Below are 57,671 nucleotides of genomic sequence, written 5' to 3' on the forward strand. Positions count from 1 at the left end.
GGACTCCGGTTTTTTTTGCGCGTTAGCTGATGAATCCCGGCATGAGGGCTCGGATGAATGCGTTTTTGAACAGCTGGCCCACTATCTGCCATACACTGGTCTTCGGATCGTTCAGGTGACCCGAAATATCAGCTTTGGTGGCTACCTCGTTCCTGGACCTGTTCTCCAGGAGAGTAGCAACCCCCGCCACCATCATTTCGTACAGCTGGCTCCCGACATTCTTTCCCTTGTCCATACGGCGATCATATACCTGCATATCCCTGAAAAACGGCTTTATGTACCCCGAGATTCGCTGATTCCTTATGTGGAGCTCCGAGTAGAAAGAAAAAAGGCCGGCGGAGACGTCGAAGTCCCCATAGGTCCGCAGCATGTTGTTCATGCCGGTCAGCTGAGCCCCCTCTATCTTTACTTGCAGATCGAGCTCGATCCCTCGTTTTCCGGGACGAAAGCTGGCTGTGGCAGTAGTGGTGCCGGTCCCCATGAATCTCCCCCGCAGGCTGCTCCTGGCCGGTTCGCGGGATAACTGGTTGGAGAGATTCGAGAGCAGGAGGTTTGCATCACTCACATAGAGATGGTAAGGGTGACTGGCAGCGCGGTTCTTTACCCCGATGGTGCATCCGGCGAGCCGGATTTTATCCACCTGAAGGCGAATTTCGGCATTATTGCTCAACCTGCCGGCTGTCTCTCGGACCGCTGCGGCGCGTTTTTTCTCGGCAGCGGCCGTGCGGGAGGTATGGATGTAATCGATTCTCATGCCCCTTATCGTCATATCCTCCAGGTGGGCGCTCTTGAATGTAGGGGCATACTCTATTTCCCCGGATGTCTGGAGAACTCCTCCGGTGATCGCAAGATTTGACCGGGCGATGATCGGCTTGATCAGATCGATCGGCACCTTGTCCAGCTTGAAGCGGGCCTTGAGGCCCGGATGCGGCTCCGCGAAGAAGTTGGCGACGCCGTCGAGGGTGCCGCGGCCTGTTCCGAAGACGAAGGTGTCCAGATGGAACGAGGATGGGTAGACTTTTTCAGGTGCGCTTATATTGAGGATGTTGGTAGCCTTGAGGTTCAGGCTGCTCAGGTGAAGGGGGCGCATCGTGTCTTCATCCAGGTAGATGACTTCGCCGTTACTGATGCTGAGGAGATCGACCTTGAGAGGGTAGATAGCCAGCACCGCCTGCTGCCATCCCCGTTCTTTGATCGGGACCGCATCGGCTGATTCGGTGCGCAGCTGCTTCAGGTTAATGCTCACCTTCGGTCGGTCCAGACGAAACTCACCCACGAGCCTGCGGGAGAGAAGTGCGCGCCAGTGGACGCTTGCGCGAAGAAAAGGGAATTGTGCGATCGGATGATCCGGATCTGCTTCCTGGCATACCGTGAGACCTTTCAGCGTTACCGATAGGCTCATCAGGTTTACCCGTAATTCCGGCAGCCTTACGGAATATCCTTTGAGGCTGCGGTTCATCTCCTTCTCCATGTAGCTGCGGATGGGCTCGTTGAGCAAATGCGATGCGAAGATGAGGGCGAGGATCGATATGGCCATGGCACCCGCTCCCCAGCGGATGCCTCGGGGAAGTTGTCGTACGGCGATCATCGTGATTGATGCGCTCCCTGGTTCTGGACCAATGGTGGCCGCTTGCTGAGGTGTATTTCCTGCGCAGATAAAGAAAAGCCGGGTGCCCCATATCGTTTGTGATAGTTCGGCAACCCGGCTGTCTTCGTGAGACCCTGTAGGCTTTCCGCCCCACCCTCGCGGGTGGTTTAGTATTGTCGCGTATGCACCCTGATGTTTCGGATCAGGAAATATTTACCGTAAATCCGGACGGGAAGTCAAACTGTTTGCCGCAGGAGAAACACTGCCGGACCTTCCCTTCTGCAGTGACTGCCGACAGCCTCTTCGCAGCAGCTGATGACCGATGATGACGGCAACGTTGCTTGCAAAAGTTTGGCGTCGGATTAAGCTTTTTGAAGAATAGCTTATCAAGCCCGGCTTCTGCGGCACTTCCACCCCCGCGGGACAAGGAGGCTGTGATGGCTTTACACGAGGGGAAGGAACCTGTCGATGTGGATCTCCTGGACAGCCTTGCAAGTGGGCACCGCTCGGTCAGGAGGATTATCGACGAGCTGAAGAGCAGCGCTGCCAACGACAAGGAGTACCTTTTCGGCAAGCTGCAGGCCGCCTACCTGCGCTGTGCAGAGCTGGAGGAGAAGAATTTCTACCGGAAGATGGAGGAATACCGGGAGGTGGCGGGGCTAATATATGATGCTATGGCTGATCATGAAGTAATCAGGGAACTTTTGCAGCAGCTGGAGCGCCTTGATCCCGACTCGGGACGATGGCGGACAAAGTTGGAATTGCTCGATGAGACTTTCGAAGCTCATGCGGAGCGGGAAGAACATCAGGTTTTTCCTGTTGCTGCGCGGCTTTTGCCCGAGCGTGCCTTGCACCTTATGGTGGAACAGCTTCGGGAGGAGCAGGAAGAAGGAGCGCAAACCCGTCGTCACCGCCACCCGGTCGGGCCGGGAAGGCGCACGTGATGCCGTAACTGCGCAGATCAGGTCGCGCCGTTCCTGTCGAGGAGAGATTTGTTCAGCAGCACCTGAAAAGTGGGAAGGGGGCAGGCTTCTGTAGCGGCCTGCCCCCTCGATCTTATAACTTTTCCAGCCGGACGAATTGACTCTATTTCACCTGCTGTGCGAAATCCCTACCGAATGCGATGCATTCCGCATTTCCCTGCTCATCCGGGTTCCAGAGGCGCTTCAGCCCTTCGTTGATTACCTCGAAGCCACTCTCTTTGAGCCGTTCCGTGATCATCTTGACAGATTCTCCGCTCCACCCATACGCCCCGAAGGCCGCTGCTTTTTTGTTTCTGAAGCCGAGCCCCCTGATCTCTTCAAGAATCCCCGCCGCGGAGGAGAGCATGCCACGATTGACGGTCGGGGAGCCGACGAGAAGGGCTTTCGACCTGAACACCTCAGTGATTACGTCGTTTTTGTCGGACCGGGCAACGTTGTAGATTTTCACCGCCACCTCTTGGTCCCCTTCCGTTATGCCCTCGGCTATAAGCTCCGCCATACGTCTGGTTCCGTTCCACATGGTGTCATAGATGACGGTGATCTGGTTCTCCTGATAATTCGCCGCCCACTGGGCATACTTCTCCACGATCTGAAGCGGATTTTCGCGCCAGATCACTCCGTGGCTCGTGCATATCATGGAGAGGGGAAGTCCGAGATTGGCAAATTCCGTGATCTTCTTTACAACAAGCGAGCTGAAGGGGGTCAGGATGTTGGCGTAATACTTCATCGATTCCTGATGCAGTTCCGCCTGGTCAACCAGGTCGTTGAATATACGGTCCGTGGCCAGGTGCTGCCCGAAAGCGTCATTGCTGAAAAGTATACTATCTCCGGTGAGATAGCAGAACATGCTGTCGGGCCAGTGAAGCATGGGAGCCTCGATGAAGATGAGCTCCTTCGACCCGATGTTCAGGCGGTCCCCGGTCTTCACGGTCCTGAAGTTCCAATCCTGGTGATATTGGCCCTTGAGGGACTTTACTGCATTTGCGGTGCAGTAGATGGGGGTGTCGGGAATGAGGCGCATCAGCTCCGGAAGCGCTCCGCTGTGGTCCACCTCACCATGGTTGGCGATGATGTAGTCAATCTTGGAGAGGTCGATCTCCCTTCTGAGATTCTCAACGAACTCCGAGGAAAAGGGGGCCCAAACGGTATCGATGAGGACGGTTTTCTCGTCTCGGACAAGAAACGAGTTGTACGACGTCCCCCTGTGAGTGGAATATTCTTCGCCGTGAAATCTTCTGAGTTCCCAGTCGACCTTTCCTACCCATGTTACGTTTTCTGTGATTGTAAATCCCATGTAGATCCTCCTTCAGGTGCAATGTCACAGATTCTACACCATATTCTCCGCATTAAAAGAAAATAGTGGGTATCCTCCCGTTGGATTTTTCTCCTTGGCAACATCCCCGGCGGATGATATTCAATGCCGGTAAGGGCGAGGTTGCTTGTCCCGACCCGCTCCTATGCAACCTACATCTAGGGGGAACACATGCTCAAAAACGTGATGCTGGGATTAACGGTGTCGCTGGTTGTAGCTGCCACGACATCTGCGGAAGAAATCAATCCGGTTCTGGGGAAGGTGGGTGACTTCGTTCTGCGTGAAGCCGATCTGGAGCGGATTGTCGGATACCAGTCGTCGGAAGCGCTTGAAAAGCTCCAGTCGGATCCGGCGCAGCGCGCTCAGGTCGTGAGGCAACTGCTTGTCACAAGGGCTGCGGCGGCCCGATCGCGGAAAGAGGGGTTCGACCGCAAGCCGGAGGTAAAGGAGCAACTTGGGTATGTAATTGACGGGTTTCTGGCCGAGCAGTACCTGCGGAAGGTTGTGGTTGCCGACATAACCGTGCCTGATGAGGAGGTGAAGAAATATTACGCCGAGCACCAGGAGGAATTTCTTCTTCCGACCATGGTCAAGGTGCGCCAGATCTTCATCGAAGTTCCGAAGGACGCTACCCCGGCCGCGAAGGAAAAGGCCAGGGAAAGGGCGGGGGATATACTTAAGCAACTGAAGGAAGGAGCTGATTTTGCCGCTTTGGCCAAGTCTTCGTCCGATGACGCCGACTCAGCACCCAGAGGAGGTGAGCTGGGCCTTCTCACCCCCGGTAAAACCAATTCCGAGGAGTTCGAAAAAGCTGCCTTCGCCCTTAAGGCAGGGGAGGTCAGTCCGGTTGTCGAAACGCCTTTCGGCTATCACATACTGAAGGTGGATGAGCGGACAGAGGAGCGTACGGCACCTTACGAGGAAGCACAGGAGTATATCCGCACCCTCCTCAAGCCCCGGTTCGAGCAGCAAAAAGCGCAGGCTTTCCTCGACAAACTGGCGAAGGAGGCAGGTGTGCAGGCTATGGAGCCGGTGCCGACGGAAAAAGAGGAGAGTCCGGCTCCCAGGTAGGATAGCCGGCGTACGAGTACAGGTGAATGTTCTTTAAAGGCCCCTTTTCCGGAAGGGGCCTTTTGCTTCAGCTCGTTGAGGCATTTTAACCCGAGCAGGTAACGAAAAGCAGGCAACCATCGACCAGGTCATTGCAGATCATCCGGCACCCTCTATAATAGCTTGAAAAGGAGACATTTTCCTTGTCTCCATGATGAGGATGCCATGAGAAAGAATGAACTTACCTGTTCCATTCCGATGGCCCAGCTTCTGTCGAATGTTCCGGAAGATTCCGAAATCAGCTCGGTCACCATCTTTGTTGGCGTGAAGGGGAGCGGCGTTTTCATGGGCTCCCGAATGGCGCCCAACCCCGAAGAAATGGCCTCCATGATCAGTGCATTCGGCGAGGCGAAGCGCTCGGTCATCGAAGGGATCATCCGTGATCATGGAATGGAGATGATGGTAAGCGTAATGTTCTTTCTTGCCAGCAGGGACCCCGGAACAAAGGATTTGGGAATAGATCCGGAGGAACTGATGAGAAGCTACTTCATGCCGAAGCGGGGTGAGAGCGACTAGGCATCCGCGAAGCAGGTAGCCGGACGGGAGGTGCCATGATTTCAGGGGGGCTGGAGGCTATTCACATAGGCAGTCGGAAGAGAATCTCTCCCCTTTACTCCCTCCATTCGGAAAAGGAATTTCCATTCTCGAAGATCGAGCAGTCGGCAATTCATGAGGCCGCTCATGCCGTCGTCGCGACGATGATCCGCCGCGGCATCGTGGCGGAAGTCTTCATCAGCCACACCGGTGTCGATGTAACGGAGGAGTACGACGAGCTGAATATCACCGTTCACGGGCTCACCGGTGGGATCCGGTTCCACAAGATACAGACGACCGTCTTCGAGAACGGCCTCATCGCGTACAGCGGGTTTTTCGGAGAGTGCGAGCATCTTTACCGCAAGGGGATCGAGCTTGGACCGCTCCTGCCCCAATTGCGTGAGCAGGCTTCCCACGACATCGACCGGTATCACGCCCTTCTCCTTTCCGAGGGTCTTTCCGAGTCGGATATCCAGAATGTGGTCGTCGATATCGGTAGCGCACTCAAGCACTACTTCGATAGCGGCATCTGGGACGCAGTAGTCATCATAGCGGATGCTCTCATGGCGCGGAGGCGCCTGACAGGTGAAGAGATCCTTCAACTTCTTCCCGATTTCCCCTGAACAAGTTTGAAAAAAGATGACCTTTCTATTCCTCACTCCCGGAAATCATTGTTTCCGGCGTGCTCCCCGTCACAGAAAATCATGATCACATGTCGTACCCTGTGCTGGCGTGAAATTGTTCCGCTACAGGTACTGTATATTTCAAAGAGGTGATCATGAGTGTTTCCTGGTATGTCCGGCTGTTCAAGTTTCTTATAGTCTTTGCAGTGGTCGGAGGCATCGCTGGTGGTGTCTATCTGTGGCGAAACCACGCCGATGCAGCACCGAGCAGGATCAGCTATACGGCTTTCGTGGATAAGGTGAGTGCCGGTGAGATCGTAAGGGTAAGGTTGGAGGGTGATTCCATCACAGCGGAGGCAAAGGGGGGAGGATCGTTCCAGCTCTACCGGCCGAGCGATGCTGATCTCTCAAAACTCCTTCTCGACAGGCACGTAGAATTTACCTCGACCCCTGCCGAAGCAAAAATCCGTTGGTTCGAGCTCGGTTTCATCCTGGTGCTCCTTGTTCCCCTTGTCTTCATCATGAAGAGGATGGCCGTGTTCGGCCGCAGCAAGGCCAAGCGTATAGATGGTGCACGTACCAATACGCTGTTCACCGATGTGGCGGGGGCCGAAGAGGCAAAGGGGGAGCTGATGGAGACGGTTGACTTCCTCAAGGATCCCTTCAGGTTTTCCAGGCTTGGCGGAAAGATGCCGACTGGAGTGCTACTGGTCGGCCCTCCGGGAACTGGTAAGACCCTTCTTGCACGAGCCGTGGCGGGTGAGGCCGGCGTTCCCTTCTTCTCCATGTCCGGGTCTGAGTTCGTCGAAATGTATGTCGGTGTCGGTGCGTCCCGGGTACGTGATCTCTTTGCTCAGGCAAAGAAGGCTGCTCCATGCATCATATTCATCGACGAGCTCGATGCGGTAGGGCGAAGGCGTGATTCCGGAGGAAACGGGGCAAGCGACGAAAGGGACCAGACCCTGAACCAGCTCCTGGTGGAGATGGATGGTTTTACCGTGACCTCGGGAATAGTAGTCATCGCCGCCACCAACCGCCCCGAGGTACTCGACCCGGCATTGCTGCGTCCCGGGCGGTTCGATCGTCAGGTCGTAGTGGGTTCTCCGGACATAAAGGGCCGGGAGGAGATACTGAAGGTCCATGCCCGGAACGTGCCCCTTGCTCCCGATGTGGATCTGCACCTTGTCGCCCGAGGTACCCCAGGATTTTCAGGTGCCGATCTCGCCAACGTAGTGAATGAAGCAGCCATACTGGCAGCCCGAGCCAACAAGCCTCTCGTGGAGATGACGGATCTCGACATGGCGAGGGACAAGGTTATGATGGGGGTGGAGAAGAAGTCGATGGTGCTCTCGGAGAAGTCGAAACTCAGCACCGCCTACCATGAAGCGGGTCATGTCATGGTGGCTCGCCTCGTGCCGGGGTGCGATCCGGTGCACAAGGTGTCGATAGTTCCACGGGGGAGGGCGCTTGGGGTCACGGTCCAGATTCCGGAAGAGGATATACACTGCTACACGAAGGAGATGCTGGTCGCCCACATCAAGGTGCTGATGGGGGGGAGGGCCGCCGAGGAGCTTGTCTTCAGTACGACGACCACCGGCGCGGGAAACGACCTCGCCCGCGCGACCGATGTGGCGCGGAAAATGGTGTCTGAATGGGGAATGTCCGAAGCATTCGGTCCAGTGGCGTTCGGCCATCAGGACCCGGCTTCCGGAGAGGGGGGAAGGAAATCCTTCAGCGATGCAACGGCTGTGGAGATAGATACGGAGATCAGGTCGATCGTAACGGGTGCATACTCCGAGGTCCGAGATCTTCTGCTGGCGCACATGGATTCACTCAAGCTCCTGGTTTCCGAGCTCCTTACCCACGAGACTCTGGGCAGCTCCGAGATCGACGAACTCCTGCAGCCTGCTTTTGCGCTGGAGGCACAGTCGCCGCACTACGCCAAACCGTGAGACGCCATTTCCGATAAACGAACGCCCCCGAGTCGGGTAAAGGTCCCGGCCCGGGGGCGTTGTTCATTGGATCATGACATTGTCGCAGATCAGCGTGCCGCTCTTCACCGTTACTGTCCCTTTGAGCACCGTCGGCCCGAGAGGTTCGGCGTAGGAGGCATCGAAGGCCGAACCGATGGTGACCGTCGTCCCGGGTTTGTCGACTGTGATACTTTCCACATAGGGTTTTTGCCAGGTTGTTAGAAGGGCAAGACTATCCTGCGGCACCGCCGCAAGGGCCGCCGAGAAAGAGGGGAAGAAGAGATCCGGCTGCCCCTGACGCGAGAGCCTCACTGAAATATCGACCTGCACCGGGAAACTGCGCTTGCCGATGGCGGTCCCGTCTCCCAGCTGACCGGTGCCGTTGTCCCCCCATCCCCAGAGGGTGCCGTCAGTAACGATGGCCATTGTATGGTAGCCACCCGCAGCTATGGCGCGAACTGCGGCAATACCGGGTACCTGGAGCGGCTCCCTGCTGTTCGTGGCGGTTCCGTCCCCCAGTTGCCCGTAATAGTTCCATCCCCAGGTGGAGACGGTGCCGTCGAACTTTTTCGCTACGGTGTGGCTGTAGCCTGCGCCCAGTTCGGTCACTCCCGTCAAAGCCGTAAGCTGAACCGGTCTTTTCCGGTCAGTGTTGGTTCCGTCCCCCAGCTGTCCGTAGTAGTTCCATCCCCACATCCATACAGACCCATCGTTCTTGAGAGCCCCGGAATGAGCTCCTCCTGCGACGATGGCCGTAATTCCGGACAACCCGCTGACCTGGACCGGAGTCAGGCTGCCAGTAGTACTTCCCTCCCCCAGCTGACCGTAATCGTTGGCGCCCCAACTCCAGGCAGTGCCATCGTTTTTTAGGGCACTTGAGTGATACCCTCCGGCAGCGACGGAAGTTACTCCCGATATTCCGTTTACCAGGACCGGTGTATGGCGGATCGTGTTGGTTCCGTCTCCGAGCTGGCCGTCACCGTTCCATCCCCATGCCCATATCGTTCCATCGTTTTTCAGTGCAAGGGTGTGGTCGTAGCCGGCGGCAATGGCGGCGATCCCGCTAAGTCCCGGTACCTGGACGGGCAGCGTCCTGTTCGCTGTTGTTCCGTCCCCGAGCTGGCCGTTCCCGTTCCATCCCCAAGTCCACACGGTTCCGTCGCTTTTGAGGGCGACTGTGTGGTCATAGCCGAGCGATATGGCGGTAACGGCGGAAAGGCCGGGTACCTGCACCGGATGCGATCTGTTGCTCATGGTTCCGTCACCGAGCTGACCGCTGCCGTTTTTACCCCACATCCATACGGTGCCGTCGCTCTTTACACCACCGCTGTGAGAAGAGCCTCCTGCAACTGCAACAAATCCGAAGGAGGGGATGGGGTCGAAGCGGGTCGATACTGATGTCGCCCGCGAAATGGTCACGGTGCATGAGTTTCCCTGGGCGATATCACAACCGCTCCATCCGCCGAAGGTGTAACCGGTTGCAGGTGTAGCGGAGAGGGTTACGGTAGTTCCCTCGACATAGGCCTGGGAGCAGGAACCCGAGCAGTTGATGTCTGGAGCGGGGGAGGAGTGAACGGCACCGCTACCTGTGACCGATACGCTCAACAGGTGCATCAGCTGCAGGGTTACGGGGGATGATGGTGCCGAAGCAGCTCCTGCGCCTGCTGCATTGGTTGCGGTGACTGTGAAGGTATAGGTGGTGCCGTTGACAAGGCCTGGGACGGTGATTGGGGAGGCCGTGCCGGTGGCGCTTACGTTGCCGGGGTTTGAAGTGACCGTATAGAAGATGATGGGGGAGCCGCCGTTGTCGGCGGGTGGTGTGAAGCTTACCGTTGCCTGCCCGTTTCCGGAGATAGCCGAGACTGCCGCAGGTGCGCCGGGCACGGAGATGGCGAGGTTGAACTTCTGGACCCTGTTGTTGCCGGTGTCGGCTACGAAGACGTTGCCTGCGGCGTCAACGGCCACCCCCTGGGGAGCGCTGAACTCGCCGTTGCCCGAGCCGAGGCTTCCCCACTGCGTCAGATAGCGGCCGCTTGCGTCGAACTTCTCCACACGGTTGTTGCCGGTATCCACGACAAAGACATTCCCCGCACCGTCCGCTGCGATTGCCTGTGGAGCCGAGAGTTGCCCGTTGCCCGAGCCGAGGCTTCCCCACTGGGTAAGGTAGCTGCCGCTTGCATTGAACTTCTGGATGCGGTTGTTGCCGGTGTCGGCAACAAAGACGTTGCCTGCCCCGTCCGCCGCGACTGCCTGAGGGCCGCTGAACTGCCCGATTCCCGTTCCCGATGCTCCCCACTGGGCAAGGTAGCCGCCGCTTGCATTGAACTTCTGGATGCGGTTGTTGCCGGTATCGGCAACGATCACGTTCCCGGTACCATCGACGGCTATCCCCTGTGGGCCTGAAAGCTGTCCGTTGCCGGAGCCTAGACTGCCCCATTGAGCCGTATATACGCCCGCAGCGCTGAACTTCTGAATCCGGTTGTTGCCGGTGTCGGCCACAAAGACGTTCCCCGATCCGTCCACCGCGACTGCCTGAGGAGCGTCGAATTGGCCGTTTCCTGCCCCGAAGCTCCCCCACTGGGTGAGAAGGGTTCCGGTTGAGTCGAACTTGCGTACCCGGTGGTTAGTGGTGTCGGCAACGTAGAGGTTGCCGGATGCATCCAGCGCCACCCCTTGCGGCTGGGTCTGCGCCCAGAGGTACTGAAAGGCGTAAACCAGAGCGGGATCGATGGTGTAGGGGAGAGTCTGCACGGCCTGCGCATTTGCGGCAAGATCGGTCGAGTAGAAGCGAAGGACCGATGTGGCGGCAATGGGGATTGGGCCGCTGTAGGGGGTGGTGGGGGTGCAGCCGCTGCCTGTGCAGTAGTAGGTCGCCCCACAGCCGCTTTCGCCGTCGGTGCAGGTAAGAACTACGCTCTGGGCGCTTCGATAGGTGCCGGCCCCCGGTGACGCTGTTGTCTGGGGAGGGGTAAGGTCTGCAACGAAGGTCGCCGAAGCGCTCTTCGGCTGGTCCATCGTTATGCTGCATGCCCCGGTACCGCTGCATGCCCCGCTCCATCCGCCGAAGGTGTAACCGGTTGCAGGTGTAGCGGAGAGGGTTACGGTAGTTCCCTCGACATAGGCCTGGGAGCAGGAACCCGAGCAGTTGATGTCTGGAGCGGGGGAGGAGTGAACGGCACCGCTACCTGTGACCGATACGCTCAACAGGTGCATCAGCTGCAGGGTTACGGGGGATGATGGTGCCGAAGCAGCTCCTGCGCCTGCTGCATTGGTTGCGGTGACTGTGAAGGTATAGGTGGTGCCGTTGACAAGGCCTGGGACGGTGATTGGGGAGGCCGTGCCGGTGGCGCTTACGTTGCCGGGGTTTGAAGTGACCGTATAGAAGATGATGGGGGAGCCGCCGTTGTCGGCGGGTGGTGTGAAGCTTACCGTTGCCTGCCCGTTTCCGGAGATAGCCGAGACTGCCGCAGGTGCGCCGGGCACGGAGATGGCGAGGTTGAACTTCTGGACCCTGTTGTTGCCGGTGTCGGCTACGAAGACGTTGCCTGCGGCGTCAACGGCCACCCCCTGGGGAGCGCTGAACTCGCCGTTGCCCGAGCCGAGGCTTCCCCACTGCGTCAGATAGCGGCCGCTTGCATCGAACTTCTCCACCCGGTTGTTGCCGGTATCCACAAGGAAGACGTATCCCGTGCCGTCAACCGCTATTCCCTTGGGGTTACTGAACTGGCCGTCACCGCGCCCTGACGATCCCCACTGGGCGAGGTAATTTCCGCTGCCGTCGAATTTCTGGATGCGGCTGTTGTTGTAGTCTACTACATATACGTTGCCGCCGCCGTCTACTGCAAGCCCTCTCGGCTGGTTCAACTGGCCGTTACCGCTACCGTACGTTCCCCATTGGGAAAGATAGGCACCAGTACTGTCGAACTTCTCAATCCGGTTGTTGTAGGTGTCGGAGACGAAGATGTTTCCGGCGGCATCAACGGCCACTCCCTCCGGATAGCTGAATTCCCCAGGCCCGCTGCCGTAATAGCCCCATTCTGCTATAGGATTGCCGTTGCCGTCGAATTTCTGGATGCGGTGGTTTCCCGTATCCGCGACATACACGTTGCCATTCTGGTCGACAGCCACACCTTCAGGAGTCGTGAACTGTCCACTGTCAAATCCGGCCGAACCCCACTGTGTAATGAAGTTTCCGTTAGTGTCGAACTTTTCCACCCTGCTGTTGCTGTAATCGACCACGTATACGTTGCCGCTCGCATCAACCGCAGTTTGGCGCGGGTTTCGAAATTCACCGTCACCGCTTCCCCCGGAGCCGAATTCGGTCACGTACGTGCCGTTGCCATCGAACTTCTGGATGCGGTTGTTGTTCGCATCAGCAACATAAACGCTGCCGGTCGAATCCAGGGAGATTGCTGAGGGAAAGTCCATCTGGCTGCTTTCCGTGCCATAGGAACCCCACTCGGATATATAGACGCCGCTGCCGTCGAACTGTTGGACTCGGTTGTTGCCCGCGTCGAGTACATATACGCCGCCTGCTCCTGCTGCTATGCTCTGCGGGTAGTTGAATTGTCCTGCGCCGCTACCAGATGTTCCCCACTGCCCGAGATAGACACCATTTCCGTCGAATTTCTGGATCCGGCTATTGGCGGTGTCGGCTACGAGAATATTTCCTGAAGGATCGACGGCCACGCCACGGGGCTGGATGAACTGGCTGTTGCCGCTGCCGTACGAGCCGAAGCGGGAAAGATATGTCCCGTTCCCGTCGAACTTCTGGATACGGTGGTTTCCTGTGTCGGCAACGAATATGTTGCCGGTGAAGTCTATGGCCAAGCTTCGCGGCTGTACGAACTGGCCGTTGCCGCTGCCGTACGACCCCCATTGCCCCAGGTATGTGCCGTTTCCATCGAATTTCTGGACTCGGCTGTTGTTGGTGTCCGCAACATATACGTTCCCTGCTGCGTCTACGGCTATGCCCCGCGGCTGGTTGAGCTGACCGTTGCCGCTGCCGTACGACCCCCACTGGGTTATGTAATGATTTCCTGCATCGAATTTCTGGATACGGTTGTTGCCCGTGTCGAGGATGAAAATATTTCCCGATATATCCACCGCCACGGCCTGGGGCGCATTGAAGTAGAAGGACTGTGGCAATTGCGGCCAAAGTCGTTCGAAACGATAGGCAAGTGCCGGGTTTATGGAATAGGTGTGAGTGCGGACGGGTTCGGGGTTTCCAGCGATGTCTGTGGAATAAAACCTGAGATGCGAGGATGATGAAATCTCAACCGGGCCGGTGTAGATCGAATCCGGGTTACAGCCGGTGCCGAGGCAGTAGAAGGTGGTCGCACAGCCACTGCCGAATGCATCGGAGCAGGCAAGCGTCACAACCTGGGTCGTAGCGTAGACTCCCATTGCGGGTATTGGGGAGGTTACGGGAGGAGTAGTATCGGCTGCAAATGCCTTGAAACCGATAAGCGGTATGAGTACTGCCAGACAAAAACAGCTTCTGGATAGAAGCCTGAGCAGGTATTCCAAGATTTCCTCCGTATGATGAACCATGCGAGTAATAATAATTAGATTAAGTAAATGTATGTGTACGTAAACTGCCAGACACTGTACGTTATATGACGGTTAATTGTAACTAATTAACTGTCTTGGTGCTGTTTTCGTACGTGTAAGGGGGCGGTGGTGGCGAAAACCCTTTTTCCGAAGATTTGAACATTTATTCAGCACGTAACGTGCATAAAAGGCTGAGCAATATGCACGCCACCCCCATTGCGAATAGAGGCAGGCACGGCATCAGGATTAGAATTCTACATGTGGGGATTTTTGATAGATGTTAAAACGGAGGGAGCAGGCGGGATTTCAGAGTTAAAGTACTCCGGACAGAGGTACCGTACTCCAATGATGAACCCGCTAGTTACGGCAGACCCTGGATCTACTTGTTGTGGCATGCAAAGCACAGCTGGGAATGGTCATTTTCGATTCTGAGAAAGTTTCCGCTGCTCCCAGGGTCATGAACTCTGTGGCAACTGGCGCACTCGAACATGTTCGAATCGAGACCATAGAGGAAATTCTGAGATTTTGTCGCGCCGGTTCTGGCGAGTGCGTTGAATGCTGTCATTACATGTGAAGGCGGATTGAGTCCGTCGTCTTCCTCGTATGCCAGGTTGTAGTCAAAGGCGATGGGATGTGAATTCTTGAGGTCGAAGCCCAGGCCCGGATTCTCATATGCCCGTTGGGGAATGCGAAGCTCGAATATTCCCTGTGCGACAGCACCTCTTTGGCTGGGAATCGTAGGATTTACTTTCACGTCTCCCATGGCCGTTATTCCGTCATGGCAACTCATGCAGAACAGGGATATGCTCTGAGATTCCATGACCCGCGTGCTGCGCACGACGGAACTGAGGGTGGGGCTGTTGTAGAGCCGGAACAAGTATGCCGAAGGATTGTTCCTGTTCCATAGAGGGACCGCTTCTACCGTATTGTGCGGAGTATGGCAGTAGACGCAGATCTCGGCACGTTGGTTGGACTGATCCAGAGTGGAAAGGTCATGCTTGCTTCCCCTGATTCTGCCGGGGACCGTGGTAGGTGTGGGGGCTCCTTCTGCAAATGCGGCGGCAAACAAAACCAGGAGCCCCATCATACGCAAGCTGTTCTTCATGTGGGTGTCCTTTTGTTGTGTTATTAGCTTTTGCTAATTATACACCCTGAAGCCATTATGAAAAGATGAGGATGTAACGCGTGGATGTTTTTATTGATTCACTTCATGTGCTGTCTAAATCCAGGAGCAGGATAGTGCCCTTCCAGCGCTGCTGGAGGAGCTTTGCGGTGCGGTTGGTGCCTTTGCTTGCAACGGTTCTTTTCCTGGCAGCTAACACAGCTCATGCTGCTACACCTCAGATTGCCGCCGGCGCTCGATTCACCATTGCCTTGAAAAGTGATGGTACGCTTCTCTCCTGGGGGGAGAACAGTAGCGGTCAACTGGGAGAAGGATCTTTAGAGGAGAGAAGGTCCCCAGTGCCTATCCCCGGCTTTTCAGGTGTGGTCGCCATTGCTGCCGGTAATGACCACGTGGTGGCTCTGAAAGAGGATGGCTCCGTTTGGACCTGGGGAGGAAACGATTACGGCCAGCTGGGGAACGGCACGACCACCGACAGCAGTACACCGATCCAAGTTCCGGGGCTTTCAGGCGTTTCGGCGGTTGCTGCGGGCATGTTTCACACACTGATCCTGAAGACCGACGGGACAGTTTGGTCGTGGGGGCACAACGGCTACGGCCAGCTCGGTGACGGTACAAGTACTGGGCAAAAATCTCCCGTTAAGATTCCGGGAGTGTCGGGTGTTTCCGCTATTGCCGCAGGTGGCTTTCACACCTTGTTGCTTAATAGTGACGGAACCGTCAGCGCGTGCGGCGACAATGCCGGAGGGCAGCTGGGCGACGGTACGTTTAGGGAGTCGGCTATGCCTGTGACCGTAGCGGGTCTAGGCAGAGTCGTCGCGCTCTCTGCCGGTGCCGGACACAGTCTCGCCCTTCGGGACGACGGGACCGTATGGGCGTGGGGTGATAACTCCCGTGGGCAACTTGGAGACGGCACGACATCAAACAGAGCGCTCCCGGGAAAGGTGCAACTGCTGGAAGACGTAACCGTCATCGAAGGCGGCGATGGCCACAGCATCGCCGTAAAGGCCGACGGGACGGTATGGGCGTGGGGTGAAAACGACCACGGCCAACTGGGCGACGGGACTACTGGTGCCCGTACGGCTCCGGAGCAGGTGGAAAGTCTAATCGGAATTCTTACGGCCGGTTGCGGCGGAAGTCATACCGTTGCCATAACCGGAGGCGGAAGCGTATGGACATGGGGGAACAATTCCAATGGCCAGCTGGGTAACGGTGACAGCACTTTCAAGCCTGGTTTCGTGCGGGTTCCCAATGTGACGGCACTCCGGGTTGCCGGGGGGGGCGCTCATACAGTAGCTCTGATAAATGACCGAACAGTCGCGGCATGGGGGAAAAACGCATCGGGTCAACTGGGGGACGGAACCACCGCAGGCCGCTCGACGCCGAGGGCTGTTATCGGGCTTTCCAACATCGTTGCGGTTGCGGCTGGAGCCGACCATTCTCTGGCACTCAAGGATGACGGCTCGGTATGGACCTGGGGCGCCAACTATTTCGGGCAGCTTGGGGATGGAACATTATCCGACAGCAGCAGCCCCATTCAGGTTCAGGGACTTGCCGGAATCATCGCCATTGCGGCCGGAGACGGGTTTTCCCTCGCTTTGAAAAGCGACGGTTCCGTGTGGGGGTGGGGAGGAAACTATGCGGGGCAACTCGGCGACGGGTCCAAGACCGACAGGCCGCTTCCCGTCAGGGTGACCGGTCTGTCGAGAATTTATTCAATCGCTGCCGGGTACCTCCACGCCGTGGCTCTTCGCGACGACGGAACGGTCTGGACGTGGGGCAGCAACCGCTATGGCCAGCTGGGCGATGGCACTTTTACATCTAGCACAGTACCCATACAGGCTGCCGTAGCCAGCGTTACCGCTATAGCTGCGGGGGACAATCACGTTGTTGCACGTATCCAGGACAAAACTATCAGAGCGTGGGGTGCCAATGAGTCTGGGCAAATTGGAGACGGCACTGTCAAGCCACCGGGAATGGATATCACTCCTTCACTTCCTGTAGAAGTAGTCGGGATGAATGGAGTGACTGCTGTCGCTGCCGGAACCAGCCACAGCCTGGCCTTTAGGGAGGACGGAACACTCTGGGGGTGGGGCGGAAGCATGACGGGGGAGCTCGGAGGAGCCGGACCTTCCCTAATAGCAGTTCAGCTGCCTGGGATATCTAATGTTGCGGCGATTTCCGCCGGTGATGCTCATTCAATTGTCGTCGACGGCGCCGGGAGCATCTGGAGCACAGGGAATAACGACTACGGCGAGTTGGGGGACGGTACTCCCTATCTGCCGATGATGCTCTCCGGGGTCTTTTTGCTGCAGGACTCAACTCCTCCCGTGACGACTGCGGCACCGGGAGAAGGAACATACCTCGATTCGGTGACGGTGGTGCTCAGAACGAACGAACCTGCAACAATACGCTGTACCCTCGACGGAACTGATCCGACTGCCGCATCGGCCACGTATACCGAACCCATAACACTGACTGCTTCCACCATGCTGAAGTGCTTCGCCGTAGACGTGACGGGTAATGCGGAGCCTGTGCGTACCTTCAGCTACAATGTACAGCCGTCGGTGCTTCTGAGCATCTTTCAGCAGGGGACGGGGGGCGGCACCGTCAACCTTGCGGGTGCCGGTAGCTGTTCCACCAGTTGCACCCAGGCTTTTGCCTCAGGAAGCAGCGTCTCCCTCTCTCCCGTTGCGGATTCCCAATCCCTCTTCAAGGCCTGGAGCGGTTGCGACTCTCTTGCAGGTTTTACCTGCATGGTGACTATGAATACGTCACGAACAATCACTGCGACCTTCAATCGCGCATTCCCACTTAATCTTTCAATAGCGGGATCAGGCAGTGCCACGGTCAGCCTCTCCACGGGGAGCGCTTGCTCTGCGAACTGTTCACATCTGGCGGAAGAAGGGGCGGTAGTCGCGTTGACCCCTCTCCTCGGTTCCGGCTCCTTAATAACCAGCTGGGTTGGTTGTGACTCCATTTCCGGGGACGTTTGCTCCGTCACGATGTCCTCGGCAAAGAACGTCACACTGAATGTCGTTCAGCGCTATCCGCTGGACCTTTCCATGTCAGGTTCCGGAACCGTCAACTTCTCAGTCGGTGGGAGCTGCAGCGGCGCCTGCACCAATACCTATGCAAGTGGCACGACCGTCGTCCTCAATGCGGTGGCCGTGTCAGGTTCCATTCTGGACAACTGGCAGGGATGTGATTTCGCCGCCGGTACTTCCTGTACTGTTACGGTTACCTCCCCGAGGCAGGTCGCGGCTACTTTCGCACCCGCCAACCAGCTCAACCTTGCTTTTTCCGGAACCGGAAGCGGAACTGTCAGCTTCTCTACGGGGGATAGCTGCTCGGCCGGTTGCAGCAGGCAGGTGAGCAGCCTCGCCACCGTGACCCTTACCCCCGTTCCTTCAGCAAGCTCCTATTTTTCCGGTTGGTCCGGGTGTGATAGCGTTGCGGGGAACGTTTGCACCGTTGCCATGTCCTCGGTCAGAAACGTCACCGCTTCCTTCGGGCCGACCTTCCAGCTCTCCGTAGCCCTTGTCGAAAGCGGGACGGTTTCCTACTCCACGGGAGGAAGCTGCTCCTCGAATTGCAGCACAGCAATGCCCTGGGGATCCTCTGTGGTGCTGACCGCGGTGCCCTCGGCTCGGACCGTCTTCGACGGCTGGAGCGGTTGCGATACTACCAACGGAACTCAATGTACTGTGAGCATGACCGGAAACCGTTCTGCGACCGCCCTTTTCGGTTACCTCGTCAGGACCTCACTCGGCGGGTACCCTGAACCCCAGGAAGCGTACAGTGCAGTTCCTCCTGCCGGCATTCTCCGGCTGAGAGATGCTCTTTTCGGAACAGGACTCAATTTGGACCGCGACATTGCTGTTACGCTTCGTGGTGGATATGACAGTTCCTATTCCACAATCGTCGGCATGAGCACTCTGAGTGGCGTGCTTACGGTTGAAAGAGGGACGGCGCAGTTAGAATACCTGGTCATACGATAGTTCAGGGAGCCGCTTTCATTGCGGAAGCGGCTCCTGAATGTTTTCTGTCCCCCCCTTTACAATGTCCTGACGTTTACGCTATGGTAGCCACGATCATCCAGTCGAGGTTTCTGTGGCCACACGCATCAAAATCATTCCCGAACAGCTTGCCAACAAGATCGCAGCCGGAGAGGTCGTGGAGCGTCCGGCCTCCGTCATCAAGGAACTGGTGGAGAATTCCCTCGATTCCGGCTGTTCCGAGATAATCGTCGAAATAGAGGGAGGCGGAAAGAAGCTCATTCGCGTCACCGATGACGGGAGCGGGATGTCCAGGGAAGACGCGCTGCTGGCCCTTGAGAGACATGCCACCAGCAAGATTTCCAGCGATGCCGACCTTTTCAGCCTCACCACACTCGGGTTCCGGGGGGAAGCGTTACCCTCAATCGCGTCGGTCTCCCGTTTGACACTAGCGACATGCGAGCGAGCAAAGATCGAAGGTACCGAGATCTACGCCGAAGGGGGGAAGATCAGGGAAGTGAAGGCCTGCGGCATGGCTGCCGGAACTGTCATCTCCGTTCGTAACCTCTTCTTCAACACTCCGGCGCGACTCAAGTTCATGAAGAGCGTGGATACGGAGGCGGGTCATGTAGCCGAGCTCCTGACGAGGCTCGCTCTCTCCCGCCCAGAGATCCGTTTCACTTACCTGAATGACGGAAGAACAGTTTTTGCCGTCGGAAAATCGGAACTACGCCACCGGGCGACGACCCTTCTGGGCAGGCAACTTGCCTCAGCGCTTTATCCAGTGGAACATCAGGGCAGTGCAGGTTCGGTAAGAGGTCTCATTGCCAGTCCCGGGTCCAGCCGCTCTTCTTCATCGGGCATCTATACCTACATCAATGGGCGCTACATCCGTGATCGGGTCGTGCAGCACGCGATACTTCAGGGTTACAGGAATTGCCTGGAAAAGGGGCGATATCCCGTGGTGGTACTCTTCATCGATGTCCCTGCCGAGGAGGTGGATGTAAACGTCCATCCGACGAAACATGAGGTCCGCTTCCGCGAACAGGCCCGGGTTCACGATCTGATTCTCAACGCGGTGGAAACTGTCCTGCGGGATACACCATGGGTGCCACGGGATGCGACAAGAAGTCCGTTCCCCCTACCACTCATGAAATCGACCCAGGCGGCCGAGGCCCGGGTAGCCGAAGTAAGGGAATCTCTCGCGGTTTATCAGCCCTCTCTTCAAGCGCCCCTACCGCCTGCGGTACCGGTTCAGCGGCAACAGTCCGTGATGCCGTCATGCTCCGGCACCGAAGCGCTCCCCAGCCAGCTGGATAGCAAGGCTTTTTTCCGGGGGCTCACTATCATCGGGCAGTTCAATGCAGCCTACATACTCTGTCAGCGCGATACCGACCTTATCATCATCGATCAGCATGCGGCTCACGAGCGGGTGGCCTTCGAAAGCCTGAAGCGGCAGTTTGCTTCAAATGCAGTAGAGGGGCAGGGGCTTCTCTTTCCCCACACTGTCGAATTATCCCCCGGTGAGGCGTCAGCCATTGGAGAGCATGCGGCAGATCTGGCGCAGATTGGTTATGACGTGGAGCACTTCGGTGGTGCGACCTGGATAGTCAAAAGCGTTCCCCGACTTTTAGCTGATCGCGATTACCTGCGCTCCCTCCGGGATATTCTGGAGGAGCTGCAAAGTTTCGGAAAGAGCCGCGCTTTTTCTGAGGTAGTAGAGGATATCCTTGCCCGTATCGCGTGCCACAGCGTCGTCAGAGGCTCCCACCCACTTTCGGAAGCTCAGATCCGGGCGCTCCTCGGTCAGATGGACGATACTGATTTCTCCGCTACCTGCCCGCACGGTCGTCCGGTTTTCCGCACCCTGGCGCTTTCCGAGCTGGAACGGATGTTCAATCGTACATGAGCATGAGCCAAAACTCGTCAACTGCTCCTGAGGTAAAGCTCGTCATCCTCCTCGGGCCGACTGCATCGGGGAAGACCGAGCTGGCACTGCGCCTTGCTCAACGCTGTGGCGGTGAGATAGTCAACGCTGATTCGATGCAGGTGTACCGTGGGATGGACATAGGCACTGCAAAGCCCTCTAGCGAACAGATGGAGCTGGTGCCTCACCATCTGATCGATATAGCCACTCCTGACATGAATTTCTCGGCGGCAGATTTTCGTGAAGCGGCTGCCAAAGCCATCGAGGAGATAACCGGGCGCGGCTCTCCCGTATTTCTCGTGGGCGGTACCGGTCTTTATCTGAGGGCACTTCTCCAGGGGCTTGTGGATTCCCCACCTGGAAATGAAGATATTAGATCCGAGCTGAACGCACTCGCTGAACGGGAAGGGAAGGAGGCTATGCTTCGCCGCTTGTCGCAGGTCGATCCGTTTACGGCCGCCCGCCTTCATGTCAATGATCAGGTTCGGATCATAAGGGCTCTGGAGGTCTACTGCCAGACGGGACGCCCCATCTCCGAGTACCGGGACATACACCGCTTTTCAGGGAATTATTATCGATGCCTTAAACTGGGGATCGACGTAGAGAGGCAGGAGCTCTATCGGAGGATCGAGTCACGGGTCGATGAGATGTTCGACCGGGGCCTCATCGGCGAGGTCGAGCGGCTGCTTCATGCCGGTTATTCGTCCGACCAGAAATCCATGAGGTCCATCGGCTATCGGCAAGTCTGTGCCTTCCTGAATGGAGAGTACGGATTGGAGGAGGCGGTGAGGCTCGTAAAGCGCGATACCAGGCGTTACGCCAAGCGGCAGATGACCTGGTTCCGCACGGACCCTGAAATTAAATGGGTTGAATATCCCCGTAACTTTGATACTATTTGTTGCAATGTGATTGATTTTTTATCAAAAGGAGAGGGTTATGCCAAAAGCACCATTCAACATCCAGGACCAGTACCTTAACCAGTCGCGCAAGGAGAGGATCAAGATAATCGTGAACCTCATGTCCGGCGCCAAGATGGAAGGGTACATCAAGTCCTTCGATAACTTCTCCGTGCTTATGGAGGTACAGGGCGACATCCTCATTTACAAGCATGCCATTTCCACCATTACCTCCGCCGACGGTACTTTCAAGCTCCATCAGTAATCACTCCAGTTCAGGGGGAGACATCGCCGGGAGCGCTTCTAGCGCTTCCGGTTTTATTTTATCGGGTCCAAGAAGGTGGCGGTGAATGACAGGTTTGACGGTAGAGAAGGTGATTCCGGGGAGTATCGCAGAGGAATTGGAAATAGAAACGGGGGACAGGCTTCTCGCGATCAATGGTCATCGCCTTCGCGACATCATCGACTACAATTACTTTACGGTGGAAGATGAACTGCTCCTGGAGGTCCAAAAGCCTGACGGAGAGGTGTGGGAGATGGAGGTCGAGAAGGGGGAGGACGAGTCACTCGGTCTGATCTTCCCACCCCCCAGGCCCCTGCGTTGCGGCAACAAGTGCATATTCTGCTTCGTACATCAGCTTCCCCGGGGGTTGCGTCCTCCTTTGTACGTCAAGGATGAGGATTACCGCCTTTCCTTTCTTTACGGAAATTACGTAACACTTGCCAACATCCGCCGCACCGACATCCTGAGGATAAAGGAGCAGCGGCTTTCCCCCCTCTATGTCTCGGTCCATGCCACCGATCCGCATCTGCGGGAGAAGCTTCTGGGGAAAAAAGCTATCATCCCCATACTTGAGATCATGACGGATCTTGCTGGTGCAGGCATAACCATGCACACACAGGTCGTGCTCTGTCCAGGGGTCAATGATGGCCACGCTCTGGATCGGACGGTTGAAGACCTTGCCGCTCTTTACCCACGGGTTGCTTCTCTGGCCGTGGTGCCGGTGGGTATGACGAGGCATAGACGCGGGCTGCCTCTTTTGCAGCCCGTGACAGAAGAGTACGCCCGATCTTTTCTGGAGATCTGGCAGCCTCGGGCGTCTGACCTCCACAACCGGCTCGGCGAGCCGTTCCTTTTCCTGGCGGACGAGTTTTTTCTCAAGGCGGGTATGCCATTTCCCACGGTGGCTGAATACGGCGACTTTCCACAATTGGAGAACGGGGTGGGCATGATACCGCTTTTCGTTGAGGAAGCGGAGGAGGTGGTTGCTGCAGCCAAGCCTCTTCCCGCAATGAAGGTAACCGTCGTGACGGGAATGTCGCCCCTCCCTTTTCTCGAAAACTTCCTTTCCGCCTTGTCCCGAAAGACAGGTGCAGAACTTACCGCCATCGGAATAGAAAATGTTCTCTTTGGGGAGAGCGTTACGGTCACGGGGCTTGTATCTGGAAAAGACATAATTGCAGGTCTTTCCGGTAGGGAGACTGGTGATCTGATACTCGTTCCCGACGTGATGGTGAAAGAGGGAGAGGGGGTCCTGCTGGACGATCTGTCCGTTGATGACCTGCAGCGGGGGCTGGGAAAGGAAGTTGCCATAGTGGAAGCATCTCCATCCGGACTGTATCGGGCACTGGTCCAGTACGGGTCCCGCCGCGCATCCCCACCTGATAGCAGTTCATGAAGGTCGATCTGGCGCAAATATTTCCGCGTGAACATTTTCCTAGTGTTCGCCAGCTGGCGGCTGAAGTGGGGGGGGGCGTGTTTCTTGTGGGGGGGGCACTGCGCGACCATTTTTCCGGGAAAGCGGTAAAGGACCTGGACCTGGCAGTCGGACACGATGTTGCCGAAGTTCTTCCTGCTCTCCTGGCGGGTCGTCTTGACGGCAGTTTTTTCTCGCTTGATGAAAAACGGCGGCAGTCGCGGGTTGTCATCGGTAGGAAGGGGAATCCTCTGACCTATGACATTGCTCCTCTACAGGGATCGATAACCGAAGATCTCTTCCGGCGCGACTTTACTGTCAATGCAATGGCAGTCGAGGTGACCGGCTCATCTGCTGAAGTCATAGATCCGTTGAGAGGTATCGATGACTTGCGTAGGGGTGAGTTGCGGGTCTGTTCAGACTCGGCATTCAGGGATGACCCGCTGCGGCTGCTGCGAGCCTTCCGGCTCAAAGCCGAAGGTGGGTACCGTATGTCGAATGAGACACGAAAACTCGTCGAAGAATCGGCGGCTTTAATCTCCTCGGTAGCAGCGGAGCGGGTACGGGATGAGATTTTCAAAATGCTCGCAATGCCGGGAGTCTCTTCATCTCTTTTCGATATGCGCGATGCGGGGCTGGCGGAGCACATTTTTCAATTCGGTTCCCAGAGCATAAACGGCCCAGTGTGGACCCAAGGCGTGACTGTGGCGGGGGCGCTGGAAGGACTATTCCTTCGGCTTCACGAAACTTTGCCGGAGCACGCAGAGGCACTTGAGAAATATCTTGCACAGGATCTCGAAGGCGGAGTCGTGAGATCTTCAGTTTTAAAACTGGCACCCGTTGTGGCTTCAGCAGGGAGCGGCTCGGTGACAGCTGCCGCCAAACGATTCGTGTTCGGGAAAAAGACGGAGCGAGTACTGACGAGCCTTGTGGAGCGCTTGCCGGGGGACATAACGCCGACAACCAGGGCAACGTACCGCTATTTTGCCGACAATCCAGCTGCGGTGGAGCTTCTGCTGCTAAATTTCGCGCAAGGAGAGCTGACGCTGCAGCGTTTGCGGGTATTCCTTGATTACATCTTCGGTGATGTTCAAGCGGAACGGCAGGAGCTGCTGTCGGGAGAGGAAATAATGCAGCTGACAGGAGTGCCTCAAGGACCTGAAGTCGGCAGAATTATCAATGAGGTCAGAGACGCTGAGCGTGCAGGGGTGATTCACGACAAGGCTGATGCCGTAGCTTTTGTCAAAAATAGAGTTGACAAGCATACGACTCTAATATAAGTTTTACAGGCTTCTCGCGGGAATAACTCAGTGGTAGAGTGTCAGCTTCCCAAGCTGAAGGTCGCGGGTTCGAATCCCGTTTCCCGCTCCAAGCTATAAAGTTCAGGAAGCCTCCTTGGGATTCCTTCAATGCTTTGATGTCAGGTTTATAGTTGTACTTTGCAGCAAAATGTATTAAAAGATCATCTTCATCAGCAATTTCTGGGGTCGTAGTTAAGTTGGTTATAACGCCGGCCTGTCACGCCGGAGGCCGCGGGTTCGAGCCCCGTCGACCCCGCCAGTCAAAGACCATGAGTTCAAGCTCATGGTCTTTTTTTTTGGTAACTGCTTTTGATGCTCCTGTCCCCCCTTTCCTTGACTTCGCGCAATCAAATCGTTTAGACTTGGTTTCGCTGCGACTAATGATTTTAAGTGCGTAAAACCACCCTTCGAGCGTCCATCTTTGCTGCTGTTCGGGAAGGAACTGACCCGTTGAAAGCCATCGTTGTAATTCCAACCTATAACGAACGAGACAATATAGAGAACCTGGTTCAAGAGGTTCTTGCGCAGCATCCGGACATTCATGTTCTCATTGTCGATGACAACTCTCCCGATGGCACCGGCATCATGGCGGACCGTTTGGCTTCGGAGAACAAGCGGGTTCGCGTAATCCATCGCGAAGGCAAACTTGGATTGGGCTCCGCTTATAGACGTGGATTTCAGGAAGCACTGACTCTCGGAGCTGACTTCATCATTGAGATGGATGCAGATTTTTCGCATGATCCCGCAATGCTCCCTAGATTTATCGAGAAAATGCAGCAGTATGACCTGGTTATCGGTTCGCGGTACCTCAATGGCGTGAGCGTAGTTAACTGGCCATTGCGACGCCTTATGCTTAGCTACTTTGCCAGCATCTATACACGGGTCATAACCGGCTTGCGCATTTCAGACTGTACCAGTGGTTTCAAGTGCTTCAGCAGAAGGGTGATTCAAGCAATCGACCTGAACAATATAAAGTCTGATGGCTATTCGTTTCAGATAGAGATGAATTACAGGTGTATGGAAAAAGGGTTTCGCATAGGGGAGATACCCATAATATTCATAGACCGCCATGCAGGGAGTTCCAAGATGTCGAAACGGATCGTTCGGGAAGCCGTGGTAATGGTGTGGAAACTTAAACTGGGGTCTATTTTCAGGAAATGCCTTCCGGAGCGGGGGTGAAATGATTCACGAGGGTTGGGCTTTTGTATGCGTTACCTGTTTCTGGGGCTGGATAGTCGCGACTGCCGGGTTCATCATCAAATCCTTCTCCGGAAGGGATACCTTCAACGGCAGACCCGCAGCTCTTTGGGGAACGATCATAGTGCTGTTTTACTGTCTATGGGTTACGGGGATGCTCAATTCCTGATCCCGGAGAAGTTATGCCATTGAGATTCTTTTTATTCTGCTCAATATCACTGCTTCTTACCGGATGTCTCCGAGTTCCCCCGCTTGAGCTTCGTGATTCGCGATTCACTCTTGCCTGGCCTTCTCCCCCTGATCCTCCACGCATCGTGTACCTCCGTGCAATAGCGCATCCTGATGAAGTTTTGCCTGAAAAGGGGAAGGTCCAGAATCTTATGGATACAATAACCGGCGACAGCCGGCTGAAGACCGAGATCGGTACTCCCTACGGTATAGCGACCGACAGCAAAGGGGGCTTGTACGTCGCAGATTCGTCAGCGGGAATCGTTCACCGTTATGATCTTCTCCGCCGGGAGGTATCGATAATAAGCCATGCCGGTGACCAGTTGCTGGCCACTCCGGTCGGAGTAGCGGTCGATGGCGAAGACCGTCTTTTTGTGACCGATTCTCGCCTTGCAAAAGTCTTTATATTTTCCAGATCTGGAGAATTTCTCAAGGAACTGTCCGGTGAAAAGGATTTTAAACGTCCAGCCGGAATAGCAATCAATGTACGTGGTGAAAAATATGTAGTCGATGTCCTTGGTAATACCATCTACGTTTTCGGGAAGGACGACCGCTTCATGGGCGAGTTTCCCAGGAAAGGCAGTGGTATCGACCTTGCTTCTCCCACCAACGTTGCCGTAGACTCTGCAAACAATGTCTATGTAACCGACACGATGAACTTCGCCGTGCGTGTATACGATCATGAGGGCAACTTCCTATCCACCATTGGTGAGATAGGCGATGGTCCGGGCTCGTTTTCCCGCCCTAAAGGTGTCGCGGTAGACAGTGATGGACATGTATATGTCGTTGATGCATCCCATGATAACTTTCAGATATTCGACAGGCAGGGGAGGTTGCTCCTCTTTGTCGGAAAAAGCGGAAGGGGTGCCGGGGAGTTCTTCTTGCCCAGCGGGATTCATATTGATGGTAAAGATCGTATCTTCATAGCCGATAGTTTTAACCACCGGATTCAGTTGTTTCAGTATTTGAAAGAAGGTGGCAAGCCGTGAAATGGATTATCAGATGCTCGGCCGCTGTTTTCGCATTGACTGTTTCCGTTTCCAACGGCGGAGCGGCGGGCCCGAAGATATCCGACATGACAGGCGGGAACAAGCATAACCTGTCTTCATTAAATACAAACGTTACGTATAAAGCCGATCCAAGCGATCCACGCGGCCGTGAGATATGCATCTTCTGCCACACACCGCACAATTCCCGCCCGCAAACAACCCTCTGGAACAGAAAGGACCCTACTGCCACCTTCGGACACTATTCATCGTCTACGCTCGTCATAAGTCGTGCGGGTGTTCCCTCCAGTTATGGGGAGCCGACGGGATCGTCGAGGCTGTGCCTCAGTTGCCACGATGGCGTTACGGCAGGTGGTGTTTCACTCGGGGACATACTGACTGGCGGACCGATCAACATGGGAGCGAATGACAGGATAACCGGCCGAGCCCTTTTCGATGCGGAAAAGATCCGGTCAGGCCATCACCCGGTCTCCTTTGTGTACAATGCTGCAGTTTTGAACGCAATTCAAAGTGATCCGGTCAAGGCTGCGGAGAGCTACTCACTGCCGACCCTTCCACAGGTCAAGCTCGATCGGGAAGAACGGATGCAGTGCACCACTTGCCACAACCCACATCAGAACCAGTCGACCGAGGAGGTATATACAATTCCGCCCAATAACGGTCGAAAAATAGCTCCATTCTGGGTCTATGGTGCGACGGGCAATGCGATAACCGATCATGATGCTGTTTGTCTTACTTGCCATAATCTGACCTCTTCGCCTTTCCGGTAAAGCTGAGGCTGCTCGGAGCACAGATTCGATGAAGCAGATAATTTTTCTGTTGGTATTCCTGTTCATAGCATTTCCGAGTACCGGACGTGCTGCCTATTCTTTTTCTTCGCCCCCTCACCTTGACCGGCAGAAACTCCCTTTCGGATGTGGAAGCTGCCATGTAGGGTTCAATTTCAAGTCAGGGGGAGGCTTGACGGGATGCACCTCTTGTCACGGCGATACAGATAACAAGGGGGGAGGGAGCCAGGGAGCTGAGGTCAAAAATATCGAGCGGGAATTTCGCAAGACATTCAGGCATCCTACTTTTGATGTGCGTGGTGTGCACTCCAGCAAGGAAGTTCTTCCTGAAATCGATCCGAGGGCGCCTCGCCATGCAGATTGCGTCGACTGCCATGACCCCCACCTTGTTTCTTCAGAGAACAAGTATGCCGGTATCAGGGGAAAGCGGGCCGGTAACACTTATACCAGCATTACTAAAGAGTCCGAACTCTGCTACCGCTGCCATGGCGAGAGTGCCAATCTGCCGGGACGTTACGAAAACAAGCAGGTGGAATTTTCCACTAACAACCCTTCGTATCATCCTGTCGAGGGGGAGGGGAAGAATACAGCTGTCGTGAGTCTGTTGCGCCCGTTCCGGGAGAAGAAGACGAATGCGGGGGACATATCAACAATAAGCTGTAGCGATTGTCACGGCAGTGACAGTCTGTCCTCTCCACGCGGGCCTCATGGATCCAACAACCAGTTTATACTGGTTGACAACTTCTCCATTCGTGACAACGAAACCGAAAGCAGCTTCGCCTACGCGCTCTGCTATCGGTGCCATAGCCGCTCAAGCATCCTCGGCGATGAAAGCTTCAAGCAGCATTCTCTCCATATAAGGGGCAAGGGTGGTGGAATAACTGCTGCGGGTACATCCTGCCACACCTGTCATGACTCTCACGGCAGTACGGAAAACAAATATCTGATCAAGTTCAATCCTGAAGTGGTATCAACCAATTCAGCCGGATTGCTCAAGTACGTATCTAAAGGTGTAGGGAGTTTCCGCGGTGAATGCTATCTTACATGCCATGGCGTAAACCATAACCCGAAATCATACTGATAACTGGAGAAATGCATGCACAAGGTGCTGCTTCTGATGTTCGTCACTCTCATGATCTCAATGCCTGTAACCGGAGAGGAAACACCGCCCGGTTCTCAGGTGACGACATATCCGCATAACGACTCGGCGAAATGCGATCTTTGCCACGAGGCAACGGAGGAGGACCTGAAAAGCTGGTTTACGTTCTCATCCACCAAGAAAAAGATGCGGCTGGACTACAACGAAGTGTGCTGGCAATGTCATGACATAGACTTCGGTCACGGGGTGGGCAAGTCTCCTAAAAAAAACAGGGAGAATCTTCCGCTTGACGCTGAAGGAAAAATAACCTGCGCAATAACATGTCATAACATGCACATAAAAACGAGCGAACAGCATCAAAACAAGTTTCACCTCCGCTTTTCACACATGAAGCTGTGTTTATCTTGCCACGATCGATAATGCAACGTTCTGAAAATTAAGGAAAATCTATAAAGCCACAGGTTGTCAATCTGTGGTTTTGTGTTTTAATTTCACAATCTTTGTGTTAAACAAGTACGTTATGTCGCTCTTCGTTTGCAAAATCGGTTCGGCCGACGGAAAGATCATCGAGCGGGAAGTCGAGGCCGAAAGCCAGGAAATCCTCCGGGAAAGTCTTGAGGAACAGGGCTACTTCGTTTTCGAGGTGAAAAAGAAACCGCTGCAGTTTCTTTGGGATAAGGGCCTCTCACGAAGAAAAATCGACAACAAGACACTCCTTACCTTCAACCAGGAACTGCTTGTCCTCATTAAGGCGGGTCTCCCAATTGTTCAGGCTCTTGATACGATTCTCGATCGCGGAGAGAAGGGGAAGCTGGTCGAGATACTTCGCAGCATCAGAGAGGATGTAAAAGGGGGCACGGCGCTGTCGGATGCCTTCCAAAAGCATCCCGGAGCCTTTTCTCATCTGTATATTGCCTCAATCCGGGCTGGTGAACGCACAGGCGACCTGCCTCAGACCATCAGGCGCTATATCGCCTTCATCAAAATGACCGAGGGTTTCAGGAAGAAGGTCATTTCAGCGCTCTTCTATCCGGCGATCCTGCTGGTGGTCGCCACCCTGGCCATCGGCATGCTGCTCGTATATGTCGTGCCGACCTTCAGTCAGATCTATTCAGGATCCGGCTCGCAACTTCCGGTGCCGACTCAAATGCTGATCGGTTTTGCCACGGGCCTGAAGCGCTTGCTACCCATTCTGATTGTGCTGGCTATCGTCGGAACAGCCCTCTACCGCCGCTGGAGCAGGACAGAGCGGGGCCGCTTCATCGTTGACAGCTTCAAGCTGCGATTGCCGTTCGTAGGGAAGATGATGACCGAGTACGCTATCACCGCCTTTGCGAGAACTCTCGGGACTGTAATGGCAAGCGGGATTCCCATTGTCGAATCGATGAAGATGTCAGTCGGTACTCTCAACAACAAGATGCTGGAACGAAAACTTCTGACTGCTGTGGGGAAGGTGGAGGAGGGGGTGAGCCTATCCTCCGCGCTTGAGAGTGTCAAGATCATGCCCCCCCTCGCGTTGAGGATGATCGGAGTCGGCGAGACAACCGGCTCCCTTGAAGAAATGCTGCGCGACATAGCCGACTATTTCGAGGAGGAGATAGACCGTAGCCTTCATCTCGTAACCACTGCCATCGAGCCAGCCATCATGATTATCATGGGACTTGTCATTGGCGTAATCATCATTACCATGTACCTTCCGATCTTCAAGATCGCCGGTACCGTAGGATAGGCAGACATAATGAGTTTCTCTTTCAGAAGAAAAAAGCTGGGCGACATTATGGTGGAAAAGGGGGATCTGACTCCTACCCAGCTCGCTTATGCTATCGACAAACTGAAAGTTACCAACAGCCGCTTCGGAGAGATATGCCTGAATGACGGTCTCATTACCGAGACGGTTCTGTCGCGGACCCTCGCCGAGCAATTCGGTCTCGAGTTCATCGATCTTCAGGACTTTCGCCTGTCGGAAAGCATCATGAACTCGCTCACCCCGGACATCATGTACAGGTTTCAGTTCGTCCCCATAGAGCAACAGGGGGACGCGCTCGTTATCGCCATTTCAGATCCAACTGACGTAGTCAAACTGGATGAACTGGAATTGCTGCTTGATCGTCCGCTTATTTTCAAGATCGCGACCGCGAGCCAGATCGGCCAGGTTCTCAAGAAAGGGGAGGGTACCAGCCGGGTCCTCAAGGAAGTCTCCGAAGACTTCATGCTCCAGTTGGTGACGGAGACCGAGAAAGGGGAGGAAATTCTGTCGGTGGAGAAGATCACCGCCGATACCAGCCCGATCATCAAGCTTGTGAACTCCACCGTACTAGACGCCCTGACCAAACGAGCGAGCGATATCCACATAGAAACCGCCCATGAGGGGGTCTCTATCAAATACCGGATCGACGGCGTACTGTACAAGGCGATGGACCCCATCGATCTCCACTTTCAGGGACCCATCATCTCCAGGCTCAAGGTCATGAGCGAACTGGACATCTCAGAGCGGCGCATTCCCCAAGACGGCAGGTTCAAGGTCAGGATCAGCGACAAATCCATCGACTTCCGCGTCTCGATCATGCCGAGCGCCTTCGGTGAGGACGCGGTCATACGTATCCTCGACAAGGAAAGCATCGCCACAGATCTGAAGGGGCTGACACTCGAAACGCTCGGAATGGCGCAACGCGAAATCAAGCGTTTCCGTAAGATGATTCGCGAACCTTACGGCATGGTGCTCGTCACAGGACCAACGGGATCCGGTAAAACCACTACGCTCTATGGAGCTCTCACTGAGATTCATTCGGGTGAAGAGAAGATCATAACTATCGAAGATCCGGTCGAATACCTGCTGAAAGGCATTGTCCAGATTCCGGTAAACGAGAAAAAAGGACTGACATTCGCCAGAGGGTTGCGTTCGATACTGCGTCACGACCCGGACAAAATCATGGTCGGCGAGATCCGTGATCCTGAAACAGCTCAGATCGCCGTACAATCAGCTCTCACAGGCCATCTCGTCTTCACAACCGTACATGCCAACAACGTTTTCGATGTCCTCGGCCGGTTCATCCATATGGGAATCGACCCTTACAATTTTGTATCATGCCTCAACTGCGTCATGGCCCAGCGTCTCGTGCGAAAGCTTTGCCTGAAATGCAAGTACCCGGTGCAGCTTTCAGATGATACGCTCAGAGAGTCGGCAATAGACCCCGAGCGCTGCAGGGGGGTGACCTTCTATGATTCAAAAGGGTGCGACGACTGCAACGGTACAGGCTATCGGGGGAGGGCGGCAATCGTCGAGCTTCTCGATCTTAACGATGAAATACGGGAACTGATCATTACAAAATCCTCCGCACTCCAGCTAAAGAAGGCAGCTTCGGAAGCCGGAACCGTATTCCTGCGTGAATCGGCGGTGGAAAAGGTGTTGGCGGGAGAGACCACATTGCGGGAAATCAACCGTGTCACCTTCGTAGAGTGACGTACGCCGCCCGCCGTCTTAGTCACAGCGGACCTGCCCGAACCGGGCAGACTCAACCATTTCACAGGTAAAGCGATGTTATTTTCCCGCAAAGCCGTCGGACTCGAAATATGCCAGGAAGGGGTCAAGATGGTCTCCATCATGGGAGACCGGGAGAGGATCAGGGTCGATTCCTTTTCTAACGGCTCATTCGGCGGCGACACATTGAAGCTTTCGCTCAGGGAGCAGAACGTGCTGAACCCCGCCGGCTTCGTCGCCACGGTTCGTGAGACTTATCTGCGGCTGTTGACGAAGGTTGAGCAGGTTTCCGTTTCGCTTCCCGATTCCATCGGTCGTGTAATGCTGGTGGACCTGGAAACCCGCGTGAAGAATAGGGAGGAGGGGGCCAATCTGATCAGGTGGAAGCTGAAGAAGAACTTCCCCTTCGATATCAGCGATGCCCACCTCGACTATCAGATCCTTCAGGAAAAGGAAACCGGAGAGGTAACAGCGCTCGTCTCGTTGATTTCCCGCACCGTGCTTCACCAGTATGAAGATCTGCTGGGTGAGGCCGGCCTTCAGCCGGGCAGGATAGATTTCACTACCTTCAATCTGTACAGCCTGTTTTCCAAGCGAATTGATCTTGCCGACAACGCCGCACTTCTCACCTGCTATGACGAGATTGTGAGTATCCTCATCTTTTACGGCGGCGTTCTCACTTTCTACCGCGCCAAGGAAATTCCGGGTGGCATGCGCGATGCCAACAGAATCTACCGGGAGATAAACAGCTCTCTGCTGGTTTATAATGACAAGTTTCCCAATTTCAGTGTCGGCGAAGTGTTCTACATCGCATCACCATTCGATGCCGAATCGTTCGGCTCGGTCGTAGCCGAAGCGCTTGCGCAGGAGCCGGTCCTGCTCGATGTCGGGCGACTGGTTACGTTCAAGAATGAATCGTCGGCGGACAGAGCCGGTCTCTTTTCACTGGCTGCGGCTCTGGGTGCCGCGGTGAGGAGCTTCTGATGCGGCTAAAGATTAACCTGGCATCGCGAACCTATCTCAACCGCAGGCAGTTCAACGTGGCCATTGCGTTGGCCTTTGCCGTTCTCGGCCTTGTTCTTGTCTTCAACATCGGAACAGTTTCACGTAACGCCGGCGAGATATCCATCGCTGCACGTCAGATAGCGCAGTACGAGGGGAAACTTACAGGAGCTGTTCCGGAACAGGACTACAAGGCTCTGCTGGACAGGATCAAGTTTGCGAACGAAATCATAGACAGAAAAACCTACCGATGGACCGCACTTCTGGACAAGCTGGAAGGGGTGGTCCCGGAAGGGATTGCCATAACGACAATCGATCCCGATACGAAAACCGGTAAATTGAAGATAAGCGGGGCTGCACGGTCTTTCAAGAACCTTCGCCAGTTTCTCGAGAACCTGGAGGGATCCGAGGATTTTGCTGAAGTTTTCCTTGTAAGCCAGGCGGATGTGAAGGTTGGTCAGACGCAGCAAGGCATAAGCTTCAGTATCGATTCGAAGGTGCGGCTCCCATGAATATTGAATTTATCCGACAGGTAGTCCAGACCCGGCAAATGACCTTCGGTGCCCTCGCTCTGCTCCTCATCGCGAATCTTGGCCTTTATCTGTTTACCACCATCTATCAGGCCCCCCGTCTGTCCGCCCTTCAGGCCCAGGCGGCGGAAAAACGGCAACTGGCAAGTGCCGGAATCACCCAGGATGCTGCAACCATCTTTCGACAGGGTAAAGCGGATCTGGCCACCTGGGAATCCCGGATTGCTCCGAAAAAGGAGTTCGCGAGGTTCGTGGGTGAGCTTTTCGAAGTAGCAGCCGGGAATTCCCTAAAGGTCGGCGGCGTTACATACAAGGTGGCTCCCATCAAGGAAGAAAAAAATCTTCTGGCTTTCTCCATCGGCTTCAATGTAGCAGGTAAATATGCAGGCATCAAAAGCTTCATTTCGGACCTTTCCCGTATGCGCGACATCATGTACATCGAGAACCTGGCGCTTAACAACCCTCGTGCCACCGAGGAGGTCGTGGACCTTAAGCTTCAGCTGACCGCCATTTTCCGTATGGAGGGGACATGAACCGGCAGAAGCTGATCCTCGCCATACTAGTCGTACTGTTGATACTGTCACTTGTCTACAGCTTTTGGCGAATGCCCCGGCAGCAAGCCGCGGATACGAAAAAAGGTGCTCCTTCCGTCGCTCCTGCGCAAAGACGGCCGATCAAACCTGCTGCGGGTGCTCAGTCCGCTGCCGCAGCACCACAGAAACGGGACGACCGCAAGCTGCACCTGGATCTCCTCGATTCCGCACCTCCTGCGTTTGCCGGTTTCCGGCGCAATATCTTCCAGCCGATATTCAGGGAGGAAGCCAAAGTTGCGCCCTCACCCCCTCCCGCCCCACCGGTGAGGAGACTTCCCGTACCGCCGCCCCCGCCGATATCTCCGCCCCCGCCTGCTCCGCCTGCTGCGGCAGAGCCTACCCCCGTTCAAAGGGAAATGGCGAGGTTCACATTTCTCGGTTTCCTGAAGAAGGACAACAGGAAGACGATCTTCCTGTCCAGTAACAATGAGATATTCCTGGTTAAAAAAGGTGATAAAATTGCTGGCAAATACGAGGTAAGCAATATCACCGACGAGGCTCTTAGCATAAGCATCCTTCCAGACGGAGGAGAGATAGTCATTCCCCTGGTGGAGAACAAGCCTCTCAGCGCGCCCCGGAAGTAGGGGGGAGGCTGATGTGCATTGTATTCGAATGAAGGAGAGGACCCTGATGGTATTCATAAAGAAATCGGTTCTGATGCTCTGCCTTGCTGCTGCCGTTTCCGGCTGCGCGGCGGGGAGGTCAGCCTTCAACAAAGCGGAGAAGCTGGAGCGGGAAGGGAATCTGGACGACGCCGTCGTCAAATATGCAGAGGCAGCCGCCGCCAATCCCGATGTTGGGGAATACCGCCTGCGTTTTCTCAAGGCAAGCGAGAAGGCGGCTCGGGAACATTTTGCCAAAGGGGACAGGTTCTTTGAAAACAAGAAGTACGATGATGCCCTGAGAGAGTATCAGACTGCATTCACCCTAGATCCTTCTTTTATTCGTGCTAAGCAGCAAGGCGAGCTTGCGGAAAAGCTCCGGAATGCGCAGTTCTTTTTCAGCGAAGGCGTATCTTTGGAGAAGGACCGCAAGATCAGGGAGGCCATTCGTGCCTACCAGAAGGCGTTGGAGTTCGATCCCGAAAGCCGGGAGGCGAAGGATGCAGTGGAGCGTCTCCAGAAAAGCCGGAGGACGAAGCTCGACGGCACCGAGCTCAATCTCAAGTCGAACAAACCGATCACCCTCAAGTTCAAAGACGCGAAGATCAAAGAGGTTTTCAACATCCTTTCTCAGCTTTCGGGGATCAATTTCATCTTCGACGAAGGGCTGAAAGACCAGAATGTCAGCGTATTTCTGGAGAACGCAACCTTTCAGCAGGCCCTCGACATCATCACCGGCATCAACAAGCTTGGGAAGAAGGTGCTAAACGAAAGCACCATCATCGTCTATCCGAAGAACCCGGAAAAATCGAAACAGTATGAGGAGCTGTACGTACAGACTTTCTTTCTCGACAAGCTGGATGCTAAGAAGGCCGTCAACCTTATACGGACCATGCTCCAGGTGAAGAAGATCTACGTTAACGAGGAGATGAACGCCATCGTCATTCGGGACACACCCGAAGTCATCGAGGTGGCGCAGAAGATCCTAGATGCCAATGATGTTCCCGACGCGGAGCTTGTCCTGGAAGTCGAGGTGCTTGAGGTAAGCAACGAAAACAAAGAGAACTTCGGCCTTGGACTGTCGCGGTATTCGATATCCGCAGCAGCGGCAGCGAGTGGTTCGAACTCGTTCCTGTCGGACACTCTGCCGACGACCATTCAGACAACGACAGATGGTACGGGTACAGGTACGACAACAACTACCTCTACTACTCCCTCAAACCTCCTGCAATTCTTCAGCTACAGGGGATACGGCGGATTCCTGACCGTGCCCAATGCCACATTCAACTTCGCCAAGTCTCTCGGAAAAGGTGAGACTCTTGCCAACCCGCGACTCCGGGTAAAGAACAGGGAGAAGGCGAAGTTCAATGTCGGCCAGCGGGTGCCGATCACTACAACCTCCACACCTACCACGGGCGGATTCAGCGTTAACGTCCAGTACGTGGACGTAGGGGTGAAGCTCAACGCGGAACCGACGGTCCAGTTGAACAATGAAGTGACGATGAAGGTGAGCCTCGAAGTAAGTTCCATAATCGGCAGGCAGAATGTCGGCAGCGATGGGGGCACCACCGTTGTTACCATAGGCACGAGAAATCTGGACACGGTGCTGAGTCTCAAGGACGGGGAAACGAGCATCATAGGCGGCCTCGTGGACGATTCCAAGCAGATGAGCAAGCAGAAGGTATACCTCCTTGGGGACATACCGCTCATCGGACCGCTCCTTACAAATCATTCAACAGAAGGCAGGAAGAGTGAGCTGATTCTGGCCATCACTCCCCACATTGTGCGGGGTATAACCGTGCCCGAGCTGGATGTGGCTGCGTTCTGGTCCGGGAGAGAGGATGAGCCTGCAGTGGGCAAATCTTATTCCTCCTTCCAGGAGGTGGAGCCTGCTGCGGACCAGGCGGCACCCGCTCCCCAGGCTCCGGCTGCAGCTCCGAGGCCGGCGCTCCCTGCTGCTCCTGCTGTCGCGCCTGTTCCTGTTCCGGTGCCGTCTCCCGTTCCTGCGCCTTCCGCCGGAATTGCGCAGCCTGCACTGCCACAGGCAGCTCCGGCCCCTGAACCGGGCTCTCCGTCGGACGCCGGCAAGATGCCGCCTCCTGCGTCCGACACGGGTGCTGTACCGGGTGCCGCTCCTCCCGCACCTGCAGCAGCTTCCCCCTCAGCGCCGCCTCCGCCTGCTCCTAGAGCTGCTCTGAGTGTCACAGCGCCGAAATCGATTAAAAAGAACGACCAGTTCAAGGTCGATGTTCAGGTCTCCAATGCTGCGAGCATCTCCAAGGCGGCATTTACCTTCGTGTACGACCCGATATTCGTCGAATTCGTCAGCGCCGCGGAAGGTCCCTTTATGAAGCAGGACGGGAAGCCCACAACCTTTCAGAATACCGTCGACAAAGGTACCGGCCAGGTATCGGTGACCATCAACCGGGCTCCCGATGCCGGGAGCATAAGCGGCGGCGGAAGCCTTATGAGCGCTTTATTCAAGGCTCGAAACCAGGGACCTGCAAACTTCGGCTTCCTGGGCGTCACCCTTTCCGATGTCGGGGGTAAGGCTCAGGAAACCATTCCCTATAACACGGTAGTTGAGGTAAAATAGCCGGGACTTCGGCGATACCAACCATGAAACGTCTGAATACCAAGGGGCTGACGATTGTCGAACTGGTCGTCACCATGGCCATACTGTCCGTACTTGCGGCATTGGTTCTGCCGTCTGCGCAACTGGTCGCCAAGCGGAACAAGGAGATCGAACTGCGGCGGAACCTGCGGGTAATCCGCACAGCGATAGACGATTATTACAAGGCGTACCGTGACGCTGTGGAGAGGGACAAAACAAAGGCCCCTTCCATCAAGGAGTCGGGATATCCTAAGACGCTTGAGCTTCTTGTCGAAGGGGACGATTTCGGAAAAGTCGACGGGCAGAAGAGGAAGTTTCTCCGGAGGATACCCGCCGATCCTTTCAATCCTCCCAAGCCTGGAGAGAAGCCGGAATGGGGTCTGCGTTCTTATACGGACAAGCCGGACAGCACCATATGGGGTGAGGAAGACGTTTACGATGTCTACTCTCTGAGCGAAGACACCGCCATCGACGGGACCAAATACAACGAATGGTAGTCTTACCGGTTACGGCTGGATAAAAAGAGGCACGATGATACTGAACAAGCTGGTGAAGAAACAGAAAGGTTTCACCCTCATCGAACTGATGATAGTGGTGACGATCGTCGGCATTCTAGCCGCCATCGCGGTACCTAACTACAAGTGGGGGATCATCAGAGCCAAAGAGGCGGTGCTCCGTGAAAACCTCTACAACATGCGCAACGTCCTTGACCAGTTCTTCGCCGATCAGGGGAAGTTCCCCGACAGCCTTGACGAACTCGTGGAAAAAAAGTACATGAAGTCGATTCCTAACGACCCCATTACAGGGAAACCCGAGTGGGACGTCATGCCACCCCCTGATCTGGGGCAGGTCGTTTCGGAGGAAAAGGGCCTCGGCAACGTGTACGATGTGAAAAGCACCTCCTCCCTCGTCGGTTCCAACGGTATTCCGTACGGTCAGTGGTAGCCCTTCATCCGTCAGCCAACTATAAAGACAGATCATGATCCATTTTCATAACGTTTTGATGTCGTATCAGAATGACGCCGCTGCACTCAACGGAGTCAATCTAACGATAAGAAAAGGTGATTTCACCTTTCTTACCGGTGTTTCCGGCGCCGGGAAATCCACCCTTCTCAAGCTTGTTTATGGTGCACTGGAACCCTCCCGCGGCCAGGTTATAGTGGACGGGCAAAATCTTTCACGGCTTTCACGCTCGCAGATCCCCGCCCTGCGTCGCACCATCGGCGTCGTTTTTCAGGACTTCAAGCTGCTTCCCAATCGAACGGTTCTTGAGAACGTATCGATTACGTTGGAGGTGCTAGGCTGGGGGAAGAAAGAAATCGGGAAAAAGGTGTATCACATCCTGAAGCAGATGGGGATGGAGCAGAAGCTTCATGTCACTCCTCTGCGGCTTTCAGGAGGGGAGCAGCAAAGGGTGGCCCTTGCGCGTGCCCTGGTGAACGACCCGAAAATCCTTCTGGCAGACGAACCTACTGGTAACCTCGACGAGGATAACAAGCAGCAGATACTCTCCATCTTCAGGGAGGCCAACATCAGGGGCACTACCGTCGTGGTTGCAACTCACGACAGGCGGCTTACCGAGGCGAACTGTTACAGGACGGTAGTCCTAGACAAGGGACAGGTCGTGGAGGATTCTCATGCCGCGCAGTAACGTGCCCAAGAAACCGAAAGCCGCCCGTAACGGGGCCGGGTCCGGAAGGATCGGCTACTTCTTTGCCCGCGCAGCGGCGAACATGCGGCAGAATGTCTTCATCAATGTCGTGGCTGTAGGCACCATAGCCCTTGCTCTCCTCATCTTCTCCCTTTTTCTGCTCCTCTACGTGAACCTCGAAGGGGCTGCCGCTAAGTGGAGCAACCGCGTTCAGGTAACCGTCTATTTGGACCAGGAACCGGATGCCGCGGAACTCGGACAACTCAAGTCGCGGGTTTCGGCCATCGCCGGTACGGATAGTGTCGCTTTTGTCAGCAAGGAAGATGCGATGCGCAGGTTCCGCTCGCGCCTCAAGGGGCAGGAGGCTCTGCTGGCGGGGGTGACGCCTGAGGTTCTACCGGCAGCTTTGGAAATCACCCTAAAGCGGGGGAGTCGGAGCAGCGAGGCTACAGAGGCCTACGTGGCCAACCTGAAGCGGGTTCCCGGGGTGGGAGAGATCCAGTACGGAGAGGAGTGGGTGAAGCGATTCAATTCATTCATCACTTTCGCCCGTCTTGTCGGCGGACTTCTGGGAGCTTTTCTCTTTATAGCCGTCGTCTTCATCGTTTCCAATACCATCAAGCTCACCATCTATTCCCGTAAAGAGGAACTTGAACTCCTAAGTCTGGTGGGCGCTACGCGAATGTTCATCAAGGCCCCGTTTCTGATCGAGGGTGTTCTCCAGGGGGCAGTGGGAGCACTTCTGGCGCTGGTGGTCCTGGGCGGCTGCTACCTCGGTTTTCTTCACAACGCGCCCAATTTCATCAGCTTCGACCCCTCGCGTGCCGGTCTGGTGTTTCTCCCGGTTTCCCATCTCGGCGGTATTTTAGCCGGTGGGGTCGTGCTGGGGTTTCTCGGCAGTCTCACGTCTCTCAAGCGTTTTATCAACGTCTGACCATGAATAAAAAAACGTCAGCCATACTTCTGCTGCTGGGCTTTGTCGCAGCAAGCCCTCTCCATGCCGACCTGACCAAGGATCTGCAGGGGATCAAAAACAAAATCAAGGAAAAGAAGACCCAGCTGTCGAAGACCAAGAAGGTGGAAACCAAGGTCAGCGGAGAGCTTCAGCAGATAGAGAAGAACCTTCGTGAGAAAGAGGAGAACCTTTCCTCGCTCAACAGGGATCTCAAGGGGGTAGAGACGGGTCTGGACCGGACACGGAAAGAAATCGATGTGGTCCAGCAGGAGGCCCAGCATAAGGAAGTGGAGATCAGGCAACGGGTTGTCTCCATCTACAAAGCCGGCGAGTTCGGCGCCCTTCGAATGTTCTTCTCCTCTGAGTCGTTCCCGCAGGTAACGGAGAACCTGCGCTACATGAATTCCGTTCTGCAGAACGACCGGAAGCTGTTCGACGATTACAATGCCAAGATATCAAGGCTGAAGGGGCTGAAGCAAACGCTGGAGATCGATATTGCGCGCAAGGAAAAGATAAAGACGAGCATTGTCGCGAAGAAGCAGGAAATAGAGGTCGAGAAGAAGCGTAAGGCTGATTACCTACTTAAAATCAGGGAAGAGAAGAAGGGCCATCTTGCGTCTCTGAGGGAGCTGGAAGGGAACGCAAAGCGGCTTCAGTCAATGGTGGAAAGGCTTGAAGCCCGCAGCAGAAAAAGCTATAGTAGGAAGCCCGATCAGCCGAAGCGGCAATACGGGCAATCACTTCCGCCCACACCGGACCGCGGATTCGCTTCCCAGAAGGGGCGGCTGGCGATGCCGGTCAAGGGGGAGGTGGTTGCTACCTTCGGACGGCACAAGCACCCCGAGTTCAATTCATACACCGTCAGCAACGGGATTTCCATCGCGGCCCCTGCAGGCACCGTCATCAGGCCAGTCTACGACGGCCAGGTGGTTTTCGCCGACTACTTCAAGGGATATGGCAACCTTCTGATCATTGACCATGGGGGTGGTTTTTTCAGTCTCTACGGTCATGCGTCGAAGATCCTGAAAAAGGCCGGTTCCATGGTTAGTCGCCAGGATGCCGTGGCTACCGTGGGGGACGTGGATTCGGCGCGGGGACCGGTGCTTTACTTCGAGATAAGGCAACAGGGGAGACCGGTAGATCCGCTTCCCTGGTTCTAGTGAAGGTCGCTGGGGCAGCCTTCGAGCCCGAGTCTTCGAAAGCTCCGTGTGCGGCCTGTCGGCAACTCGCGCCATGCATCATTTTAAAACAGATTCTGACTATACATTTTTTTGGTACTACTAACGGAAGATTGGAGAAGCATGATGTTCAAGAGCAACAAAGGAAGGAAGGCTGTCCTTTTCATCGCCGTTATTTCCGTGGTGGCCGTCTTCTTCAGTGTGGGCATTCAGCGCAGGTGTGCTGCCCAGGGGGGGAACGACTACGAATCGATCGAGCTGTTTACCGACGTACTTTCCCTTGTGAAGAAGAATTACGTGGAGGAGGTGGATACCAAGAAGCTTATCTATGGTGCCATCAACGGCATGCTTTCTTCCCTGGACCCCCACAGCTCCTTCATGCCCCCCGAGACGTACAAGGAGATGAAAATCGAGACCAAGGGCTCCTTCGGCGGATTGGGAATCGAGATATCCATCAAGGACGGAATCCTGACAGTGATTTCCCCCATCGAGGACACTCCCGCCTATAAGGCCGGAATCAAGGCCGGAGACCAGATCCTCAAGATCGACGACCGGTACACAAAGGACCTGACGATTACCGAAGCGGTCAAGCGGATGCGGGGCACCAAGGGTACAAAGGTCACCCTGACCATCCTGCGGGAGGGTTTCGACAAGCCGAAAGAGTTCCCGCTTGTACGGGACATCATCCAGGTCAAGAGCGTGAAATTCAAGATGCTCGACCAGGGGTACGGGTACATCAGGATCGCCCAGTTCCAGGAAAAGACGGACGACGACCTCATCAAGGCGCTGGCGGCGCTGAAAGAGCAGAATGGTGGTCCTCTGAGCGGACTGGTGCTCGACCTGCGCAACGATCCCGGCGGGCTTCTCGATCAGGCTGTAAAGGTCAGCGAACACTTTATAGACGAAGGGCAGCTTATTGTCTACACCGAGGGGCGTGACAAGGACTCCAAGATGCGCTTCACCTCGCGCAAAGGGACGAAGGAGCCAAACTATCCGATCGTAGCCCTTATCAACAGCGGAAGCGCCAGCGCTTCGGAAATCGTCGCCGGCGCACTCCAGGACCACAAGCGCGCCGTAGTCATGGGGACTCAGAGCTTCGGCAAGGGTTCCGTTCAAACTATCATTCCGCTCACCGACAACTCCGGTCTCCGTCTCACTACGGCTCGGTACTTCACGCCCAGCGGCCGTTCGATCCAGGCTAAAGGTATTGTTCCCGACATCATCGTGGACAAGCTTGAGCTCCCGTCAACGGAGAAGAAGGATACGATGCATATCCGGGAGAAGGACCTGGAAAATCACTTCGAGGATCAGCCCAAGGGCGAGAAGCCCGAGGAGAAGAAGCCCGAGAAGCCTTCTGCTTACAACACAGACGAACAAATCAAGGGTGACTACCAGATACTGCGTGCCCTCGACCTGCTCAAGGGCTATGCCATTCTCAAAAAAGTAGCTCAGTAGATAGCTGCGTTGCCGACTAAAGCCGGGAGGAGAGATCCTCCCGGCTTTTTTTGTCTTCTATTTTCGGCAGGAACTGACGTTGTGTAGAATCTTGCGTTTAACACCGTTTTATCGATAATTTGCGTTGACTATCCATACGGAAAGGTATAAATAGACGCTTATTATAACTTTTGTACAAAAGTGGGGCCGGGTGTGTGTGCTATCAGAAGCAGTAGAAAAAACGCAGGGTTGCAGCAGGTTTCGGTAAGGGTTTTTGGCGGTCTGGGTATCAGCTACAATGAAACACCGGTTGTAATAGCATGGGGAAGCCAAAAGGCACGGCTTCTTTTCTGTTCCCTGCTGGTCAGTTACGACCAGTGGATTCACCGCGACAGACTCATCGAAGTGCTTTGGCCCGGCTGCGATGTCGCCGCCGGAGTGAATAATTTCAAAACCACTCTCAGCCGTCTGCGGAAATCCTTTTCCGGCCCGCATGCAATCAATCCCGTCATGACTCAGGGTGAGGCCCTTAGGATCAACACTACCCTCATCAGCCTGGACGCCAGTGAGTTCCGCGCCGCTGCCACTGCCGGCATAAAGACATACGCCCGGGGTGACCTCAAGGGGGCAAAGCTCCTTCTTGAAAAGGCCCAGGATCTGTACACCGGCGACTTCCTCCCCGAGGAACCATTCAACCCTTACCTTACGGCTGCGCGAGATGATTTCGGCCGGCTCCACACTTCAGTCATAACAACCCTTGGAAAGGTCTATGAGCAGGAAGGAAACAAGGATGCTCTTGAAGCGATCCGGTTCCTCGTTTCAACGCAGTACCCGCTTGTCGAGCCAGCCTGATACTCCACTGTCGCCCGCGCCATACACCCAACGCCTCTCGGTGCTGTTCCCTTTACTTTTTTACATCCCTATCTTATAGTGGCTGCACCGAACTTTAATGGGAGGGTTTATGAAAAAGGGGATTTTCCTGACTTTGTTCATGTCTCTGATAGCATTAGCCGCTGGATGCGGCGGTGGCGGTGGAGGCGGTGGAGGCGGTGGAGCTACTACGACGATATCAGGGACGCCGTTTAAAGGCCCTTTTGTCAGCGGAACGGTTAATGTATATGATGTTTCGGGTGGCATTACGACAAGCGGAAGACAACTCCTTGGAACCGGCGCAATAAACTCCGATGGCTCCTACACAATAACCATTCCCGCAACATCAAATCCGGTTATGGTAGAGGTGGTAGGGGGCAGTTACAAGGACGAGACCAGCCCTACTGGTGCCCTGGTAGCTCTTGCCACGCCTTTGCGTGCTGTGATACCAAGTGGTGCTTCAAATGCTTCAGTTGCGGTGACACCTTTCACGGAACTCGCTACACAACGGGCAGCAGTTGCGACAACATCGATTCCCGCAGCAATAACTGAGGCGAATCAAAAGGTATCCCTTCTTTATCAAGTCCCCGACATTATTTCGACAACACCTATAGATCCTTCTGTAGCTTTCCCCTCAGGGTCGCTGGCTTCCAGCAAAAATTATGGCATTGCGCTTGCTGCTGTTTCCCAGCTAGCGAAGACACAAGGTAGTCTGGCAGCGGCGCTAAACAGGTTGTCGGTTAACTCCGGCACTATTTCAGATGTCGCAGCAGCCGAATTTACCACGGCGTTGACAACCTTTCTAACTTCGCAACAGAATGCCAACAGTGCTACGGTTCCTTCCCTTGATGCTACTCCTTTTAGGAATGTAGGATCGCAGGTAGCTGTGACACTCCAGCCGCAGAAAACCAGGGCTATCGCCAATGGAGCTGATAGCGTCACAATGACTGCTTCACTCTCTCCTGCGGTACCAGACAACTCCGAGGTGACTTTCTCAATAACTTCCGGGAATGCGGTTTTCTCCAACGGGCAAAACAGTATTAAAGCCGGAACAGCGGGAAGTGCCGCAGCCGCCACTATCACTGCAACCGCTGCAGGCGCGGTTACGGTCAATGCGACATACCTACCGGGAATATCCGGCAACTCTACCGTGACGTTTGTTATCCCTACGGTCAGTATATCTGCTTCCCCGAACGCAGCCCTACCCAACGGGACAAATAGAATCACACTGACTGCCACGGTGGCCTCAGGGGTACCTGAGGTTACAACGGTCTCCTTTGCGGTGTCGTCCGGAACGGCAACTCTTGTAACCCCAGCGACTGTAACGCTAGTCAACGGCGTTGCTTCTGTTGACGTGGTATCGTCAACTCCTGGAGACGTTACAGTCGCTGTTACATATGCTCCAGGAGTTTCATCCAGTGCAACAATAAAATTTGCTACGCCTGCAAAAGCCGTGGTCACACTTGCCCTCAAGCAGACGAGGAACAACGTACGCTTCCTTGATCTGAATCTTGATCACTCCCCTGCGTCAGGTGCGACCTATAGCAGCAACAGGACGCTCAATTCGGACATGAATGTTTTTGGAGTCTTCCCCAGTGCCGCTACGCTTCGGGTGAACATTTTGCGGAGCTCCGGAGTGACAGGCTTCAATGCCAGTGCGGGCACTCCTTTTGTGGAGTTTACCTATGATATAACAGGGAATGTCCCGGTGTTCTCCATCAGCAACGCTGTTCTTGGGTTATTTAATCCGGCGACACCCGATGTCTCTACTGAGGTTCCCCTTACTACCGACGATTTCAATATTTCCGTGTCCTTTTTGGATGCACAGGGCAACCCCCTGTAGCTTCACTCGCAAGGCCGGCAGCTAGCTGCCGGCCTTCTCCTTTTGCAACTCTTCCACTTTTTCCTCACCCTGGTCCCCATCATTCCGAGTCCCTGCTATACTTGTTGATAATTAAAAATTATCAAAGGAGGGATCGGCTATGAGGCATAAAAGTCTTGTAACGGTGGTGCTGCTGTATGCTATTATCACGCTTGCCGGCTGCGGGGGTGGTGGTGGAGATGGTGGCGGGGCGGCAGCCCAGCAGCCGACCACCGCCGTAGTGAGAGTAGCCCTGAACACACAGGTAAACAACCTGGCGGTTCTTGTATTCGACCTTATTCCCACAGCAGGCACCACATTTACGACAGTCAGGGGCATCAACGAAGCATCGGTCAACAACTTCGTCGGACCTCTCGACCAGACGAACCCTCAGTCCACAACCTACACGCTGATAAGCTCCGGGGGGATCAACGCGGCAGCCAACAGGGATATTCTCGAATTTACATACGCCATCGGCGCGGGTGCGCCCACCCCGACCTTCCAGATCGGAAGCACCGTCAGCGCCACTACCACCACCGGGCAGGATGTGCCGATCGTTCCTGCCAACTTCGTTGTAACGACACAACTCAGTCCATAAGGAACAGGAACAGTATGAAGAAAAACAAAATCTTTTCGCTCTTAGTCGTTGCGTTTCTCGTTATAGCCTCCTCTTCCATGGGGTATGCGGCACGACTAACTCTCACCTCCACTGGTCCTGGGGTTTTTCTTCTGCAAGCTGGTGAGTTCTCTAGTTTGAGTGGTGTTGTAGTCGAGATGGCATATGATGTAAACCTACTTGAAAGTCCCCAGGTTCAGATAGGGAGCGTTGTCAATGTGTCAGGAGCTTTCAAAACAATTAATACCGAAAAAATGCCCGCAGGAAAGCTGCGTTTTTCAGTCGCCGGTTTAACGAAGTTCGGAAGCAGTGGGGCTGTTGCTGTCATCAGCTTTAATAAAAAAGTTAAGGACGCTTCTGCGACTGCTCAATTGACGTCCGTGGATGCTTCAACGCCCGAGGCGCAACTAGTACGGGTGAATTATAGTACAGCGCCGGTATCCGATACCGCCTTTGCTAGTAGCACACCGACTACTTCCGACGAGGGCGGTGGTACAACCACTACCACGGGCGGTGGTACAACCACTACCACGGGCGGCGGTACAACCACTACCACGGGCGGCGGTACAACCACTACCACGGGCGGCAGCTGGTCAGGTCCAGGCACCATAACTTTCCCGGGCGATTCGAGCGATAAACCGGCAGAGGATACAGCGCGTACCGAAACGCCCCAGGAAACGCCCCCGTACCAGCAAGTGGAAGAGCGTGTCGCTGCGGCGTCCGCCGAGGAGCAGCCGGCATCGAAGCAGGAGGAGGCGAAGCAGGGAGGGGAGAAGTTCACTTCCTATCCCAGCGTTCTGGAAAGATTCAAGAAGTTTGAAGGGGAGAAGACACCCAGGGCGTTGCTGGCGCTCTTCGATGCTCCTGTTGCCCCCGGTATCAAGCAGGAGCCCGAAATCGCCTTGAGTGATGGAACAACTAAAGTCAGGGTAACCATCGAGTTGCCCGCGGGGGGTAAGGAGAGCCCGAATTTTGCTCTCAAGCGCGCGAAGCTGGTGTCTCTCAAAAATGACGAAAAGAACAGGTGGCTCGTGGAAGCATTGCCTTCCAAGGATGCCAGCGACGTGAGCATTACCGCGCTGCAGGGCAACTCGATGACGGAAATCCCGCTGCTGGTGGTCCAACCGCTCCCGCCGAGCATCCTCCCCAAGGAGGGCTTTACGGAAGCTGCCCTGGCTCAGTTCCTCAAGGAGCGCGGGACGGAGAAGGAGCCGAAATTCGACCTGAACGGCGATAAGGTGCGCAACTATGTCGACGACTATATCTTTGCAGCCAACTATGTTGCCAAACACGGGAAGAAGAAGGTGGCCGAGGACCTGAAGAAAGAGGACCAAAAGAAACAAGCTGAACAGCAGAAAGGTGCAGTGGCTCCCCCGGTCGTTGCGCCGCCAGCTAAACCGGGCCAGGATAAACCTGCTTCGAAACAGGACTCGAAAAAGCCTGCAAAGAAAAAGAAGTGATTTGTTGTAAGTTGAGGAAATACAATGCCCCCGGGAGAATCCGGGGGCTTTTTTTGCTCGTTTCTCACTGATCGATGGAAGCACAACGTCGTTTAAAAATGTGCGGCTCCATGCTATAGAAGATGGAGATTGGCAGGAATGCGGCCTGTGCCGGGCCGGGATGGACCGGACGGGGAATCACGAAAGGAGCATGGGGTGGCGCGTGGCGGTAGAAAAAAGGGGAGTGCGCGGAGGAAGAAGGGGAGGTCCGGCTCACTGCTAGTGCTGCTGGGAGTCGTTCTCCTCATAGCGCTGTCATTTTTCCTCCTGGAAATGCTTCGGAGCAAAGGTTCAGGTAAGCCGGAGCGGCCGGTGCCTCCCGTGGAGCGTCATGCCCTTCCGCCGCGGGAGGTGGAGTCGCCGGTGCTTCGTTCTTTCAGTACTCCTCCGGCACCTGTAGGCAAGAAAGATTTCCGGCGTGGGAGCGTCGCCATCATCATTGACGATATGGGGAGCAGCCTTCGGGAGGTAAACGATCTGATGGCGATAAAGGTCCCATTGACCTTTGCTGTAATTCCAGGGCTGGCCAGGGACCGAGAGGTGGCCGAGGAAGCTCACCGCAAAGGGTACGAGGTGATGCTGCATCTCCCTATGGAGCCGCAAGGGTACCCGCAGCAGCGGCTGGAGAAGAACGGTCTGCTCGTAAGTCAGGAAGAGGATGAGATTGCGCGCAGGGTGAGGGTACTCGTCGCGGAAGTGCCGTACGCGGCTGGCGCGAACAACCATATGGGGTCGCGTTTCACCGAGCATGAGGAGAAAATGAGGGCGGCGCTGGGAGTCTTGCGGGAGAAGAACTTCTTTTTCATCGATAGCAGGACCAGTCCGAAGTCGGTGGGGTATAGGCTCGCCCGTTCAATGGGCATCGAGGCAGGGACGCGGAGCGTTTTTCTCGATAATGTTCAGGAGGTGGGGGCGATACGGCGGCAGATCGATGAGCTGGCGGCGATGGCCGGCAAGAGAGGTAGCGCCATCGGCATCGGCCATCCGCACCCGGCGACCATCCGGGCGCTGGCGGCGGCGCTCCCCGAACTCAGCAGAGAGGGGATAACTTTTGTCTACGCATCAGCTCTTGCGAGGTAGGACGGATCTTTTGCGGGCTGTGCCGCGCCGATAACCGGACCTTCTCCTTCCGCCTCCAGGTAGCGGGCGGCCTGACGTTTCAGTTTCACGAATTCCCGGTACTTCTCCTCCCGCAGGATAGCTTCCGGCTCCTGAGGGTTCGTCGGATGAATCAGGAGGAAGCCGTCCCTGAAACTTTCTCCGTATCCCTCCAGTGTTTCCCGCATCATCCCGTAGAGCTTGCTCCGTTCCCGCGACAGAAGCGACCCTTCATGCTCCTTGAGCGGATGGCGCTTTTTCAGGAGCGGCGAGCCCTGGCGATCGAACTGGACGAACTCGACGTCATGACCGTCGGAACCCTTGAGGGGGCGGAGCAGGAAGGTCGAGTCTCGCGCCGATTCAAGAAATATATGCCACGTCGGGTCATTTTCAGTGACGGTCTTCCCGAGTTGGTAGACATTGGAGAAAAGCAGGTCCAGGAAGCACCGCTCTTCGATGAACCCGCACGATCCTCCGTCTGAAGTTTCGAAATAGAAAGCTGCGTTTCCTGCATCCTGCCGGGGTAGCTGAGTGCGGCACAGCGGGCAGTCCTTCCGTACTCCGGTGAGGCGGGCGTAAAATTCTTCCTTTTTACGGTTATCCTCGGCGGTGTACCACTGCTGAAACAGGAGCGATCGAGGTTCTTTTACCTGCTTCATCTCGCGGAGTAGCTGGGTCGCCAGCTGGTGGAACTGCCCGTATACTTCGGTTCCGCGTGCATATGTGAGAATGGGGTAGACGCGCCCATCCGGGTTGGTGCTGAGGCTTTCGACTTTCGGGCTTTTGGAGATGTAGGTGTCGAGGCAGCGGTAGCCGCGGTTGATGGCGTAGGATTTGAGCAGGGTCCGCTGATCGCGGAAGATGCCCTCGAACTTGATCCTGGAGTCGATGAGGCAGGGGATGAGGGAGAGGCTTTTCCGATCGAGCCCCTTCTGATCGAACAGGTCGAAGATATTCCTGCAGTTTTCAAGTGACGCCATATCCTTTACCGGGATGATTACCCGATCGGCTGCGTAGAGCGCATTCTGGGTCAGGACATCCAGGTCCGGGCGGGTGTCTATGATGACAACTCCCGGTATCCCGGAGGCGGCAAGTAGCCGGGCGAGGACCATGCTGCCCTTGAACGAGTGCTTCAGGTCGTTGAGGGCACCGGATGAGGGGATGTAATTGACCCCGTACTGCCCGGTATGGAGCAGTTCGTGACCTGGCGTTTCAAGGAGCAGGTCGACGACGCTCCCGCGCAGAGGTTGCCCCTTGATCTCGAACATCTTGTCCACGGTGAAATGGTTGTCGAAGGAGAAGATGGAGACTGGAAGGTCTTCGCTGAGGGCCTTGATGAAAATTGCCAGATTGGTTGCGAGGGTTGTCTTGCCGACTCCCCCCTTTTCGGAGGAGACGGTAATTACATAGGGAAAACTTTGCATGGCGGCATCTTAGTATGAATGGCCTGCATGGTCAACCGGTTTGACAGTGCCGGGGGGCTGTGATAAGAACGAGGGCGCGTCCGCTGCAGGCGCGCTTCCGGAGGAGTTGTGGAGCTGTTCGCCGAAAAGAGAATACTGACCGTGAGCCAGCTCACTTCCCTCATAAGGGGCGTTCTCGAAGAGAATTTCGAGCATGTCTGGGTTGAGGGGGAACTGTCCAATTGCGCCGTCCCTGCTTCCGGTCATTTTTACTGCACATTGCGGGATAGCGGAGCGCAGCTGCGCTGCATAATGTTCAAAGGCGCGGTCAGGGCACTACGCTTCAGACCCCGCGACGGGATGAGGATCATCGTCCGCGGAAGGCTCACTGTCTACGACCAGCGGGGGGAGTACCAGCTGATTGCCGAGTACATCGAGCCGCAGGGGATCGGGGCGCTTCAGATGGCCTTCATGCAGCTAAAGGAGAAACTCGCAGGTGAAGGTCTCTTCGAGGAAGAGCACAAGAAGTCTCTACCCAAGCTTCCCCAGCGGATCGGCATTGTCACCTCCCCGACTGGGGCTGCCATTCATGACATCCTTCATGTACTGAACCGCCGGTTCACGAACGTAGAGATTCTCATCCGACCGGTGAGGGTACAGGGTGAGGGGGCTGCCGCGGAGATTGCCGAGGCGATAGAAGACTTCAACCGGTACGGCCGGGTGGATGTCATGATCGTCGGGCGTGGCGGTGGGAGCCTGGAGGATCTATGGTCCTTCAACGAGGAGGTTGTGGCAAGGGCGATCTATCGCTCGACAATCCCCGTAATTTCTGCCGTGGGGCACGAAGTGGATTTTACCATCGCCGATTTTGTGGCAGATCTGCGGGCCCCGACACCATCGGCGGCTGCCGAGCTGGTGGTGCGGAGCAAGGCTGAGCTGACGGCTGAACTCGAATCGCTGGAACACCGGCTGGGGCGGGTTGTGTCACACAGTCTGCGGTCGCTGCGGGGGGAGCTGAAATATCTTTCAGGTGCATTGAAAGACCCGACCCTTCTCGTCGGGCACGCGGCACAGCGGCTGGACGACCTGCACGGGCGGCTCCAGCGTGCCGCTCGAACGGATATTACAAGAAGGCGCGAGGGTATATCGGCTATGCGGACTCACCTGCGCCTGACGAATCCGGCACTTCATGTGGAGCGTGGGAGAGAGCTGATTCTGACCCTTACCGCCAGGAGTGAAAAAGGAATTCGCCGTATTCTCGAACAGAGTCATGAAGCGGCAGCTGTAAACGGGGCGAAACTCCACGCACTTTCGCCGCTCCTTACGCTTGCCCGGGGGTATGCCGTGGCGCGCAGGCTCCCGGAAGGGTCACTGATAATTGACAGCGACCGGCTCACGCCGGGGGACCGGCTCGACCTGCGCCTGCACCGCGGTGGGGCAACCTGTGTAGTCGAAGAAGTGACAGGAACGGAGCCGCCTGCGGAGCGACTTCCTTGACTGAGACGAAGTAAGCTGTATAATGGGCGCTCTTTTAGAGAAGATAGGGAACGATCATGGCTGTCGAGAAATTTGAAACGGCGCTGAAAAAACTTGAAGAGGTGGTCCGGCGACTGGAAGAAGGGGAGCTTTCCCTGGAAGAGTCACTCCGGGCTTTCGAAGAAGGGGTAAAATACGCGGCCTTTTGTACCCGAAAACTGGACGAGGCGGAGAAAAAGGTCGAACTCCTCCTCAAACAGAAGAATGGCGGCTTCATAAAGGAGGAGTTCCGGCTCGACGAGTGATTGATGAATTGTCACGCCACGGGCGGATTAAAGCATATCATGGACCTGAAACAGTACCTGAAAGAACGGTGCAGGCTGGTGGACGAGGCGCTGGAGCGCTACCTTCCCAAAGAGGACGAACTCCCCTCCATTCTTCACAAATCGATGCGCTACTCCGTCTTCGCCGGGGGGAAGAGGATCCGTCCTATCCTCATGCTGGCCGCATGCGAATCGGTGGGGGGAGATCTGTCCCACGCGATGCCGGCGGCGTGCGCCATGGAGATGATTCACACATACTCTCTCGTTCACGATGATCTTCCCGCCATGGACGATGATGACTTCCGGCGAGGCAATCCGACGAACCATAAGGTTTTTGGAGAGGCGGTCGCCATCCTTGCGGGGGATGCACTACTTACCCAGGCGTTCATCCTCATGAGCAGGAATGTGAATGGATCGAAACCATCCGCCGAACGTCTCCTCGCGGTGATTCAGGAAATATCGTGCTGCGCAGGGTCGCACGGGATGGTCGGCGGTCAGGTCGTGGATATGGAGAGTGAAGGGAATCAGGAAATTGATCTTCCGACACTCCAGTACATCCACACCCGAAAGACCGGTGCCCTGATGAAGGCGTCGGTAAAAGCCGGAGCTATTCTCGGCGGCGCTGACGACTCGGCTGTTTCCTCCCTCACCAGGTACGGCGAAGCAATCGGTCTCGCCTTCCAGATAGCCGACGATATCCTCGACATAGTAGGGACTACCGAAGAACTCGGCAAGGATGCGGGGAGCGATGAGGCAAGGGGAAAAGCGACCTATCCCGCTCTAATGGGGCTTGCTGAATCTAAACGGCGAGCCGCCGAACTCGTTGACATGGCCCTGGATGCCCTTTCTTCATTCGATTCGAAGGCCGATCCGCTGCGGGAGATCGCCCGCTATATCGTGGCCAGAAAATCCTAGGTTCCGGAGCAAACCGGCAATGTCTCTGCTCAAGACCATAGATTCACCCCAGTCGCTGAAAGCATTATCCCCCAGGGAGCTGCAAGCTCTCGCCCAGGAGCTGCGCCAGGAAATAATAGCTACCTGTGCTGCCAATGGCGGGCATCTGGCTCCGAGCCTGGGCGTGGTTGAACTCACCCTCGCGCTTCATCGGGTATTCGAGTCGCCCCAGGACCGGATAGTCTGGGATGTGGGACACCAGGCTTACGCTCATAAACTGCTGACCGGACGCAGGGAGAGGTTCGCGACGCTGCGCACCTTCGGTGGGATCAGCGGGTTTCCCAAACGCGCTGAGTCCCCTCACGATGTTTTCGATGTGGGGCACTCTTCAACCTCCATTTCCGCGGCCCTCGGGATGGCTGCGGCCCGTGATCTCAAGGGAGGACGGAACAAGGTTGTCGCCGTAATCGGCGACGGTTCCATGACCGGGGGAGTCGCCTATGAAGGACTCAACCATGCAGGGCACTTGAACAAGGACCTCGTCGTCATCCTCAATGACAACGAGATGTCCATCGCAGAAAATGTCGGCGCCCTCTCCAATTTTCTCAGCCGCTCCATCACGAGCGAGTTCGTTCACAAGATAAAGAAAGATGTTGAAGGTTTTCTGGAAGGACTGGATGGCCTCGGCCGGGGCATGCTGAAAGTAGCCAAGCGTGCCGAGGAGTCGCTCAAGGGGCTTTTCACACCGGGAATGCTGTTCGAGGCGTTCGGGTTCGAATACATCGGTCCCATAGACGGGCACGACATTGAAGAACTTACAAGGACTCTGGAGAACGTCAGGCGGTTCGACGACGCGGTGCTGATCCACGTGCTCACCCGGAAAGGAAAGGGGTATTCTCCGGCGGAAGAGAACCCGTCACTCTTTCATGGCGTCGGCCCTTTTGAAGTATCGAGCGGAAAGATACTGAAAGGGAAGGGGGGCGCTGCTTCATACACCGCGGTCTTCGGAGACACAATGAAGAAGATTGCCGCCGATGATGACAGGATTGTGGCGATAACCGCTGCTATGCCCGACGGCACGGGGCTTGCCGGCTTCGGAAAAGATTATCCGGAAAGGTTTTTCGACGTCGGTATTGCTGAGCAGCACGGCGTCACCTTTGCGGCCGGCCTTGCAGCCGGAGGGCTCAGGCCCGTTTTTGCGGTCTACTCATCCTTTCTGCAACGGGCATACGATCAGGTATTCCACGATGTCTGTCTTCAGAACCTGCCGGTCACTTTCGCCATCGACCGGGCCGGTGTGGTCGGCAGTGACGGGCCTACTCACCATGGGGTGTTCGATCTGAGCTACCTTCGCCATCTTCCCAATATGATCCTGATGGCGCCGAAGGATGAGAATGAACTGCAGCACATGCTCTTCACCGCGGTTAACGGCAACGGGCCTGCAGCCGTCCGCTATCCGCGGGGAAACGGCTATGGCGTGCCGCTCGACCAGCAGCTCCATCAGGTTCCTCTCGGGAAGGGGGAGATGCTGCGCGGTGGAAGCGATGCCACTATTCTCGCCGTGGGTACCATGGTGCGTCCTTCGCTCGAAGCGGCGGCCATCCTTGCCGGAGAAGGGATAGAGGTGTCCGTCTGCAATGCGAGATTCATCAAGCCCCTCGACTCCGAGCTCATCCTGGCCGAGGCCCGACGGACAGGTGTACTCTGCACGGTAGAGGAAAATGTCCTTCAGGGTGGATTCGGGTCAGCGGTTCTGGAGTTGCTTGAGGAGGCAGAGATGCCTGGGGTACGGGTGGCACGCCTCGGGTACCCGGACCGTTACGTGGAACAGGGTGAGCAGCCGGAGCTCCGCTCTATTTACGGGCTGGATACGGGCGGCATAGCATCGGCGGTAAGAAGCCTTGTGACCTCCGATGACTGGAAAACTGCACGGGGTGAACAGTAGCGAGGCGGATGAAGCATCCGGATCGGGTTTCAAAGTGCGCCTCGGGAAAGTGTGCTATAGTTTCGCCATGACCTACACGGAACTGAGAGACGCACTGGAAACCTTCAAATTGTCGGATCGGGCGACCCTCTGCGAGATCAAGAGCAGGCACCGTGAACTGGTCAAGCTGCACCATCCTGACTGCGGCGCGCCCACGGAACCGGGTTTGATCTCCCGCATCAATGCCTCGTACGCTGTTCTTCTCGCCTATGTGAACAATTACCGCTTTTCTTTTGCCGAGGATGAGTTTTACATCCAGAATCCGGACGAACAGCTCTCCCGCCGCTTCGCTGATCCTTTATGGGGGGAGAGGTGACGATGGTACGTTACTTTTTCCCAGAAGCTTTCGTGCGTGTCCTATTCGCCGGCTTCCTTATTCTCTCCTGCACATCCCCGCCGGCCTCAGCCGACGATCCAATTTCTCTCAACAACTACGCTAACGAACTCCTCAAGAAGCAAGAGTATGAGAAAGCCCTGGAACAGCTCCGGAAGGCCTTCAGCTTGTATCCGTATGAGCCGACCCTGCGCAGGAACCTTGCGGAGGCGTACGCCTACGTCGGGAATCGGCAACTGGAGAAGAACTCGTACGAGGAGGCCGCCGCCACCTTTGACCGGGCCCGCGAGCTTTTCCCGGATGAGGTCAAATACGTGATGATGCGGGGGGTGGCGCTCTACCTTGCCAAAAACTACGATGCTGCCCAGATCGAGCTTGAGCGGGCACGAAGTAACGGGGGGGAAACAGCCGAGGTCCTGTTCTTCCTCGGACGTGCTCGCTACGACACCGGGAGCCTTTCAGGAGCCATCGAGTTGTGGGAGCAAGCCCTTCAGTTGGATCCGACAAGGAAGGTGATTCAGGAGGCACTGGAAAAGGCGCGCAGGGAGTCCAAGGTGGAGGCAGGGATGGACAGAGGCTACAGTTCCCGCTTCACCGTTTCCTACGATACTGGCACCAGCTCCGATCTCGCCGACAGTATCCTTTCCACCCTCGAAGATGCCTACAATCAGGTAGGTTCCGATCTTTCCCATTTTCCCACCTCGCGTGTCCCGCTGATAATCTATACGAAGAAGGACTACCGCACCATAACGACGAGCCCGGAGTGGTCCGGAGGCCTGTATGACGGGAAAATCCGCCTTCCGGTTGGGGGGGCGAGCAAGCTGACTCCCTTGCTGCAAGGTGTTCTGTTCCACGAATATACCCATGTCGTTGTCCAGGAACTGGCGGCCGGAAGGTGCCCTACCTGGTTGAACGAGGGGCTTGCGGAATATGAGGAACGCCGTGTCTTCGAAAGGCCCCTCACTGAGCTGAAACGCAGGATTCGGCAAGGCAGTGTGTTGTCCTTCGATACGCTGGAAAGATCCTTTGCGTCCCTTGCGACAAATGACGTAGTACTGGCCTACGAGCAGAGCTATTCGCTGGTGTCCTACATGATCTCGACATACGGCTGGCACAAGGTGCGGGATATTCTTGTCAACCTGGGCGCCGGAATGAATCAGGAATCCGCCGTAACAGCAGCTCTGGAGGATTTCGGTCTGGATTTCCGGAAGGTGGTGGAGGAATGGACAGCGTTCGCGGCAAAGGAATTCGCGGAGTAGAGGTTTATATTGACAGGTGACGGTTTCTGGTCTAATAAGAGACAAAATCGGTCCTAAAGGTGTTTTATGATGGAGCTGACCCGCAAGGGTGAATATGCAATCAGGGGCATTATCTATCTGGCGCGCCTCCCTAAGGGGAAGGTAGCGCTCATCAGCGAGATTGCGGAAGCCACGTGCGTTCCGCAAACATTCCTGGCAAAGATATTCCAGAGCTTCGCAAAACTCGGCCTAGTCAACTCCTACCGCGGCACTGGCGGTGGATTCGTTCTTGGCAGGCCGCCGGGGCAGATCACTCTGCGGGAGGTCGTGGAGGCGGTTGAGGGTCCCATCATGCCGAACCGTTGCCTGATAGCTGATGGTGGGTGCGATCATGACAGAAAGTGTCTTGTTCACCCCGTGTGGCGGAAAGTGCAGCAGGAAGTTATTTCTATTCTCGACGGAGTCAGCATCGAGGATCTGGCGCGCGAGGTGGCCGACGGCGTCAACAGAAGCTAGAGCAGTAAAAGAAATTTTAGTGAATTTAAAGTAATAATACTTGAGTTACTCAGGGATCCCGATGTGGCGGCAGAAGTTCACGCATGTACGGTCACGGTACCAGCAGTAGCTGGGGGAGTGCTTTCTGATGTGGATTTAAACTCTCATTAAAGTAAAGCTTTTTCAGGGTGTGGCCGATAAGCAAACAAATGTCCAATGTCCCTGGAAATTACGTGACAAGATCCTTCAGAATACCGCTGCTTATAGCATGCATCTACGCACTTTTCGGGTCGTTGTGGGTTTATGTTTCCGACGACATCCTCTTCAAGGTGACGGAGGATTCGATCCGTCTGACTCGCCTGGCGACGCTCAAAGGGCTCTCTTACGTCGCATTCACCACATTTCTCCTCTACTATGCGGTTCGCGTTCCTCTTCGGAAGCTCTTCAAGGTCGAGCTGGAGCTGAAAAGCCAGAAGAAGGAACTTGAGATGGCTCTGGCGCGGATGGCGGAGGAAAAAGCAAAAACCGAATCCATAATCGCCGGAATAGCCGACGGTATATCCATCCATGATGCCGACTATCGCATCATCTATCAGAACGAGGCTT

At 55.5% G+C, this 57,671-nt stretch carries 48 protein-coding genes, 2 tRNA genes and 1 riboswitch (1 of these 51 only partly in view); of the genes, 45 read left to right on the forward strand and 5 right to left on the reverse strand.

Annotated elements, in window-relative coordinates:
- Window positions 1-22 precede the first annotated feature (22 nt).
- Window positions 23-1,537: a DUF748 domain-containing protein gene (locus CFB04_RS03220; protein ID WP_157698699.1), complete on the reverse strand. Its 1,515-nt coding sequence runs from the start codon at window positions 1,535-1,537 to the stop codon at window positions 23-25.
- A 156-nt stretch (window positions 1,538-1,693) separates the two neighbouring features.
- Window positions 1,694-1,770, reverse strand: a riboswitch (cyclic di-GMP riboswitch).
- Window positions 1,771-2,025: 255 nt separating this feature from the next.
- Between CFB04_RS03220 and CFB04_RS03225 the strand changes: the two genes are divergently transcribed.
- Window positions 2,026-2,532 carry a hemerythrin domain-containing protein gene (locus CFB04_RS03225; protein WP_088533941.1) on the forward strand — a complete coding sequence of 169 codons (507 nt, stop codon included), beginning with the start codon at window positions 2,026-2,028 and terminating at the stop codon, window positions 2,530-2,532.
- Window positions 2,533-2,674: 142 nt separating this feature from the next.
- On the opposite strand, the gene CFB04_RS03230 is transcribed toward CFB04_RS03225, so the two are convergent.
- Window positions 2,675-3,865: an anaerobic nitric oxide reductase flavorubredoxin gene (locus tag CFB04_RS03230; protein ID WP_088533942.1), complete on the reverse strand. Its 1,191-nt coding sequence runs from the start codon at window positions 3,863-3,865 to the stop codon at window positions 2,675-2,677.
- 189 nt (window positions 3,866-4,054) lie between these two features.
- On the opposite strand from CFB04_RS03230, the gene CFB04_RS03235 reads away from it, so the two are divergent.
- From CFB04_RS03235 to ftsH, 4 genes are all read left to right on the forward strand, one after another.
- Window positions 4,055-4,954 carry a peptidylprolyl isomerase gene (locus CFB04_RS03235; RefSeq protein ID WP_088533943.1) on the forward strand — a complete coding sequence of 300 codons (900 nt, stop codon included), beginning with the start codon at window positions 4,055-4,057 and terminating at the stop codon, window positions 4,952-4,954.
- A gap of 204 nt (window positions 4,955-5,158) precedes the next feature.
- Window positions 5,159-5,509, forward strand: a complete 351-nt coding sequence (locus CFB04_RS03240; protein ID WP_088533944.1) for a hypothetical protein — start codon at window positions 5,159-5,161, stop codon at window positions 5,507-5,509.
- A gap of 35 nt (window positions 5,510-5,544) precedes the next feature.
- Window positions 5,545-6,150, forward strand: a complete 606-nt coding sequence (locus CFB04_RS03245) for a hypothetical protein (RefSeq protein ID WP_088533945.1) — start codon at window positions 5,545-5,547, stop codon at window positions 6,148-6,150.
- A 155-nt stretch (window positions 6,151-6,305) separates the two neighbouring features.
- Complete coding sequence (ftsH, locus tag CFB04_RS03250; protein ID WP_088533946.1) at window positions 6,306-8,102, forward strand: ATP-dependent zinc metalloprotease FtsH; 1,797 nt, start codon at window positions 6,306-6,308, stop codon at window positions 8,100-8,102.
- A gap of 63 nt (window positions 8,103-8,165) precedes the next feature.
- Here the strand turns inward: ftsH and CFB04_RS03255 are convergent, their stop codons facing one another.
- Together CFB04_RS03255 and CFB04_RS03260 are read right to left on the reverse strand one after the other, a co-directional pair.
- Window positions 8,166-13,652, reverse strand: a complete 5,487-nt coding sequence (locus CFB04_RS03255) for a 6-bladed beta-propeller (protein ID WP_172825428.1) — start codon at window positions 13,650-13,652, stop codon at window positions 8,166-8,168.
- A gap of 403 nt (window positions 13,653-14,055) precedes the next feature.
- Entirely contained in the window at window positions 14,056-14,781 is a 726-nt protein-coding gene (locus CFB04_RS03260) for a cytochrome c3 family protein (RefSeq protein ID WP_088533948.1), read from the reverse strand.
- Between the two features lie 176 nt (window positions 14,782-14,957).
- Here CFB04_RS03260 and CFB04_RS03265 point away from each other — a divergent pair, with 176 nt between their 5' ends.
- From CFB04_RS03265 to CFB04_RS03430, 32 genes are all read left to right on the forward strand, one after another.
- Window positions 14,958-18,800 carry a chitobiase/beta-hexosaminidase C-terminal domain-containing protein gene (locus CFB04_RS03265; protein WP_231934456.1) on the forward strand — a complete coding sequence of 1,281 codons (3,843 nt, stop codon included), beginning with the start codon at window positions 14,958-14,960 and terminating at the stop codon, window positions 18,798-18,800.
- A 112-nt stretch (window positions 18,801-18,912) separates the two neighbouring features.
- Window positions 18,913-20,706 (forward strand): DNA mismatch repair endonuclease MutL, encoded by a 1,794-nt coding sequence (mutL, locus tag CFB04_RS03270; protein WP_088533950.1) that lies wholly within the window; start codon window positions 18,913-18,915, stop codon window positions 20,704-20,706.
- A 2-nt stretch (window positions 20,707-20,708) separates the two neighbouring features.
- Window positions 20,709-21,701 (forward strand): tRNA (adenosine(37)-N6)-dimethylallyltransferase MiaA, encoded by a 993-nt coding sequence (miaA, locus tag CFB04_RS03275; RefSeq protein WP_088536681.1) that lies wholly within the window; start codon window positions 20,709-20,711, stop codon window positions 21,699-21,701.
- Window positions 21,661-21,885, forward strand: coding sequence for an RNA chaperone Hfq (gene hfq, locus CFB04_RS03280; RefSeq protein ID WP_088533951.1), 225 nt, complete (start codon window positions 21,661-21,663; stop codon window positions 21,883-21,885). The genes miaA and hfq overlap by 41 nt, the downstream gene beginning before the upstream one ends.
- An 85-nt stretch (window positions 21,886-21,970) precedes the next feature.
- Entirely contained in the window at window positions 21,971-23,299 is a 1,329-nt protein-coding gene (locus CFB04_RS03285; protein WP_088533952.1) for a DUF512 domain-containing protein, read from the forward strand.
- Complete coding sequence (locus CFB04_RS03290) at window positions 23,296-24,597, forward strand: CCA tRNA nucleotidyltransferase (RefSeq protein ID WP_088533953.1); 1,302 nt, start codon at window positions 23,296-23,298, stop codon at window positions 24,595-24,597. The genes CFB04_RS03285 and CFB04_RS03290 overlap by 4 nt, the downstream gene beginning before the upstream one ends.
- 16 nt (window positions 24,598-24,613) lie before the next feature.
- A tRNA-Gly gene (locus tag CFB04_RS03295) sits at window positions 24,614-24,688 on the forward strand.
- Between the two features lie 112 nt (window positions 24,689-24,800).
- Window positions 24,801-24,877 (forward strand) — tRNA-Asp (locus CFB04_RS03300).
- 191 nt (window positions 24,878-25,068) lie between these two features.
- On the forward strand, window positions 25,069-25,797 hold the full coding sequence (locus tag CFB04_RS03305; protein WP_088533954.1) for a polyprenol monophosphomannose synthase: 729 nt from the start codon (window positions 25,069-25,071) through the stop codon (window positions 25,795-25,797).
- A 1-nt stretch (window position 25,798) separates the two neighbouring features.
- A complete protein-coding gene (locus CFB04_RS03310; RefSeq protein ID WP_088533955.1) occupies window positions 25,799-25,984 on the forward strand; it encodes a hypothetical protein in 186 nt (61 codons plus the stop codon).
- A gap of 13 nt (window positions 25,985-25,997) precedes the next feature.
- Window positions 25,998-27,032, forward strand: a complete 1,035-nt coding sequence (locus CFB04_RS03315; RefSeq protein WP_088533956.1) for a 6-bladed beta-propeller — start codon at window positions 25,998-26,000, stop codon at window positions 27,030-27,032.
- The gene (locus tag CFB04_RS03320) at window positions 27,029-27,820 is read left to right on the forward strand and encodes a cytochrome c3 family protein (protein WP_088533957.1); all 792 of its coding nucleotides are present in this window, start codon (window positions 27,029-27,031) and stop codon (window positions 27,818-27,820) included. Before CFB04_RS03315 ends, CFB04_RS03320 begins: the two co-directional genes overlap by 4 nt.
- A 28-nt stretch (window positions 27,821-27,848) precedes the next feature.
- Window positions 27,849-28,919 (forward strand): cytochrome c3 family protein, encoded by a 1,071-nt coding sequence (locus CFB04_RS03325; RefSeq protein WP_088533958.1) that lies wholly within the window; start codon window positions 27,849-27,851, stop codon window positions 28,917-28,919.
- Window positions 28,920-28,934: 15 nt separating this feature from the next.
- Window positions 28,935-29,357 carry a cytochrome C gene (locus CFB04_RS03330; protein ID WP_088533959.1) on the forward strand — a complete coding sequence of 141 codons (423 nt, stop codon included), beginning with the start codon at window positions 28,935-28,937 and terminating at the stop codon, window positions 29,355-29,357.
- A gap of 100 nt (window positions 29,358-29,457) precedes the next feature.
- On the forward strand, window positions 29,458-30,666 hold the full coding sequence (locus CFB04_RS03335) for a type II secretion system F family protein (RefSeq protein WP_088533960.1): 1,209 nt from the start codon (window positions 29,458-29,460) through the stop codon (window positions 30,664-30,666).
- Window positions 30,667-30,675: 9 nt separating this feature from the next.
- The gene (locus tag CFB04_RS03340; RefSeq protein ID WP_172825429.1) at window positions 30,676-32,397 is read left to right on the forward strand and encodes a GspE/PulE family protein; all 1,722 of its coding nucleotides are present in this window, start codon (window positions 30,676-30,678) and stop codon (window positions 32,395-32,397) included.
- Window positions 32,398-32,472: 75 nt separating this feature from the next.
- Complete coding sequence (gene pilM, locus CFB04_RS03345; RefSeq protein WP_088533962.1) at window positions 32,473-33,399, forward strand: type IV pilus biogenesis protein PilM; 927 nt, start codon at window positions 32,473-32,475, stop codon at window positions 33,397-33,399.
- Window positions 33,399-33,929 carry a PilN domain-containing protein gene (locus CFB04_RS03350; RefSeq protein WP_088533963.1) on the forward strand — a complete coding sequence of 177 codons (531 nt, stop codon included), beginning with the start codon at window positions 33,399-33,401 and terminating at the stop codon, window positions 33,927-33,929. The genes pilM and CFB04_RS03350 overlap by 1 nt, the downstream gene beginning before the upstream one ends.
- On the forward strand, window positions 33,926-34,480 hold the full coding sequence (gene pilO, locus CFB04_RS03355) for a type 4a pilus biogenesis protein PilO (RefSeq protein ID WP_088533964.1): 555 nt from the start codon (window positions 33,926-33,928) through the stop codon (window positions 34,478-34,480). The genes CFB04_RS03350 and pilO overlap by 4 nt, the downstream gene beginning before the upstream one ends.
- The gene (locus CFB04_RS03360) at window positions 34,477-35,124 is read left to right on the forward strand and encodes a hypothetical protein (protein WP_088533965.1); all 648 of its coding nucleotides are present in this window, start codon (window positions 34,477-34,479) and stop codon (window positions 35,122-35,124) included. The genes pilO and CFB04_RS03360 overlap by 4 nt, the downstream gene beginning before the upstream one ends.
- 46 nt (window positions 35,125-35,170) lie before the next feature.
- Window positions 35,171-37,738, forward strand: a complete 2,568-nt coding sequence (locus CFB04_RS03365) for a cohesin domain-containing protein (RefSeq protein ID WP_088533966.1) — start codon at window positions 35,171-35,173, stop codon at window positions 37,736-37,738.
- A 23-nt stretch (window positions 37,739-37,761) separates the two neighbouring features.
- Window positions 37,762-38,253, forward strand: a complete 492-nt coding sequence (locus CFB04_RS03370) for a type II secretion system protein (protein ID WP_088533967.1) — start codon at window positions 37,762-37,764, stop codon at window positions 38,251-38,253.
- A 34-nt stretch (window positions 38,254-38,287) separates the two neighbouring features.
- Complete coding sequence (locus CFB04_RS03375) at window positions 38,288-38,701, forward strand: type IV pilin protein (RefSeq protein ID WP_088533968.1); 414 nt, start codon at window positions 38,288-38,290, stop codon at window positions 38,699-38,701.
- Between the two features lie 34 nt (window positions 38,702-38,735).
- The gene (ftsE, locus tag CFB04_RS03380; RefSeq protein WP_088533969.1) at window positions 38,736-39,407 is read left to right on the forward strand and encodes a cell division ATP-binding protein FtsE; all 672 of its coding nucleotides are present in this window, start codon (window positions 38,736-38,738) and stop codon (window positions 39,405-39,407) included.
- Entirely contained in the window at window positions 39,394-40,341 is a 948-nt protein-coding gene (ftsX, locus tag CFB04_RS03385) for a permease-like cell division protein FtsX (RefSeq protein ID WP_088533970.1), read from the forward strand. Before ftsE ends, ftsX begins: the two co-directional genes overlap by 14 nt.
- 2 nt (window positions 40,342-40,343) lie before the next feature.
- On the forward strand, window positions 40,344-41,522 hold the full coding sequence (locus CFB04_RS03390) for a murein hydrolase activator EnvC (protein WP_088533971.1): 1,179 nt from the start codon (window positions 40,344-40,346) through the stop codon (window positions 41,520-41,522).
- Window positions 41,523-41,666: 144 nt separating this feature from the next.
- Window positions 41,667-42,995, forward strand: a complete 1,329-nt coding sequence (locus CFB04_RS03395; RefSeq protein WP_088533972.1) for a S41 family peptidase — start codon at window positions 41,667-41,669, stop codon at window positions 42,993-42,995.
- A gap of 192 nt (window positions 42,996-43,187) precedes the next feature.
- Window positions 43,188-43,826 carry a BTAD domain-containing putative transcriptional regulator gene (locus CFB04_RS03400; RefSeq protein WP_088533973.1) on the forward strand — a complete coding sequence of 213 codons (639 nt, stop codon included), beginning with the start codon at window positions 43,188-43,190 and terminating at the stop codon, window positions 43,824-43,826.
- A 109-nt stretch (window positions 43,827-43,935) separates the two neighbouring features.
- Window positions 43,936-45,687, forward strand: a complete 1,752-nt coding sequence (locus CFB04_RS17770; RefSeq protein WP_157698701.1) for a hypothetical protein — start codon at window positions 43,936-43,938, stop codon at window positions 45,685-45,687.
- Window positions 45,688-45,826: 139 nt separating this feature from the next.
- Window positions 45,827-46,303 (forward strand): hypothetical protein, encoded by a 477-nt coding sequence (locus CFB04_RS03415; RefSeq protein WP_088533976.1) that lies wholly within the window; start codon window positions 45,827-45,829, stop codon window positions 46,301-46,303.
- Between the two features lie 14 nt (window positions 46,304-46,317).
- Window positions 46,318-47,781, forward strand: coding sequence for a hypothetical protein (locus CFB04_RS17775; protein ID WP_157698702.1), 1,464 nt, complete (start codon window positions 46,318-46,320; stop codon window positions 47,779-47,781).
- A gap of 138 nt (window positions 47,782-47,919) precedes the next feature.
- Window positions 47,920-48,900: a divergent polysaccharide deacetylase family protein gene (locus CFB04_RS03430; RefSeq protein ID WP_088533979.1), complete on the forward strand. Its 981-nt coding sequence runs from the start codon at window positions 47,920-47,922 to the stop codon at window positions 48,898-48,900.
- On the opposite strand, the gene CFB04_RS03435 is transcribed toward CFB04_RS03430, so the two are convergent.
- A complete protein-coding gene (locus CFB04_RS03435; RefSeq protein ID WP_088533980.1) occupies window positions 48,876-50,342 on the reverse strand; it encodes a ParA family protein in 1,467 nt (488 codons plus the stop codon). The genes CFB04_RS03430 and CFB04_RS03435 overlap by 25 nt on opposite strands.
- 108 nt (window positions 50,343-50,450) lie before the next feature.
- Between CFB04_RS03435 and xseA the strand changes: the two genes are divergently transcribed.
- From xseA to CFB04_RS03475, 8 genes are all read left to right on the forward strand, one after another.
- Window positions 50,451-51,818 carry an exodeoxyribonuclease VII large subunit gene (gene xseA, locus CFB04_RS03440; protein WP_088533981.1) on the forward strand — a complete coding sequence of 456 codons (1,368 nt, stop codon included), beginning with the start codon at window positions 50,451-50,453 and terminating at the stop codon, window positions 51,816-51,818.
- Window positions 51,819-51,874: 56 nt separating this feature from the next.
- On the forward strand, window positions 51,875-52,102 hold the full coding sequence (locus CFB04_RS03445) for an exodeoxyribonuclease VII small subunit (RefSeq protein WP_088533982.1): 228 nt from the start codon (window positions 51,875-51,877) through the stop codon (window positions 52,100-52,102).
- A 39-nt stretch (window positions 52,103-52,141) separates the two neighbouring features.
- Entirely contained in the window at window positions 52,142-53,035 is an 894-nt protein-coding gene (locus CFB04_RS03450) for a polyprenyl synthetase family protein (protein ID WP_088536682.1), read from the forward strand.
- Window positions 53,036-53,054: 19 nt separating this feature from the next.
- Complete coding sequence (gene dxs, locus CFB04_RS03455) at window positions 53,055-54,959, forward strand: 1-deoxy-D-xylulose-5-phosphate synthase (RefSeq protein WP_088533983.1); 1,905 nt, start codon at window positions 53,055-53,057, stop codon at window positions 54,957-54,959.
- The gene (locus CFB04_RS03460; RefSeq protein ID WP_304441155.1) at window positions 54,928-55,314 is read left to right on the forward strand and encodes a J domain-containing protein; all 387 of its coding nucleotides are present in this window, start codon (window positions 54,928-54,930) and stop codon (window positions 55,312-55,314) included. Before dxs ends, CFB04_RS03460 begins: the two co-directional genes overlap by 32 nt.
- A gap of 2 nt (window positions 55,315-55,316) precedes the next feature.
- A complete protein-coding gene (locus CFB04_RS03465; RefSeq protein WP_088533984.1) occupies window positions 55,317-56,591 on the forward strand; it encodes a tetratricopeptide repeat protein in 1,275 nt (424 codons plus the stop codon).
- A gap of 66 nt (window positions 56,592-56,657) precedes the next feature.
- The gene (locus CFB04_RS03470) at window positions 56,658-57,086 is read left to right on the forward strand and encodes an Rrf2 family transcriptional regulator (RefSeq protein ID WP_088533985.1); all 429 of its coding nucleotides are present in this window, start codon (window positions 56,658-56,660) and stop codon (window positions 57,084-57,086) included.
- Between the two features lie 212 nt (window positions 57,087-57,298).
- Window positions 57,299-57,671: the beginning of a bifunctional diguanylate cyclase/phosphodiesterase gene (locus CFB04_RS03475; protein WP_172825430.1), read on the forward strand. 1,955 nt of this gene lie beyond the right edge of the window; only the first 373 of its 2,328 coding nucleotides appear in the window; it begins with the start codon at window positions 57,299-57,301; its stop codon lies beyond the right edge, outside the window.

This window comes from Geobacter sp. DSM 9736 (assembly GCF_900187405.1).
Classification (GTDB): Bacteria; Desulfobacterota; Desulfuromonadia; order Geobacterales; family Geobacteraceae; genus DSM-9736.

What these genes read in the sequence shown, in the direction of transcription:
- CFB04_RS03220 (WP_157698699.1), bottom strand. Translation starts at nt 1,537, where the DNA reads ATGGCCATATCGATCCTCGCCCTCATCTTCGCATCGCATTTGCTCAAC.
- CFB04_RS03225 (WP_088533941.1), top strand. Translation starts at nt 2,026, where the DNA reads ATGGCTTTACACGAGGGGAAGGAACCTGTCGATGTGGATCTCCTGGAC.
- CFB04_RS03230 (WP_088533942.1), bottom strand. Translation starts at nt 3,865, where the DNA reads ATGGGATTTACAATCACAGAAAACGTAACATGGGTAGGAAAGGTCGAC.
- CFB04_RS03235 (WP_088533943.1), top strand. Translation starts at nt 4,055, where the DNA reads ATGCTCAAAAACGTGATGCTGGGATTAACGGTGTCGCTGGTTGTAGCT.
- CFB04_RS03240 (WP_088533944.1), top strand. Translation starts at nt 5,159, where the DNA reads ATGAGAAAGAATGAACTTACCTGTTCCATTCCGATGGCCCAGCTTCTG.
- CFB04_RS03245 (WP_088533945.1), top strand. Translation starts at nt 5,545, where the DNA reads ATGATTTCAGGGGGGCTGGAGGCTATTCACATAGGCAGTCGGAAGAGA.
- ftsH (WP_088533946.1), top strand. Translation starts at nt 6,306, where the DNA reads ATGAGTGTTTCCTGGTATGTCCGGCTGTTCAAGTTTCTTATAGTCTTT.
- CFB04_RS03260 (WP_088533948.1), bottom strand. Translation starts at nt 14,781, where the DNA reads ATGAAGAACAGCTTGCGTATGATGGGGCTCCTGGTTTTGTTTGCCGCC.
- miaA (WP_088536681.1), top strand. Translation starts at nt 20,709, where the DNA reads ATGAGCCAAAACTCGTCAACTGCTCCTGAGGTAAAGCTCGTCATCCTC.
- hfq (WP_088533951.1), top strand. Translation starts at nt 21,661, where the DNA reads ATGCCAAAAGCACCATTCAACATCCAGGACCAGTACCTTAACCAGTCG.
- CFB04_RS03285 (WP_088533952.1), top strand. Translation starts at nt 21,971, where the DNA reads ATGACAGGTTTGACGGTAGAGAAGGTGATTCCGGGGAGTATCGCAGAG.
- CFB04_RS03290 (WP_088533953.1), top strand. Translation starts at nt 23,296, where the DNA reads ATGAAGGTCGATCTGGCGCAAATATTTCCGCGTGAACATTTTCCTAGT.
- CFB04_RS03310 (WP_088533955.1), top strand. Translation starts at nt 25,799, where the DNA reads ATGATTCACGAGGGTTGGGCTTTTGTATGCGTTACCTGTTTCTGGGGC.
- CFB04_RS03315 (WP_088533956.1), top strand. Translation starts at nt 25,998, where the DNA reads ATGCCATTGAGATTCTTTTTATTCTGCTCAATATCACTGCTTCTTACC.
- CFB04_RS03325 (WP_088533958.1), top strand. Translation starts at nt 27,849, where the DNA reads ATGAAGCAGATAATTTTTCTGTTGGTATTCCTGTTCATAGCATTTCCG.
- CFB04_RS03330 (WP_088533959.1), top strand. Translation starts at nt 28,935, where the DNA reads ATGCACAAGGTGCTGCTTCTGATGTTCGTCACTCTCATGATCTCAATG.
- CFB04_RS03335 (WP_088533960.1), top strand. Translation starts at nt 29,458, where the DNA reads ATGTCGCTCTTCGTTTGCAAAATCGGTTCGGCCGACGGAAAGATCATC.
- CFB04_RS03340 (WP_172825429.1), top strand. Translation starts at nt 30,676, where the DNA reads ATGAGTTTCTCTTTCAGAAGAAAAAAGCTGGGCGACATTATGGTGGAA.
- pilM (WP_088533962.1), top strand. Translation starts at nt 32,473, where the DNA reads ATGTTATTTTCCCGCAAAGCCGTCGGACTCGAAATATGCCAGGAAGGG.
- CFB04_RS03350 (WP_088533963.1), top strand. Translation starts at nt 33,399, where the DNA reads ATGCGGCTAAAGATTAACCTGGCATCGCGAACCTATCTCAACCGCAGG.
- pilO (WP_088533964.1), top strand. Translation starts at nt 33,926, where the DNA reads ATGAATATTGAATTTATCCGACAGGTAGTCCAGACCCGGCAAATGACC.
- CFB04_RS03360 (WP_088533965.1), top strand. Translation starts at nt 34,477, where the DNA reads ATGAACCGGCAGAAGCTGATCCTCGCCATACTAGTCGTACTGTTGATA.
- CFB04_RS03365 (WP_088533966.1), top strand. Translation starts at nt 35,171, where the DNA reads ATGGTATTCATAAAGAAATCGGTTCTGATGCTCTGCCTTGCTGCTGCC.
- CFB04_RS03370 (WP_088533967.1), top strand. Translation starts at nt 37,762, where the DNA reads ATGAAACGTCTGAATACCAAGGGGCTGACGATTGTCGAACTGGTCGTC.
- CFB04_RS03375 (WP_088533968.1), top strand. Translation starts at nt 38,288, where the DNA reads ATGATACTGAACAAGCTGGTGAAGAAACAGAAAGGTTTCACCCTCATC.
- ftsE (WP_088533969.1), top strand. Translation starts at nt 38,736, where the DNA reads ATGATCCATTTTCATAACGTTTTGATGTCGTATCAGAATGACGCCGCT.
- ftsX (WP_088533970.1), top strand. Translation starts at nt 39,394, where the DNA reads ATGCCGCGCAGTAACGTGCCCAAGAAACCGAAAGCCGCCCGTAACGGG.
- CFB04_RS03390 (WP_088533971.1), top strand. Translation starts at nt 40,344, where the DNA reads ATGAATAAAAAAACGTCAGCCATACTTCTGCTGCTGGGCTTTGTCGCA.
- CFB04_RS03395 (WP_088533972.1), top strand. Translation starts at nt 41,667, where the DNA reads ATGTTCAAGAGCAACAAAGGAAGGAAGGCTGTCCTTTTCATCGCCGTT.
- CFB04_RS17770 (WP_157698701.1), top strand. Translation starts at nt 43,936, where the DNA reads ATGAAAAAGGGGATTTTCCTGACTTTGTTCATGTCTCTGATAGCATTA.
- CFB04_RS03415 (WP_088533976.1), top strand. Translation starts at nt 45,827, where the DNA reads ATGAGGCATAAAAGTCTTGTAACGGTGGTGCTGCTGTATGCTATTATC.
- CFB04_RS17775 (WP_157698702.1), top strand. Translation starts at nt 46,318, where the DNA reads ATGAAGAAAAACAAAATCTTTTCGCTCTTAGTCGTTGCGTTTCTCGTT.
- CFB04_RS03430 (WP_088533979.1), top strand. Translation starts at nt 47,920, where the DNA reads ATGCGGCCTGTGCCGGGCCGGGATGGACCGGACGGGGAATCACGAAAG.
- CFB04_RS03435 (WP_088533980.1), bottom strand. Translation starts at nt 50,342, where the DNA reads ATGCAAAGTTTTCCCTATGTAATTACCGTCTCCTCCGAAAAGGGGGGA.
- CFB04_RS03445 (WP_088533982.1), top strand. Translation starts at nt 51,875, where the DNA reads ATGGCTGTCGAGAAATTTGAAACGGCGCTGAAAAAACTTGAAGAGGTG.
- CFB04_RS03450 (WP_088536682.1), top strand. Translation starts at nt 52,142, where the DNA reads ATGGACCTGAAACAGTACCTGAAAGAACGGTGCAGGCTGGTGGACGAG.
- dxs (WP_088533983.1), top strand. Translation starts at nt 53,055, where the DNA reads ATGTCTCTGCTCAAGACCATAGATTCACCCCAGTCGCTGAAAGCATTA.
- CFB04_RS03460 (WP_304441155.1), top strand. Translation starts at nt 54,928, where the DNA reads ATGACTGGAAAACTGCACGGGGTGAACAGTAGCGAGGCGGATGAAGCA.
- CFB04_RS03465 (WP_088533984.1), top strand. Translation starts at nt 55,317, where the DNA reads ATGGTACGTTACTTTTTCCCAGAAGCTTTCGTGCGTGTCCTATTCGCC.
- CFB04_RS03470 (WP_088533985.1), top strand. Translation starts at nt 56,658, where the DNA reads ATGATGGAGCTGACCCGCAAGGGTGAATATGCAATCAGGGGCATTATC.